Origin of the sequence: Streptomyces sennicomposti (assembly GCF_019890635.1) — a bacterium.
In the GTDB taxonomy this organism is placed as follows: Bacteria; Actinomycetota; Actinomycetes; order Streptomycetales; family Streptomycetaceae; genus Streptomyces; species Streptomyces sennicomposti.
Window position 1 is genome coordinate 1 of sequence record NZ_JAIOAB010000028.1, and the last position, 56,863, is coordinate 56,863.

48 protein-coding genes are annotated in these 56,863 nt (G+C 73.6%); 30 read left to right on the forward strand and 18 right to left on the reverse strand.

Translation table 11 applies throughout. The annotated features are described in order from the left end of the window. The first annotated feature begins 633 nt into the window (after positions 1-633). The 3 genes from K7787_RS17225 (at position 634) to K7787_RS17235 (ending at position 3,797) form a co-directional block, all read left to right on the forward strand. Positions 634-2,205: a DUF2252 domain-containing protein gene (locus tag K7787_RS17225; RefSeq protein ID WP_247720996.1), complete on the forward strand. Its 1,572-nt coding sequence runs from the start codon at positions 634-636 to the stop codon at positions 2,203-2,205. 340 nt (positions 2,206-2,545) lie between these two features. Then, positions 2,546-3,394, forward strand: a complete 849-nt coding sequence (locus K7787_RS17230; RefSeq protein WP_223001999.1) for a hypothetical protein — start codon at positions 2,546-2,548, stop codon at positions 3,392-3,394. Between the two features lie 73 nt (positions 3,395-3,467). After that, the gene (locus tag K7787_RS17235; protein WP_009189622.1) at positions 3,468-3,797 is read left to right on the forward strand and encodes a rhodanese-like domain-containing protein; all 330 of its coding nucleotides are present in this window, start codon (positions 3,468-3,470) and stop codon (positions 3,795-3,797) included. 178 nt (positions 3,798-3,975) lie between these two features. Here K7787_RS17235 and K7787_RS17240 read toward each other — a convergent pair whose 3' ends face one another. From K7787_RS17240 to paaA, 5 genes are read right to left on the reverse strand one after another with little or no spacing between them, the layout of a single operon-like run. Beyond that, positions 3,976-5,040, reverse strand: coding sequence for a 2Fe-2S iron-sulfur cluster-binding protein (locus K7787_RS17240; RefSeq protein ID WP_164387746.1), 1,065 nt, complete (start codon positions 5,038-5,040; stop codon positions 3,976-3,978). After that, positions 5,040-5,570, reverse strand: coding sequence for a 1,2-phenylacetyl-CoA epoxidase subunit PaaD (gene paaD / locus K7787_RS17245; protein WP_223002001.1), 531 nt, complete (start codon positions 5,568-5,570; stop codon positions 5,040-5,042). Before paaD ends, K7787_RS17240 begins: the two co-directional genes overlap by 1 nt. Further along, a complete protein-coding gene (gene paaC, locus K7787_RS17250; protein WP_223002003.1) occupies positions 5,564-6,283 on the reverse strand; it encodes a 1,2-phenylacetyl-CoA epoxidase subunit PaaC in 720 nt (239 codons plus the stop codon). Before paaC ends, paaD begins: the two co-directional genes overlap by 7 nt. Continuing rightward, entirely contained in the window at positions 6,280-6,567 is a 288-nt protein-coding gene (gene paaB / locus K7787_RS17255) for a 1,2-phenylacetyl-CoA epoxidase subunit PaaB (RefSeq protein WP_019981267.1), read from the reverse strand. Before paaB ends, paaC begins: the two co-directional genes overlap by 4 nt. Next, positions 6,564-7,586 (reverse strand): 1,2-phenylacetyl-CoA epoxidase subunit PaaA, encoded by a 1,023-nt coding sequence (gene paaA / locus K7787_RS17260; protein WP_223002005.1) that lies wholly within the window; start codon positions 7,584-7,586, stop codon positions 6,564-6,566. The genes paaB and paaA overlap by 4 nt, the downstream gene beginning before the upstream one ends. Before the next feature lie 660 nt (positions 7,587-8,246). On the opposite strand from paaA, the gene K7787_RS17265 reads away from it, so the two are divergent. From K7787_RS17265 to K7787_RS17275, 3 genes are read left to right on the forward strand one after another with little or no spacing between them, the layout of a single operon-like run. Next, positions 8,247-9,182 carry a DUF5819 family protein gene (locus K7787_RS17265; RefSeq protein WP_223002007.1) on the forward strand — a complete coding sequence of 312 codons (936 nt, stop codon included), beginning with the start codon at positions 8,247-8,249 and terminating at the stop codon, positions 9,180-9,182. Then, a complete protein-coding gene (locus tag K7787_RS17270) occupies positions 9,179-10,387 on the forward strand; it encodes an HTTM domain-containing protein (protein ID WP_223002009.1) in 1,209 nt (402 codons plus the stop codon). Before K7787_RS17265 ends, K7787_RS17270 begins: the two co-directional genes overlap by 4 nt. Continuing rightward, entirely contained in the window at positions 10,384-11,136 is a 753-nt protein-coding gene (locus tag K7787_RS17275) for a TrmH family RNA methyltransferase (protein WP_223002011.1), read from the forward strand. Before K7787_RS17270 ends, K7787_RS17275 begins: the two co-directional genes overlap by 4 nt. 4 nt (positions 11,137-11,140) lie before the next feature. Here the strand turns inward: K7787_RS17275 and paaN are convergent, their stop codons facing one another. Further along, entirely contained in the window at positions 11,141-12,835 is a 1,695-nt protein-coding gene (gene paaN, locus K7787_RS17280) for a phenylacetic acid degradation protein PaaN (protein WP_164388647.1), read from the reverse strand. A 193-nt stretch (positions 12,836-13,028) separates the two neighbouring features. Here paaN and K7787_RS17285 point away from each other — a divergent pair, with 193 nt between their 5' ends. Together K7787_RS17285 and K7787_RS17290 are read left to right on the forward strand one after the other, a co-directional pair. Further along, positions 13,029-14,543 (forward strand): 3-hydroxyacyl-CoA dehydrogenase, encoded by a 1,515-nt coding sequence (locus K7787_RS17285; RefSeq protein WP_223002013.1) that lies wholly within the window; start codon positions 13,029-13,031, stop codon positions 14,541-14,543. Further along, the gene (locus K7787_RS17290) at positions 14,540-15,130 is read left to right on the forward strand and encodes a TetR/AcrR family transcriptional regulator (RefSeq protein ID WP_223002015.1); all 591 of its coding nucleotides are present in this window, start codon (positions 14,540-14,542) and stop codon (positions 15,128-15,130) included. Before K7787_RS17285 ends, K7787_RS17290 begins: the two co-directional genes overlap by 4 nt. Positions 15,131-15,139: 9 nt before the next feature. Here the strand turns inward: K7787_RS17290 and K7787_RS17295 are convergent, their stop codons facing one another. Further along, on the reverse strand, positions 15,140-15,622 hold the full coding sequence (locus K7787_RS17295; protein ID WP_043261066.1) for an Lrp/AsnC family transcriptional regulator: 483 nt from the start codon (positions 15,620-15,622) through the stop codon (positions 15,140-15,142). Between the two features lie 191 nt (positions 15,623-15,813). Between K7787_RS17295 and pdhA (K7787_RS17300) the strand changes: the two genes are divergently transcribed. From pdhA (K7787_RS17300) to K7787_RS17330, 7 genes are read left to right on the forward strand one after another with little or no spacing between them, the layout of a single operon-like run. Then, complete coding sequence (gene pdhA / locus K7787_RS17300; protein WP_223002017.1) at positions 15,814-16,953, forward strand: pyruvate dehydrogenase (acetyl-transferring) E1 component subunit alpha; 1,140 nt, start codon at positions 15,814-15,816, stop codon at positions 16,951-16,953. Next, positions 16,950-17,954 carry an alpha-ketoacid dehydrogenase subunit beta gene (locus tag K7787_RS17305; RefSeq protein ID WP_009189635.1) on the forward strand — a complete coding sequence of 335 codons (1,005 nt, stop codon included), beginning with the start codon at positions 16,950-16,952 and terminating at the stop codon, positions 17,952-17,954. The genes pdhA (K7787_RS17300) and K7787_RS17305 overlap by 4 nt, the downstream gene beginning before the upstream one ends. Next, on the forward strand, positions 17,954-19,438 hold the full coding sequence (locus K7787_RS17310; protein ID WP_223002019.1) for a dihydrolipoamide acetyltransferase family protein: 1,485 nt from the start codon (positions 17,954-17,956) through the stop codon (positions 19,436-19,438). Before K7787_RS17305 ends, K7787_RS17310 begins: the two co-directional genes overlap by 1 nt. A 55-nt stretch (positions 19,439-19,493) precedes the next feature. Then, positions 19,494-20,615: an NTP transferase domain-containing protein gene (locus tag K7787_RS17315; protein ID WP_372456652.1), complete on the forward strand. Its 1,122-nt coding sequence runs from the start codon at positions 19,494-19,496 to the stop codon at positions 20,613-20,615. Continuing rightward, positions 20,612-22,060: a molybdopterin molybdotransferase MoeA gene (locus K7787_RS17320; RefSeq protein WP_223002022.1), complete on the forward strand. Its 1,449-nt coding sequence runs from the start codon at positions 20,612-20,614 to the stop codon at positions 22,058-22,060. The genes K7787_RS17315 and K7787_RS17320 overlap by 4 nt, the downstream gene beginning before the upstream one ends. Continuing rightward, a complete protein-coding gene (locus K7787_RS17325) occupies positions 22,057-23,154 on the forward strand; it encodes a potassium channel family protein (RefSeq protein ID WP_164387434.1) in 1,098 nt (365 codons plus the stop codon). The genes K7787_RS17320 and K7787_RS17325 overlap by 4 nt, the downstream gene beginning before the upstream one ends. 37 nt (positions 23,155-23,191) lie before the next feature. Then, positions 23,192-24,172: an NAD(P)H-quinone oxidoreductase gene (locus K7787_RS17330; RefSeq protein ID WP_009189640.1), complete on the forward strand. Its 981-nt coding sequence runs from the start codon at positions 23,192-23,194 to the stop codon at positions 24,170-24,172. Positions 24,173-24,402: 230 nt separating this feature from the next. Here the strand turns inward: K7787_RS17330 and K7787_RS17335 are convergent, their stop codons facing one another. Then, a complete protein-coding gene (locus K7787_RS17335) occupies positions 24,403-25,140 on the reverse strand; it encodes a hypothetical protein (RefSeq protein WP_223002025.1) in 738 nt (245 codons plus the stop codon). A gap of 169 nt (positions 25,141-25,309) precedes the next feature. Between K7787_RS17335 and K7787_RS17340 the strand changes: the two genes are divergently transcribed. Together K7787_RS17340 and K7787_RS17345 are read left to right on the forward strand one after the other, a co-directional pair. Further along, complete coding sequence (locus tag K7787_RS17340) at positions 25,310-25,921, forward strand: PadR family transcriptional regulator (RefSeq protein ID WP_223002027.1); 612 nt, start codon at positions 25,310-25,312, stop codon at positions 25,919-25,921. Positions 25,922-26,034: 113 nt separating this feature from the next. Continuing rightward, on the forward strand, positions 26,035-26,574 hold the full coding sequence (locus K7787_RS17345) for a bacterial proteasome activator family protein (RefSeq protein ID WP_223002029.1): 540 nt from the start codon (positions 26,035-26,037) through the stop codon (positions 26,572-26,574). A gap of 63 nt (positions 26,575-26,637) precedes the next feature. Here K7787_RS17345 and K7787_RS17350 read toward each other — a convergent pair whose 3' ends face one another. After that, positions 26,638-28,296 carry a Stk1 family PASTA domain-containing Ser/Thr kinase gene (locus K7787_RS17350; protein WP_009189643.1) on the reverse strand — a complete coding sequence of 553 codons (1,659 nt, stop codon included), beginning with the start codon at positions 28,294-28,296 and terminating at the stop codon, positions 26,638-26,640. A 440-nt stretch (positions 28,297-28,736) separates the two neighbouring features. Here K7787_RS17350 and K7787_RS17355 point away from each other — a divergent pair, with 440 nt between their 5' ends. Beyond that, on the forward strand, positions 28,737-30,431 hold the full coding sequence (locus K7787_RS17355) for a protein kinase domain-containing protein (RefSeq protein ID WP_223002031.1): 1,695 nt from the start codon (positions 28,737-28,739) through the stop codon (positions 30,429-30,431). Between the two features lie 77 nt (positions 30,432-30,508). Here K7787_RS17355 and K7787_RS17360 read toward each other — a convergent pair whose 3' ends face one another. Next, positions 30,509-31,525 carry a phosphotransferase gene (locus K7787_RS17360; RefSeq protein WP_197073780.1) on the reverse strand — a complete coding sequence of 339 codons (1,017 nt, stop codon included), beginning with the start codon at positions 31,523-31,525 and terminating at the stop codon, positions 30,509-30,511. Between the two features lie 569 nt (positions 31,526-32,094). Between K7787_RS17360 and pdhA (K7787_RS17365) the strand changes: the two genes are divergently transcribed. Genes pdhA (K7787_RS17365) through K7787_RS17375 form a run of 3 tightly spaced genes read left to right on the forward strand, consistent with a single transcriptional unit; the run spans position 32,095 to position 35,812 of the window. Continuing rightward, positions 32,095-33,318 carry a pyruvate dehydrogenase (acetyl-transferring) E1 component subunit alpha gene (gene pdhA / locus K7787_RS17365; RefSeq protein ID WP_019981248.1) on the forward strand — a complete coding sequence of 408 codons (1,224 nt, stop codon included), beginning with the start codon at positions 32,095-32,097 and terminating at the stop codon, positions 33,316-33,318. A 32-nt stretch (positions 33,319-33,350) separates the two neighbouring features. Beyond that, the gene (locus tag K7787_RS17370) at positions 33,351-34,316 is read left to right on the forward strand and encodes an alpha-ketoacid dehydrogenase subunit beta (protein WP_043261074.1); all 966 of its coding nucleotides are present in this window, start codon (positions 33,351-33,353) and stop codon (positions 34,314-34,316) included. A gap of 11 nt (positions 34,317-34,327) precedes the next feature. Beyond that, positions 34,328-35,812, forward strand: coding sequence for a dihydrolipoamide acetyltransferase family protein (locus tag K7787_RS17375; protein WP_223002033.1), 1,485 nt, complete (start codon positions 34,328-34,330; stop codon positions 35,810-35,812). A 142-nt stretch (positions 35,813-35,954) separates the two neighbouring features. Here the strand turns inward: K7787_RS17375 and K7787_RS17380 are convergent, their stop codons facing one another. Next, positions 35,955-36,932 carry a BRO-N domain-containing protein gene (locus tag K7787_RS17380; protein WP_223002035.1) on the reverse strand — a complete coding sequence of 326 codons (978 nt, stop codon included), beginning with the start codon at positions 36,930-36,932 and terminating at the stop codon, positions 35,955-35,957. A gap of 207 nt (positions 36,933-37,139) precedes the next feature. Then, positions 37,140-38,042 (reverse strand): D-alanyl-D-alanine carboxypeptidase family protein, encoded by a 903-nt coding sequence (locus tag K7787_RS17385; protein WP_019981244.1) that lies wholly within the window; start codon positions 38,040-38,042, stop codon positions 37,140-37,142. A 196-nt stretch (positions 38,043-38,238) separates the two neighbouring features. Between K7787_RS17385 and K7787_RS17390 the strand changes: the two genes are divergently transcribed. Both K7787_RS17390 and K7787_RS17395 read left to right on the forward strand, forming a co-directional pair. Continuing rightward, positions 38,239-38,889, forward strand: coding sequence for a GntR family transcriptional regulator (locus K7787_RS17390; RefSeq protein WP_078624835.1), 651 nt, complete (start codon positions 38,239-38,241; stop codon positions 38,887-38,889). Next, positions 38,886-40,205 (forward strand): MFS transporter, encoded by a 1,320-nt coding sequence (locus K7787_RS17395; protein ID WP_223002037.1) that lies wholly within the window; start codon positions 38,886-38,888, stop codon positions 40,203-40,205. Before K7787_RS17390 ends, K7787_RS17395 begins: the two co-directional genes overlap by 4 nt. Positions 40,206-40,468: 263 nt before the next feature. On the opposite strand, the gene K7787_RS17400 is transcribed toward K7787_RS17395, so the two are convergent. Further along, positions 40,469-41,293: a maleylpyruvate isomerase family mycothiol-dependent enzyme gene (locus K7787_RS17400; protein ID WP_223002039.1), complete on the reverse strand. Its 825-nt coding sequence runs from the start codon at positions 41,291-41,293 to the stop codon at positions 40,469-40,471. 221 nt (positions 41,294-41,514) lie between these two features. Between K7787_RS17400 and K7787_RS17405 the strand changes: the two genes are divergently transcribed. Beyond that, entirely contained in the window at positions 41,515-42,309 is a 795-nt protein-coding gene (locus K7787_RS17405; RefSeq protein WP_223002041.1) for a carbon-nitrogen family hydrolase, read from the forward strand. 84 nt (positions 42,310-42,393) lie between these two features. On the opposite strand, the gene K7787_RS17410 is transcribed toward K7787_RS17405, so the two are convergent. Then, positions 42,394-42,888 (reverse strand): LURP-one-related/scramblase family protein, encoded by a 495-nt coding sequence (locus tag K7787_RS17410; protein WP_164394379.1) that lies wholly within the window; start codon positions 42,886-42,888, stop codon positions 42,394-42,396. A 210-nt stretch (positions 42,889-43,098) separates the two neighbouring features. On the opposite strand from K7787_RS17410, the gene K7787_RS17415 reads away from it, so the two are divergent. Beyond that, positions 43,099-44,928: an NHL domain-containing thioredoxin family protein gene (locus tag K7787_RS17415; protein ID WP_223002043.1), complete on the forward strand. Its 1,830-nt coding sequence runs from the start codon at positions 43,099-43,101 to the stop codon at positions 44,926-44,928. A gap of 126 nt (positions 44,929-45,054) precedes the next feature. Here K7787_RS17415 and K7787_RS17420 read toward each other — a convergent pair whose 3' ends face one another. The 3 genes from K7787_RS17420 to K7787_RS17430 form a co-directional block, all read right to left on the reverse strand. Continuing rightward, positions 45,055-45,306 carry a DUF6458 family protein gene (locus K7787_RS17420; protein ID WP_009189657.1) on the reverse strand — a complete coding sequence of 84 codons (252 nt, stop codon included), beginning with the start codon at positions 45,304-45,306 and terminating at the stop codon, positions 45,055-45,057. A gap of 155 nt (positions 45,307-45,461) precedes the next feature. Beyond that, the gene (locus tag K7787_RS17425; RefSeq protein WP_223002045.1) at positions 45,462-46,760 is read right to left on the reverse strand and encodes a M18 family aminopeptidase; all 1,299 of its coding nucleotides are present in this window, start codon (positions 46,758-46,760) and stop codon (positions 45,462-45,464) included. Between the two features lie 101 nt (positions 46,761-46,861). Next, positions 46,862-48,688, reverse strand: a complete 1,827-nt coding sequence (locus K7787_RS17430) for an acyl-CoA dehydrogenase (RefSeq protein ID WP_009189659.1) — start codon at positions 48,686-48,688, stop codon at positions 46,862-46,864. A gap of 335 nt (positions 48,689-49,023) precedes the next feature. Between K7787_RS17430 and K7787_RS17435 the strand changes: the two genes are divergently transcribed. The 4 genes from K7787_RS17435 to K7787_RS17450 all read left to right on the forward strand — a co-directional run bounded on the left by K7787_RS17435 (position 49,024) and on the right by K7787_RS17450 (position 53,371). Then, positions 49,024-49,452 (forward strand): BP74-related protein, encoded by a 429-nt coding sequence (locus tag K7787_RS17435; protein WP_223002047.1) that lies wholly within the window; start codon positions 49,024-49,026, stop codon positions 49,450-49,452. Positions 49,453-49,515: 63 nt separating this feature from the next. Further along, complete coding sequence (locus tag K7787_RS17440) at positions 49,516-50,013, forward strand: SseB family protein (RefSeq protein WP_027757937.1); 498 nt, start codon at positions 49,516-49,518, stop codon at positions 50,011-50,013. A gap of 694 nt (positions 50,014-50,707) precedes the next feature. Further along, positions 50,708-51,661, forward strand: a complete 954-nt coding sequence (locus K7787_RS17445) for a pirin family protein (RefSeq protein ID WP_009189662.1) — start codon at positions 50,708-50,710, stop codon at positions 51,659-51,661. Between the two features lie 183 nt (positions 51,662-51,844). Then, positions 51,845-53,371, forward strand: coding sequence for a sigma-70 family RNA polymerase sigma factor (locus tag K7787_RS17450; RefSeq protein ID WP_223002049.1), 1,527 nt, complete (start codon positions 51,845-51,847; stop codon positions 53,369-53,371). Here K7787_RS17450 and K7787_RS17455 read toward each other — a convergent pair. Then, entirely contained in the window at positions 53,272-54,438 is a 1,167-nt protein-coding gene (locus K7787_RS17455) for a transposase (protein WP_223002051.1), read from the reverse strand. The two genes, K7787_RS17450 and K7787_RS17455, sit on opposite strands and share 100 nt — an antisense overlap. A 519-nt stretch (positions 54,439-54,957) precedes the next feature. Between K7787_RS17455 and K7787_RS17460 the strand changes: the two genes are divergently transcribed. Then, positions 54,958-56,775, forward strand: coding sequence for a M4 family metallopeptidase (locus tag K7787_RS17460; protein WP_223002053.1), 1,818 nt, complete (start codon positions 54,958-54,960; stop codon positions 56,773-56,775). Positions 56,776-56,863: the final 88 nt, after the last annotated feature.

Here is a 56,863-nt window from a genome sequence, read left to right on the forward strand (position 1 = left end):
GGGTGTGTGGGGCGCGGCGTGCATGACGGGGCGTGTGGGACGGGACGCGGAGGGCGGGGTGTGTGGCGCGGGGCGGGCAGGACGGTGCGGGGCGTGCAGGACGGTGCGGGGCCTGCATGACGGTGCGGGGCGTGCAGGACGGGCGGGTAGGGGTGGGAGGCGCGCGGGAGGCGTGATCGTGGGGGCCGGAGCGGCCCGCCGCGCGGGGCGGGTTGTGTGTCGGCGGGCGCGCTCCGGTGGTGAGCGCGGCCGACTGTAATCGCGCGAACTGCCCCCGGTACAGCTACCGTTCGGCCCCCTGCCCGGCGTTATGCAAGACGGGGTGGATGCGCGGATCGTGCGAGGCGGTCGGGTGGAGCGTCGCGCGGGGCGGTCGGGCGGGTGTCGCGCGGGGCGCGCAGGGGGGACGGAAGCGGCGTGGCGGTCCTGGCCCGGCCGGGGCGGAGCAGCACGGGCCGGGTGGTGGCGGTGCCCGTGGCGGGGCGCGCGGGGGCTGCGGGCGCGGGGCGGTGCCTGCGGCGGAGCCGGGCGGAGTGGGGCGGTTCGGGGCGTGGGGGCGATGTACGCGCCGGGTGGGCCGCTGTACGGTCGGCGCGTTGACGTGACATGCACGGGTCGGGGAGGACGGTCGAGATGGCCGAGGTCAGGGCGGGGCAGGACGTGACGGCGGGGGCGACCGGGGGGACCGGGACGGCCGGGTCGGCGGGAGCCGCTGGGGGCGATGCGGGGGCGGCCCGGTCGGCGGAAGCCGCTGCGGGCTCTGCGGAGTCGGCCGGGTCGGCGGGAGCCGCCGGGGGCGGTGCCGCGGCGGCCGGGCGCGGCGGGCGGGTGCCGCATGTGGCCGGGTTCGCGCGGTGGCCCGGCGGGGGCTCGCCGAAGGCGGAGGGCAAGGCGCTGCGCGAGCGCGTAGCACGGTCCGCGCACGCCGCGTTCGAGGCGGACTCCGGACGCCCGGACGCGGTCGCGGCCGTCGAGGAGTCCAACCACGGCCGGCTGCCCGAGCTGACCCCGATCCGGGTCGGCCGGATGGCGGCGACGCCGTTCGCCTTCCTGCGCGGCTCGGCCGGCCTCATGGCGTACGACCTCGCACGCACTCCCATGACCGGGATCGGCGCCCAGCTGTGCGGCGACGCCCACGCGGCCAACTTCGGCCTCTACGGCGACGCCCGCGGCGGTCTGGTGATCGACCTGAACGACTTCGACGAGACGGTGCACGGCCCCTGGGAGTGGGACCTGAAGCGGCTCGCCGCCTCGCTGGTGCTCGCCGGGCGGGAGGCGGGCTGCGACGAGGACCGCTGCCGCGAGGCCGCCCAGGACGCGGTCGGCGCCTACCGCCGCACCATGCGGCTGCTGGCCAAGCTCCCGGTGCTGGACGCCTGGAACGCCATCGCCGACGAGGAACTCGTCTCCCACACCGACGCCCACGACCTGCTCGGCACCCTGGAACGCGTCTCGGAGAAGGCGCGGGCCAACACCAGCGGACGGTTCGCGGCCAAGTCCACCGAGCGGACCGAGGACGGCGGCCGCCGCTTCGTGCCCGCCCCGCCGGTGCTGCGCCGGATACCGGACGCGGAGGCCGCGGCGGTGGCGGCCTCGCTGGAGCAGTACCTCACCACCCTGTCCGAGGACCGCCTTCCGCTGCTGGCCCGGCACGCGGTGCACGACGTCGCCTTCCGGGTGGTCGGCACGGGCAGCGTCGGCACCCGCTCCTACGTCGTGCTGCTGCTGGACCACCGCGGCGAACCGCTGGTGCTCCAGGTCAAGGAGGCCAGGCCGTCCGCGCTGCTGCCGCATCTGGCGAGCGCCGGCTTCCCGGCGCCCGAGGTGGCGCACGAGGGGCGGCGCGTGGTGCTCGGCCAGAAGAGCATGCAGGTGGTCAGCGACATCCTGCTCGGCTGGACGACGGTGGACGGACGCCCCTACCAGGTACGGCAGTTCCGCAACCGCAAGGGCAGCGTCGATCCCGCCGCCCTGCCCGCCGACCAGGTCGACGACTACGCCCGGATGACCGGCGCGCTCCTGGCCCGCGCCCACGCCCACAGCGCCGACCCGCGCCTGATCTCCGGCTACTGCGGCAAGAACGAGGAACTGGACGAGGCGATCGCCGCGTTCGCCGTCGCCTACGCCGACCGCACCGAGGCGGACCACGCCGACCTGGTCACAGCGGTACGCTCCGGCCGCCTCGCGGCGGAGATGGGGGTGTAGGGCTGCGGCGCGAGCGCGAGCGCGAGCGCGAGTGGGAGCGAGAGCCGGGAGCCGAGAGGGAGAGGCGGCGGAGGCGGGGCGGGGGTGACCCCGTCCGGGCGTCCGCCGTGGGACGAGGCGCTCGCCATGGGGCGCGGGTGCCTGCCGTGGGGGCGGGCAGGTCTGCCGCGGGGAGGAGGCGGGGGCGGGGCGTCCGCCCCAGAGCTGAGGCGGGGCGTCTGCGGCAGCGCTGAGGCGGGGCGTCTGCGGCAGGGCGGGGCGGCTCGTCTGCCGCCGGGCGGAGGCGAGGGGCCGGGGCGGTCCGGGCGGGGGCGGCGCCGTCGTGGCCTACGCTGGTCGGGTGACGACCCCGGATGCAGAGCAGGGTGACGTCGCCGGAACGGCCCGGGCGACGTCCGGCGACACGGCGGCGCGGCCCGAGGAGCGGCTGGAGCGGGCCGTACGGGCCGCCGAGCAGGCCCTCATCGAGTACGAGATCGCGGTGGAGACCTTCCGGGTGGAGGTCGAGAACTTCGCCCGGCTCCACGAGCAGCGGCTCGGCCCCCTCTACGCCCGCATCGAGGAGCTGGACGTCCAGCTCGCCGAGGCCAGGGCGGCGCGCACCGGCGACCCCGAGGACCTGCGCACGGCCCAGGAGGCCCGGGCCAGGCTCCAGCCCATCCCGGGCGTCGAGGAACTGCTGCACGGCTGGATGGACTCCGACGGCCTCTTCCCGGAGGCCGCCGCGATGCTCACCGAGCAGCCGGTACGCCCCCCGCAGCGGGTACGTCCGAGCGAGGAGGCCCGCGGCCTCTACCGCGACCTGGTCCGCAAGGCCCACCCCGACCTGGCGCAGGAGGAGGACGAGCGCGAACGGCGCGAGGAGTTCCTCACCCGCGTCAACGCCGCCTACGCCCGCGGCGACGAGAAGGAGCTGCGGGAACTGGCCGAGGAATGGGCCGCCGGCCCCGTCCCCGCCGCGCAGGCGCCCAGCCGCGCCGAGGAGCTGTACGCCCGCCTGGAGTGGCTGTCCCAGCGCAAGGAGATGCTCACCGTCGTCGCCGGGCATCTGGAGGACAGCGCGATCGCCGCGATGCTCCGGCTGGCCCCCGACGACCCCGACCGTCTCCTCGAGGAGATCGCCGGGCAGCTGCACGGTGACGTGGCCACGCGCGAGGCGGAGCTGGCGGCCCTGCGGGAACAGGGCTGACGGCCGGACCCCACCGCACCACGGACCGCCCGTCCTTTCGGGTAGCGTCGGAGCCATGCATTTCGGAGCTGGTGTGCCCACGGTCGAGGTCACGGACCTCAAGGACGACGACTTCCTGCTGGACGTCCGCGAGGACGACGAGTGGCAGGCCGGCCACGCCGAGGGGGCGCTGCACATCCCCATCAGCGACTTCGTGGCCCGCTACGGCGAACTGACCGAGGCCGCTCCCCAGGACGGCCGCGTCCACGTCATCTGCCGCTCCGGCGGCCGCTCGGCGCAGGTCACGATGTACCTGGTCCAGCAGGGCATCGACGCGGTGAACGTCGACGGCGGCATGCAGGTCTGGGCCGCCGCCGGCCGCCCCGTGATCACCGACGACGGCCGCCCGGGCCACGTCCTCTGACCACTCCGGGCGAACACGCGTCCACCCGGACGCCGCCGGGCAGACGGGGGCGGTGGCGGTGGCGCACCGTCCATGACGGCCCGGCGGGCCGCCTCCGCCGCACCGTCCATGACGGCCCGGCGGGCCGCCTCCGCCGCACCGTCCATGAAGGCCCGGCGGGCCGCCCCCGCCCGGCGGTTCAGCGGTCGAAGTCCAGCTCCACCGCCTCCGTGGCCGGGTGGGACTGGCAGGCCAGCACGTACCCCGCCTGAGTCTCCTCCGGTTCCAGCGCGAAGTTGCGGTCCATCCGCACCTCGCCCGCCACGAGGAACGCCCGGCAGGTGCCGCACACCCCGCCCTTGCAGGCGTACGGCGCGTCGGGGCGGTTGCGCAGGACCGTCTCCAGCAGCGTCTCCCCCTCCTGGACCGGCCAGGTGCCGCCGCGGCCGTCGAGCCGGACCGTCACCGTGCTGTGCGCGGGGGCGGCGGCCACCGGCTCGGTCCCGGCACCCTCGGCGACGTGGAAGATCTCCTGGTGGACGCGCGTCCTGTCCACCCCGAGCCCGCGCAGCGCCCGCTCGGCCCCCTGCACCAGCCCGTAGGGCCCGCACAGGAACCATCCCGTCACCTGGGCCACGGGCAGCAGCGCCGGCAGCAGCTCCGTCAGCCGCTCCCGGCCGAGCCGCCCCGACGGCAGCCCCGCCTGCTGCTCCTCCCGGGAGAGCACCGTCACCAGCTGGAACCGCTGCGGATAGCGGTCCTTCAGGTCGGCGACCTCCTCCAGGAACATCGTCGAGGCGGTCGTGCGGTCGCTGCGTATCAGGCAGAACCGGGCCGACGGCTCCCGGGCGAGCAGGGTGGCGGCGATGGACAGCACCGGCGTGATGCCGCTGCCGCCGACGACCGCGGCGTACAGACCCGGCGCGGGCTGCAGCGTGAAACGGCCCGCCGGAGTCATCACCTCCAGCTCGTCACCGACGTTGATCTCCTTGAACGCGTACGTCGAGAAGGCGCCGCCCTCCACCAGCCGCACCCCGACCCGCAGCGTCCGAGGCCCCTCGCCGTCGGGGTCCGGAGCCGGCGAGCAGATCGAGTACGTCCGCCGGACGTCGACCCCGTCGACCACGCGCCGCAGGGTGAGGTGCTGACCCGGGGCGTGCCGGTACTCCGCGCGCAGCTCGGGCGGCACCGCGAGGGTCAGGGCGACGGAGTCGTCGGTGAGCCGGTCGACCGCCGTCACGCGCAGCGGGTGGAAGCGGGCCATCACACCTCCTTGAAGTGGTCGAAGGGTTCGCGGCAGTCCAGACAGCGCCGCAGCGCCTTGCACGCGGTGGAGGAGAACCGGCTGAGCAGTTCGGTGTCGGCCGAGCCGCAGTGCGGGCAGCGCACGGGACCGGTCTCCGTCCGCCGGGTCCGGGTCGGGCCCAGTTCCAGCGGAACCGGCTCGCCCTCCGTGCGCACCCGTGGGGGAGCTATGCCGAACTCCCGCAGCTTGCGGCGGCCTTCGGCGGTGATGTCGTCCGTGGACCAGGCGGGCGAGAGCACCGTGCGCACGGCGACCTCCCGCATGCCGTGCTCGCGCAGTACCCGCTCTATGTCCAGCGCCATCGCCTCGACCGCCGGGCAGCCGGTGTAGGTGGGGGTCAGCTCGACCTCGACCGCGTCCCCGCCGCGCAGGCGGACCGCGCGGACCACGCCCAGCTCCGCCAGGGTGAGCACGGGCAGTTCGGGGTCGGGCACCGAGCCGGCCAGCCTCAGCAGCTCCGCCTCCAGCGGGGTCGTCGCGGTCACCATGACGCCCCCGGGTGGCTGCGGTGCAGATGCTGCATCTCGGCGAGCATCCGCCCGAACGGCTCGGTGTGCAGGCCCTGCCGGCCGGCGCCCGCCGACCACGCCCCGGTCCGCGGCCCCTCGGGCAGGGCGAGGGTGGCCCGGCGCAGTACGTCCCCCACGGACTCCAGCCAGGCCGCCTCCATACCGGACCAGTCGACGTCCAGGCCCGCCACCGGCTGGAACATCTCGCCGGTGAACCGCCACAGCGCCTCGCAGGCCCGGCGCATGCGCTCGTGGCTGACGTCGGTGCCGTCGCCGAGCCGCAGCGTCCACTGCTCGGCGTGGTCGCGGTGGTAGGCGACCTCCTTGACCGCCTTGCCCGCCAGCGGCGCGAACTCACTGTCCGAGTCGGCCAGTTGCCCGTACAGCAGGTGCTGGTAGGTGGAGAAGTAGAGCTGGCGGGCGATGGTGTGCGCGAAGTCGCCGTTGGGCTGTTCGACCAGCTGGAGGTTGGTGAAGGCGCGCTCCTCGCGCAGATAGGCCAGTTCGTCCTCGTCCCCGGCCATCGACAGCAGGACCCGGGCCTGTCCGAGCAGGTCGAGGGCGATGTTGGCGAGGGCGACCTCCTCCTCCAGCACGGGCGCGTGGCCCGCCCATTCCCCCAGGCGGTGGGAGAGCACCAGGGCGTCGTCGCCGAGGGCGAGGGCGGCGGTCGTGGGCAGGGTCGTCGTCACAGGTGCTTCACCCCTTCCGGGATCTCGTAGAAGGTCGGGTGGCGGTAGGGCTTGTCGGCGGCCGGCTCGAAGAAGGGGTCCTTCTCGTCCGGGGAGGAGGCGGTGATCGCCGCGGAGGGCACCACCCAGATCGAGACGCCCTCGCCGCGCCGCGTGTACAGGTCGCGCGCGTTGCGCAGGGCCAGTTCGGCGTCCGGGGCGTGCAGGCTGCCGGCGTGGGTGTGGGACAGCCCGCGCCGGGAGCGGACGAAGACCTCCCACAGGGGCCAGTCGGTGTCGGTCATGCCTGCTCCACTCCCGTCGGACCATTGTTCTTGCCGTTGTGCCTGGCGGCGTGGGCGGCGGCCGCCTCCCGTACCCACGCGCCTTCGTCGTGCGCCCGGCGGCGCTGGGTCAGCCGCTGTTCGTTGCACGGGCCGTTGCCCTTGAGGACGTCCCAGAACTCGGTCCAGTCGATGGCGCCGAAGTCGTGGTGACCGCGCTCCTCGTTCCACCTGAGGTCCGGGTCGGGCAGGGTGAGGCCGAGGGACTCGGCCTGCGGGACGCAGATGTCGACGAAGCGCTGGCGCAGCTCGTCGTTCGAATGGCGCTTGATCTTCCAGGCCATCGACTGCGCGGAGTGCTGGGAGGCGTCGTCGGGCGGGCCGAACATCATCAGCGACGGCCACCACCAGCGGTCCACCGCGTCCTGCGCCATCGCGTGCTGCTCGGGCGTGCCCCGGCTCAGGGCGAGCAGCAGCTCGTACCCCTGGCGCTGGTGGAAGGACTCCTCCTTGCAGACGCGGACCATCGCCCGCGCGTACGGACCGTAGGAGCAACGGCACAGGGGGACCTGGTTGGTGATCGCGGCGCCGTCCACCAGCCAGCCGATCGCGCCGACGTCGGCCCAGGTCAGCGTGGGGTAGTTGAAGATCGAGGAGTACTTCTGCCGGCCGCTGTGCAGCTTGTCGAGCAGTTCCTCCCGGCTGACGCCGAGGGTCTCGGCCGCGCTGTACAGGTACAGGCCGTGGCCGGCCTCGTCCTGGACCTTGGCCATGAGGATGGCCTTGCGGCGCAGCGAGGGCGCGCGCGTGATCCAGTTCGCCTCCGGCTGCATGCCGATGATCTCGGAGTGGGCGTGCTGGGCGATCTGCCGGACCAGCGTCGCGCGGTAGGCCTCGGGCATCCAGTCCCGCGGCTCGATGCGCTCGTCGGCGGCCACCGCGGCGTCGAACGCGCGCTGCCGGATGTCGCCCTCCGGGCCGGCGTCCGGTGCGCCGTACGCCGGGGCGCCGGCTGTCCGGTGTGCGGCTGCTGTCGCCATGCGATCCCCCTTGACCTCGCCTTGTCCATGTCTCCCGACCGATCGTTCGGTTCGGGCGATTCCATGGTGCGGCCCGCCGCCGTAGGGTGTCAACCGCTGTGGAAAACCGCGGGCGGGTCCTGTGGACAACTCGCGGGGGCGGCTGCCGCCGGGCTCTGGCGGGCTCCGGCGGGCGGCTCGCCGGTCGCCGTTCGCGGGCCGTGGGCCACGGGCCGCAGGCGGCTCGGACTGGCGCGGTGGACGGCCGCGGCCCGGCGGTGGGCGGCTCCTCGGACGGCGCCGTTCCTGTGCGCCGTGCGGGTGAACGGACCCAGAGCGGTACGAATCGCTGTCGCGGCCGGACGGCCTCGTGAAGCGGGACTGTGCCCGGCGGCCGGGCGTGAGTACCGTTCCGTGCGACGCCCGAGAACGGTGCACGCGGGCGGTGCGGGTGGTGCGCCGCCCACACCCCGCGGCCCCCGGGTGGCCGCGGGCGGGAAGACGGACCGGGAACGGGAAGCGGGCGGAATGGACGCGTACGAGAGGGGCTCGACGGGCCCGGGCGGGCGGTACGGGCCCGACCGCGCCGAGGAGCCCCGTGGGACCCAGGGGGACGCGGAGGCTGCCGCGCCGTCGGCCCCGGCCGCTGAGCGGGACGCGGAACCCGCCGGAGGCGCCTCCGTGCCGAGCCCGCGCTCCGAGGCCGCCCCGCGTCCCGAGACGGGCCCACATTCGGAGGCCGCTTCCAACGCCGAGCCCGCCCCGCGCCCGGAGGCCGCTCCCGAGACCGAGGCCGCGCCGCACCCGGAAGCCGCCCCGCACCCCGAGCCTGCCCCGCACCCCGAGCCTGCCCCGCACCCCGAGGCCGCTCCCGACGTCGAGGCCGGCTCCGTACCGGCGCCCCGCTCCGAGGCCTCGCCCGAGCAGGGTGCCTCCGGCCGGGCCGCCCCCGGCCAGGACACCGCCACTCCCAGCGGTCTCGCCGCGCTCTCCCTCCCGTACCAGATCGGCGCCGCGCTGGCGCTCGCCGTCGTCGCGGTGGCCGCCTGTGTGCACCTGGGCATGGTGTTCCTGTACGTCGCGCCCTCGAACACGGTGACGAAGCAGCACGGCAAGGCCGTCGACGAATGGATCTACCCGGAGTTCGAGCAGAACTGGAAGCTGTTCGCGCCGAACCCGCTCCAGCAGAACATCGGCGTCCAGGTGCGCGCCGAGACCCGCACGGCGGACGGCGGCTACCGGACCACCAACTGGTTCGACCTGTCCGCCGAGGACGGCCGGGCCATCGACGGCAACCCGCTGCCCAGCCACACCCAGCAGAACGAGCTGCGCCGCGCCTTCGACTTCTACTCCTCCACGCACGACGGCGAGAACCGCTCCACGGGGCTGCGCGGCGCGCTGGCCGAGCAGTACCTGCGCCGCATCGTCGTCCTGCGTCTCGGCCGCGACGACGCGGCCGGGCGGGGCGGCGTCCTCCAGCGCGTCCAGATCCGCGTCCGCACCACCAACGTGCCCTCTCCCGAGTGGAGCGAGGAGAACGTGTCGACCGCGCCCGAGTACCGCCTGCTGCCCTGGTGGACCGTCCCGGACGGCGAAGCGCGGGGAGGTGTGCGGTGAGCGGCGCCGCCCTCGCCGTCTCGCGGGGCGTCGCCCGGGTCACCGAGACGGCGCTCGCCCCCTACCAGTCGGCCGTCATACGCATCGGCTTCTCGGCGACCTGGCTGCTGTTCCTGCTGCGCGAGCTGCCGCACCGCCGGGAGCTGTACGGACCCGACGGCCCGTGGAGCTGGGACCTCGCCCACCAGCTGGTCGCCGACAACGGCGCCTTCACGGCCCTGCTGTGGTTCCGGGGCGAGTTCTGGTTCGAGACGGTCTACGCGCTGGCCGCGCTGTCGAGCCTGCTGCTGTTGCTGGGCTGGCGCACCCGCACGATGTCGGTGCTCTTCCTGGTCGGCGTGCTCTCGCTGCAGAACCGCAGCGTCTTCGTGGGCGACGGCGGTGACAACGTCCTCCACCTCATGGCGGTCTACCTGGTCTTCACCCGCTGCGGCCGGGTGTGGTCGCTGGACGCCCGCCGGGCCGCGCGGGCCCGGGCGGCGCACGCGCGCGGCGAACAGCTGCCCGACCGGACGGGCCCCGTCCTGTGGAGCGTGCTCGGCCTGGCCCTGGCCGTGATCACGGCGACGGGCCGGCCGGAGGGCGAGTGGTTCGTCCCCGTGCTGCTGTGGGCGGTGTGGCTCGCGCAGGGCCTGTACTGGCTGGTCGGGCGGTACGCGGAGGCGGCGGGGCCACGGATCCTGGCCGACGTCGTCGCCGACGTCCTGCACAACGGCGCCCTGTTCGTGATCGCCGCCGAGGCGTGCCTGATCTACGCGACGGCCGGCTGGTACAAGATCCAAGGTTCGCGCTGGCAGGACGGCACCGCCGTGTACTACCCGCTCCACCTGGACTACTTCTCGCCCTGGCCGGCCCTGGCCGATCTGCTGGCCGGCAGCGCCGTGATGGTGATGCTGGTGACGTACGGGACGGTGATCGTGCAGGTCGCCTTCCCGTTCACCCTGTTCAACCGGCGGGTCAAGAACGTCCTGCTGGTGGCCATGATGACCGAGCACGCGGTGATCGCCGTGGTGCTGGGGCTGCCGTTCTTCTCGCTGGCGATGATCGCGACGGACGCGGTCTTCCTGCCGACCTCCTTCCTGCTGCGGCTGGGCGATCTGGCGGTACGCGCGCGTGCGCGCCTGCCGTGGTGGCCCGCCCGCCCCGTACCGGAGTCCCGCTCCCCGGAGGACGGTGAGCCGGCCCGCGTAGGCTTCCCGGCATGACCGATCCCCTGCGCGACTGGCACCGGCTCGCCGGCACCTCCGTGCTGCTCGACGGCTTCCACGCCCTCAAGCACGCGGTGCGCTTCGGCGCCGAGGTGCCGGTGGCGGTCGCCGTCGACCGGCGGACCGCGCTCGCCCTCGCCGACGAGCTGGCCCCGGACGTACGGGACGCCCTGGACGCGCTGCTGACCGAGGTGGAGCCGGACGTCTACGCCTCGCTGGTGCCGCGCCCGCACCCCACCGCCGTGGCCGCGCTCGCCGTGCGGCCCTCCCGCGAGGCGGGGCTCAGGGCGCTGGCGCACACGCCCCGCAGCGCCCCGGTCGTCGTCCTGGACCAGCCCCGCAACCTCGGCAACGCGGGCGCGGTGATCCGCCTGGCCGCCGGTTTCGGAGTGACCGGGGTGGTCACCACGGGCACCCTCGATCCCTGGCATCCGACGGTGGTGCGCGGAGGGGCGGGACTGCACTTCGCGACCACCGTGGAGCGCCTGTCCGTGGCGGAGCTGCCGGACGGGCCGCTGTTCGCGCTCGACCCGGAGGGCGAGGACATCCGCGGGCTGAAGCTGCCCGACGACGCCGTGCTCGCCTTCGGCTCCGAGCGCAGCGGGCTCTCCGCCGCACTGCGGGAGCGGACCGCCCACCTGGTGGCGCTGCCGATGCGCCCCCAGGTCTCCAGCTACAACCTGGCCACCAGCGTGGCCATGACGCTGTACCACTGGAGTCTCACCGGGGGCGCGCCCGCGTCCTGAGCGGTCAGGCCTCCCGGCGGACCTCCACCACGCGGAACCGGTCGGCCACGAACGCCCCGTCGCACAGGGCCGCGTTGGCCGCCGGGTTGCCGCCCGAGCCGTGGAAGTCGGAGAAGGCGGCCGTCTGGTTGACGTACACCCCGCCGGTGAGGTTCAGCGACAGCTGGGCGGCCTCCTCCAGGCAGACCTCCTCCACGGCCCGCTCGACCTGCTCGTCCGTCGTGTAGGCGGCCACCGTCATCGCGCCCTTCTCGCGGACGGTGCGGCGCAGCAGCTCCACCGCGTCGGCCGCGGAGTCGACCGCGACGGCGAAGGAGACCGGGCCGAAGCACTCGCTCATGTAGGCGGCCTCGGCGTCGGGCTTGGCGCCGTCCAGCTTCACGACGACCGGGGTGCGGACGACCGCGTCGGGGAAGTCCGGGTGGGCGACCTCGCGGGAGGCGAGGGCGACCTCGCCGAGGGCCGCCGCGGCCTCCAGACGGGCCTTGACGTCCGGGTTGACGATCGCGCCGAGCAGGGCGTTCGCGCGCGCGTCGTCGCCGAGCAGGCCGTCGACGGCCTGGGCGAGGTCGGCGGTGACCTCGTCGAAGGACTTGTGGCCCTGGTCGGTGCGGATGCCGTCGCGGGGGATCAGCAGGTTCTGCGGGGTGGTGCACATCTGGCCGCTGTAGAGGGACAGCGAGAACGCCAGGTTGGCGAGCATGCCCTTGTAGTCGCCGGTCGACTCGACGACGACCGTGTTGACGCCGGCCTTCTCGGTGTAGACCCGCGCCTGGCGGGCGTTGGCCTCCAGCCAGTCGCCGAAGGCGGTCGAGCCGGTGTAGTCGACGATCCGGATCTCGGGGCGGGTGGCCAGGGTCTTGGCGATGCCCTCGCCCGGCCGCTCGGCGGCCAGCGCCACCAGGTTCGGGTCGTGACCGGCCTCGGCGAGCACCTCGCGGGCCGCCCGCACGGTGAGCGCGAGCGGCAGCACCGCGCGCGGGTGCGGCTTGACCAGGACGGCGTTGCCGGTGGCCAGGGAGGCGAACAGGCCCGGGTAGCCGTTCCACGTCGGGAAGGTGTTGCAGCCGATGACCAGGGCGATGCCCCGGGGGACGGCGGTGAAGCGCTTGGTGAGGGTGAGCGGGTCGCGCTTGCCCTGCGGCTTGGACCACTCGGCCGTCCCGGGGACGCGGACCTGCTCCGCGTACGCGTACGCCACCGCTTCCAGGCCCCGGTCCTGCGCGTGCGGGCCGCCGGCCTGGAACGCCATCATGAAGGCCTGGCCGGAGGTGTGCATGACGGCGTGCGCGAACTCGTGCGTCCGGTCGCTGATCCGCTTGAGGATCTCCAGGCACACCGCGGCCCGCGCCTCGGGGCCGGCGTCCCGCCAGGCCGGCTGTCCGGCCTTCATGGCGGGCAGCAGCACGTCGAGGTCGGCGTGCGGGTAGGTCACGCCCAGCTCGATGCCGTAGGGCGAGACCTCGCCGCCGACCCAGTCGTCCGTGCCGGGCTGGCCGAGGTCGAGGCGGGTGCCGAGCAGGGCGTCGAAGGCGGCCTTGCCCGCGGCCGCGTCCAGGCTGCCGTGCTCCCCGTAGGCCTTGGGGTGCTCGGGGTGGGGGGACCAGTACGCGCGGGTGCGGATCGCTTCCAGCGCCTGGTCGAGCGTGGGCCGGTGCCGGGCGATGAGCTCGTGCGCGGTCGGTGCGGCGGTGGCCATGCGGGACCAACTCCTTGTCTCGAGAGCTCCTCTTAGAGCTCATGGCCTGGCGGAAACATGGGCGGCGACAGCCGGTCAGAGTTAGAGTAACCGAACGATCGGTCGGGACAAGGGGGTCGGCCGCATCTGTGGAAAAGTCGGGCCAGGGGGTCCGCCGCATCTGTGGAAAACCCCGTGCGGGAGGATCGCGCTCATGACAGCACTCGACCTCAGCAGCCCGGTGGCCGTCGTCGGCACCGGCACCATGGGCCAGGGCATAGCCCAGGTCGCGCTGGTCGCGGGCCACCCCGTACGCCTGTACGACGCCGTGCCCGGGCGGGCCGGCCAGGCGGCCGCCGCGATCGGCGCCCGGCTCGACCGGCTCGTCGAGAAGGACCGCCTCACCGCCGCCGGCCGGGACGCGGCCCGCGCCCGGCTCCGGCCCGCCGACAGCCTCGCCGAACTCGCCGACTGCGCCCTGGTCGTCGAGGCCGTCCTGGAGCGGCTGGACGTCAAGCGGGAACTGTTCACGGAACTGGAGGGCATCGTCGCCGACGACTGCCTGCTCGCCACCAACACCTCCTCCCTGTCGGTGACCGCCATCGGCGGCGCGCTGCGCAACCCCGGCCGCTTCGTCGGCCTGCACTTCTTCAACCCGGCCCCGCTGCTGCCGCTGGTCGAGGTCGTCTCCGGGTTCGCCACCGACGTCACGTCGGCCACGCGCGCGTACGAGACGGCCCGCGCCTGGGGCAAGACGCCGGTCGCCTGCGCCGACACCCCCGGCTTCATCGTCAACCGCATCGCCCGCCCCTTCTACGCCGAGGCGTTCGCCGTCCTGGAGTCGCAGGCCGCCGACCCCGCCACCATCGACGCGGTCCTGCGCGAGTGCGGCGGGTTCCGGATGGGCGCCTTCGAGCTGACCGACCTGATCGGGCAGGACGTCAACGAGTCCGTCACGCACTCCGTGTGGCAGTCCTTCTTCCAGGACGTGCGCTTCACGCCCTCGCTCGCCCAGCGGCGGCTGGTCGAGTCCGGCCGGCTCGGCCGCAAGAGCGGCCACGGCTGGTACGACTACGGCGACGGCGCCGAGCGTCCCGAGCCGCACACCGCCGAGAAGGAGCAGCCGCCCGCCTACGTCGTCGTCGAGGGCGACCTCGGCCCGGCGTCCGAGGTGATCGCGCTGATCCGCGAGGCCGGCATCGCCGTCCGCGAGGAGGACGAGGACCACGGCACGCGCCTGGTGCTGCCGAGCGGCGGCCAGCTGGTCCTCGCCGACGGGCAGACCTCCGTGGAGTTCCGCGACGTCGTCTACTTCGACCTGGCCCTCGACTACCGCCGGGCCACCCGGATCGCCCTGTCCGCCTCCCAGGACACCGCCCCGCAGACGCTGGCGGAGGCCATCGGCCTGTTCCAGGCGCTCGGCAAGGACGTCAGCGTCATCGGTGACGTCCCCGGCATGATCGTCGCCCGCACGGTCGCCCGCATCGTCGACCTGGCGCACGACGCCGTCGCCAAGGGGGTGGCCACCGAGGAGGACATCGACACCGCGATGCGCCTCGGCGTCAACTACCCCCTCGGCCCGTTCGAATGGAGCCGCAGGCTCGGCCGTTCCTGGGCCTACGACCTGCTGGACGACCTGCACCTGCGCGACCCCTCGGGGCGCTACGCCCCGTCCCTCGCGCTGTACCGGCACGCGTACGCGGGCGAGAAGCGGGAGGGCGCCTCATGACCACCGCCAGGCGCGACACGTACACCCCGGAGACGCTGCTCTCCGTGGCCGTGCGGGTCTTCAACGAGCGCGGCTACGACGGCACCTCCATGGAGCACCTGTCCAAGGCGGCCGGCATCTCCAAGTCGTCCATCTACCACCATGTCTCCGGCAAGGAGGAGTTGCTGCGCCGCGCGGTCAGCCGCGCGCTGGACGGGCTCTTCGGCATCCTGGACGAGGAGCACGCGTGCGTGGGTCCCGCCGCCGCGCGCCTGGAGTACGTCGTGCGGCGCATGGTCGAGGTGCTCATCGCCGAACTGCCGTACGTGACGCTGCTGCTGCGGGTGCGCGGCAACACCGCGACGGAGCGGTGGGCGCTGGAGCGGCGCCGCGAGTTCGACCACAAGGTGGCCGAACTGCTGCGGGCGGCCGCCGCCGAGGGCGATGTGCGCGACGACGTGGAGGTGCGGCTCGCGACCCGGCTCGTCTTCGGGATGATCAACTCGATCGTGGAGTGGTACCGGCCCGACGGGCGCGGGTCGAGCGAGCGGGAAGTGCGCGACGCGGTCGTCCGGCTGGTCTTCGGCGGCCTGCGCAAGGAGGCCTGAGCGGCCGGCTCACCCCTGAGGCTCCAGGTCCTCCTCCTCGAAGACCAGCAGCGTGCGCGTGCTGAGCACCTCGGGGATCGCCTGGAGCCGGGTGAGCACCACCTCGCGCAGCGCCCGGTTGTCCGGCGTGTGCACGAGCAGCAGCACGTCGAAGTCGCCGCCCACCAGGGCGATGTGGGAGGCGCCGGGGAGCAGGCGCAGCTGCTCGCGCACCGTGCGCCAGGAGTTCTGCACGATCTTCAGCGTGATGTACGCCGAGGTGCCCTGCCCCGCGCGTTCGTGGTCGACGCGCGCGCCGAAGCCGCGGATGACGCCGTCCTCGATGAGGCGGTTGATCCGGGCGTAGGCGTTGGCGCGCGAGACATGGGTCCGCTCGGCGACCGACCGTATCGAGGCGCGGCCGTCGGCCTGGAGCATGCGCAGGATGTCCTGGTCGATGGCGTCCAGCGGGCGCGGCGGCGGCAGGGCGGCGCCGTCCGGTCCGTCGGCCATTTGTTCAGGTGCCATGTCCCCCCGCCTCTTCGCCATGGACGTACTGCGTCCATCCCATGCTGTGGAGAACCGTTTGTCCACAGCCTGGGGCCGCCTGTAGCCAAAATGCGTCGGCGACCGAACAATCGGTAGGTGAGGCGGGTCACAGTCGACGCGCCTCCCGTAGCCGCTCCCACGAGGAGGTGCCCGTCATGACGGTCATGGAGCAGCGGGGTGCGTACCGGCCATCGCCGCCGCCCGCCTGGCAGCCCCGAACCGACCCCGCGCCGCTGCTGCCCGACGCGGAGCCCTACCGCGTCCTGGGGACGGAGGCGGCCGCGAAGGCCGACCCGGAGCTGCTGCGCCGTCTGTACGGGCAGCTGGTGCTCGGCCGCCGGTACAACACGCAGGCGACCGCCCTCACCAAGCAGGGCCGGCTCGCCGTGTACCCCTCCAGCACCGGCCAGGAGGCCTGCGAGGTCGCCGCCGCGCTCGCCCTGGAGGACCGCGACTGGCTCTTCCCCAGCTACCGCGACACGCTGGCCGCGGTGGCCCGCGGCGTGGACCCCGTCCAGGCCCTCACCCTGCTGCGCGGCGACTGGCACACCGGCTACGACCCCTACGAGCACCGGGTCGCGCCCCTGTCCACCCCGCTCGCCACCCAGTTGCCGCACGCCGTCGGCCTCGCGCATGCCGCCCGCCTCAAGGGCGACGACGTGGTCGCGCTGGCGATGGTCGGCGACGGCGGCACCAGCGAGGGGGACTTCCACGAGGCGCTGAACTTCGCCGCCGTCTGGCAGGCCCCGGTCGTCTTCCTCGTGCAGAACAACGGCTTCGCGATCTCCGTCCCGCTCGCCAAGCAGACCGCCGCGCCCTCCCTGGCCCACAAGGCCGTCGGGTACGGCATGCCGGGCCGCCTGGTCGACGGCAACGACGCCGCCGCCGTCCACGAGGTGCTGACCGACGCCGTACGGCACGCGCGCGCGGGCGGCGGCCCCACCCTGATCGAGGCGGTGACGTACCGCATCGACGCCCACACCAACGCCGACGACGCCACCCGCTACCGCGGCGACGCCGAGGTCGAGACCTGGCGCGCCCACGACCCGGTGCGGCTGCTGGAGCGGGAGCTGACCGGACGCGGACTGCTCGACGAGGACGCCGTGGCGGCCGTCCGCGAGGACGCCGAGGCGATGGCCGCGCGGCTGCGCGAGCGGATGAACCAGGACCCGGCGCTCGACCCCATGGACCTCTTCGCCCACGTCTACGCCGAACCCACCGGCCAGCTGCGCGAACAGCAGGAGCTGCTGCGGGCCGAGCTGGCGGCCGAGGCCGAGGAGGGCGCGGCCCGATGACCACCGTCGCCCTCAAACCGGCCACCATGGCCCAGGCCCTCACGCGCGCCCTGCGCGACGCGCTGGCCGCCGACCCGTCCGTGCACGTCATGGGCGAGGACGTCGGCACCCTCGGCGGCGTCTTCCGCGTCACCGACGGCCTCGCCAAGGAGTTCGGCGAGGACCGCTGCACCGACACGCCACTGGCCGAGGCCGGCATCCTCGGCACCGCCGTCGGCATGGCGATGTACGGGCTGCGCCCGGTGGTCGAGATGCAGTTCGACGCCTTCGCCTACCCGGCGTTCGAACAGCTCGCCAGCCATGTGGCCAAGATGCGCAACCGCACCCGCGGCAAGATGCCCCTGCCGATCACCGTCCGCATCCCCTACGGCGGCGGCATCGGCGGCGTCGAGCACCACAGCGACTCCTCCGAGGCGTACTACATGGCGACTCCGGGGCTCCATGTCGTCACGCCCGCCACCGTCGCCGACGCCTACGGGCTGCTGCGCGCCGCCATCGCCTCCGACGACCCGGTCGTCTTCCTCGAACCCAAGCGGCTGTACTGGTCGAAGGACTCCTGGAACCCCGACGACCCGCCGGCCGTGGAGCCGATCGGCCGCGCGGTGGTGCGACGCACCGGCCGCAGCGCCACGCTGATCACCTACGGCCCGTCCGTGCCCGTCTGCCTCGAAGCCGCCGAGGCGGCCCGGGCCGAGGGCTGGGACCTGGAGGTCGTCGATCTGCGCTCGCTGGTGCCGTTCGACGACGAGACGGTGTGCGCGTCGGTACGGCGCACCGGGCGCGCCGTCGTCGTGCACGAGTCGAACGGGTTCGGCGGGCCGGGCGGCGAGATCGCCGCGCGGATCACCGAGCGCTGCTTCCACCACCTGGAGGCGCCGGTGCTGCGCGTGGCCGGGTTCGACGTCCCCTACCCGCCGCCGATGCTGGAGCGGCACCACCTGCCCGGCGTCGACCGGATCCTGGACGCCGTGGCGCGTCTGCAGTGGGAGGCCGAGAGCTGATGGCGCAGGTGCTGGAGTTCAAGCTGCCCGACCTCGGGGAGGGGCTCACCGAGGCGGAGATCGTCCGCTGGCTGGTCGAGGTGGGCGACGTGGTCGCCGTCGACCAGCCGGTCGTCGAGGTCGAGACGGCCAAGGCGATGGTCGAGGTGCCCTGCCCCTACGGCGGCGTGGTCACGGCCCGCTTCGGCGAGGAGGGGACCGAACTGCCGGTCGGCGCCCCGCTGCTGACGGTCGCGGTCGGCGAACCGTCCGGTTCGCCCGCCGAGGACGGCGCCGACGGCTCCGGCTCCGGGAACGTCCTGGTCGGCTACGGCACGGGCGCGCCCCCGGCCCGGCGGCGCCGGGTACGGCCGCCGACCGCGCCCTCCGCGCCCACCGCCTTCCCCGCTTCTGCCGCCTCTCCCGCTTCTGCCGCGCCCGGTGCGGGGCGGGGTGCGGGGGCCGTGGACGGCACGGGCGGCGTGCGGGGCGCGGACGGTACGGGCCGCGCGGACGGTGTGCGGGCCGGGGGCGGCACGCGGGGCGCGGACGGTGTCGCCGTCGCGTCCGGCGCGCGCGCCACGGCGGTGGCCGGGCGGGCGTCCGAGGAAGGCCCCGTGCCCGTCATCTCCCCGCTCGTGCGCCGGCTCGCCCGGGACAACGGCGTGGACCTGCGACGGCTGCCGGGCTCCGGACCCGAGGGGCTGATCCTGCGCGCGGACGTCGAGAACGCCATCGAGCGCGGCGCGACGCGCACCGAGACGGCGCCTGCTCCCGTCCCGTCGTCCCCGTCGCCGTCGTCCGCTCACGTGACCGACGGCACCCGCGTGCCCCTCAAGGGCGTGCGGGGGGCGGTCGCGGACAAGCTGTCCCGCAGCCGCCGCGAGATCCCCGACGCCACCTGCTGGGTGGACGCCGACGCGACGGAACTGATGCGCGCCCGGGCGGCGATGAACGCGGCCGGCGGTCCGAAGGTCTCCCTGCTCGCGCTGCTGGCCCGGATCTGCACGGCCGCGCTCGCCCGCCACCCGGAGCTGAACTCCCGGGTGGACCTGGAGGCCAGGGAGATCGTCCGGCTCGACCACGTCCACCTGGGCTTCGCCGCGCAGACCGAGCGCGGGCTCGTCGTCCCGGTCGTCCGGGACGCGCACGCGCGGGACGCCGAGTCGCTGACGGCCGAGTTCGCGCGGCTGACCGAGGCGGCCCGGGCCGGAACGCTCACGCCGGGGGAACTCACCGGCGGCACCTTCACGTTGAACAACTACGGGGTGTTCGGCGTCGACGGCTCCACCCCGATCATCAACCACCCCGAGGCCGCGATGCTCGGCGTCGGCCGCATCGTCCCCAAGCCGTGGGTGCACGAGGGCGAGCTGGCGGTGCGGCAGGTCGTCCAGCTGTCGCTGACCTTCGACCACCGGGTGTGCGACGGCGGCACGGCGGGCGGCTTCCTGCGGTACGTCGCCGACTGCGTCGAGCAGCCGGCGGTGCTGTTGCGCACCTTGTGAGCGCGCGGTCCCGCCCGCGTGCCCGGCGCGCGCGGGCGGGTCGCATACTCGTGGGGTGACCGCCCACGCGTCCCCCGGTACCTCCGGCACCTCAGGCACCTCAGGTACCTCAGGTACCTCGGGCCGCCGACCGCCGGTCTACGACGCCGTCGTGCTCGCCGGGGGCGCGGCCCGGCGACTGGGCGGGGCGGACAAGCCCGGCGTACGGGTCGGCGGCCGGGCCCTGCTCGACCGCGTGCTCGGCGCGTGCGCCGACGCCCGCACCACCGTCGTCGTGGCCGACCCGAGGCCCACCGCCCGGCCCGTGCGGTGGGCGCGCGAGGAGCCGCCCGGCGGCGGTCCGCTCGCCGCGCTGGAGGCGGGGCTGCGCCACACCACCGCCGAGCACGTCGTCGTCCTCTCCGCCGACCTGCCGTTCCTCGAACCGGCCACCGTCGGCGATCTGCTGGCCGCCCTGCGCGCGGGCGACGCCGACGGCGCCCTGCTCATCGACGCCGAGGGCCGCGACCAGCCGCTGGTGGCGGCCTACCGCACGGCCGCGCTGCACCGCGTCCTGACCTCGCTCACCACCACGCCCACCCACGACGTCGCGACCGCACCCGGTGACTCAGCCGCCGCGCACGGCACCCCGGCCTCCTCCGGAGCACCCGGCACGCGCACTCCACCGGGCACACACATCCCACCAGGCGCGGCGGCCCCCGCAGGCGAGGCCCCCGCCGCCCCCGCCAGGCACCGCAGCACCCTCGCCGGCCTCCCGCTGCGGCGGCTGACCGCCGCGCTCGATCTCGTCCGCGTCCCCGGCCACATCGCGTCGTTCGACTGCGACACCTGGGACGACATCGCCTCCGCCAGGGCACGCATCAGGGAGCATGGGCACGTGCTGGATGAATGGATTTCCGCAGTCAAGGACGAGCTGGGCATCGACCTGGACGTCGACACCGGCGTCCTGCTCGACCTGGCCCGTGACGCCGCCCACGGCGTGGCCCGGCCGGCGGCCCCGCTGACCACGTTCCTCGTCGGCTACGCGGCGGCCCGGGCCGGGGGCGGCCCCGAAGCAGTCGCCGAGGCCGCCCGCAAGGCCGCCGCGCTCGCCCTGCGCTGGGCGGACGAGGAGACCGCGGCCGAGCCCGACGTGGCCCCCGACGCCACGCCCGACACCCGGCCGGACGCGGAATGACCGCCCGCGGCGTCGGCGCCGGAGGGGACACCGAGGACCTCGACGTCGAAGAGGCCCTGGCCCTGGTGAAGGAGGACAACGGGCACCGCCCCGGCGGCGGCCGCGCACCCGACGACGACCACGGCTACGGCACGGGCCACGCCCCCGGCGACGGCCCCTACGAGGGTCACCACGGCGGCCACGGGCCGTCCGGCGCCGACTCCCCGCACAGCGAGGACGCCCACCACCGGGCCACCCCCTGGCCCCAGGCCCGCGAGATCGCCGCCCGCACCGCGCGCGGCGTCCGCGCCCCCGGGGCCGGCGCCCGCCGGGCGCCCGTCTCGCTCCCCCTGGACGCCGCCCTCGGCCTGGTCCTGGCCGAACCCCTCGCCGCCCTCACCGACCTGCCCTCCTTCGACGCCTCGGCGATGGACGGCTGGGCGGTCTCCGGCCCCGGCCCCTGGGACGTGCGCGACGAGGGCGCGCTGGCCGGGCACGCGCGGCCCGAGCCGCTCACCGACGGCGAGGCGGTGCGGATCGCCACCGGCGCGCGCATCCCGCAGGACACCACGGCCGTACTGCGCAGCGAGCACGGCCGGATCGACGCGCAGGGCCGGCTGCACCCCACCCGGGAGGTCGGGCACGGCCAGGACATCCGCCCACGCGGCCAGGAGTGCCGGGGCGGCGAGCAGTTGCTGCCGGCCGGCACCCTGGTCACCCCGGCGGTGCTGGGTCTCGCCGCCGCCGCCGGATACGACACGCTCACCACGGTCCCGCGCCCCCGGGTGGACGTCCTGGTGCTCGGCGACGAACTGCTCACCGAGGGGCTTCCGCAGGACGGCCGGATCCGGGACGCGCTCGGCCCGATGCTGCCCCCGTGGCTGCGGGCGCTCGGCGCCGAGGTCACCACGGTGCGCCGGATCGGCGACGACGCCAACGCCCTGCACCGGGCCGTCGTCCGCTCCGAGGCCGATCTGATCGTGACCACCGGCGGCACGGCGGCCGGGCCCGTCGACCATGTGCAGCCCGTCCTGCGCCGGATCGGCGCCGAACTGCTGGTCGAGGGCGTCAAGGTGCGCCCCGGCCACCCCATGCTGCTGGCCCGCCTCCGGCCGGACCAGCATCTCGTCGGTCTGCCCGGCAACCCCCTCGCGGCCGTCTCGGGCCTGCTCACACTGGCCGAGCCGCTGCTGCGTACCCTGGCCGCGCGTCCGGCCCCGGAGCCGTACGCGCTGCCGTTGCAGGGGGCTGTGCACGGGCATCCGTACGACACCCGGCTCGTGCCCGTGGTGCTGCGCGGCGATCACGCGGTCCCGCTGCGCTACAACGGCCCCGCCATGCTGCGCGGTGTCGCGGCGGCCGACGCCCTCGCCGTCGTACCGCCGGGCGGCGCCCGTGCCGGGCAGGAGGCCGAACTGCTCGATCTGCCCTGGGCCGCCGCCGGAATCGGAGTGTGTTTCACGTGAAACTTCCGGGCCAGGACGCGATCGCCCGCCAGGCGGACGAACACCTCGTGACCCATCGGGTGAAACTCCCGAGAAAACTGGTGGAGCGCCCGATACGCCAGGTCGGCAAGCGGCTGGCCATGGCGCTGCTGGTGCTGGTCGCGACGGTGCTGATCGTCTACGCCGACCACGAGGGCTACCACGACAACGCCGACAGCACCGTCGACTTCCTCGACGCGGCCTACTACTCGACGGTGACCCTGTCCACCACCGGATACGGCGACATCACCCCCGTCAGCGACAGCGCGCGGCTCACCAACATCCTCGTCATCACGCCGCTGAGGGTGCTGTTCCTGATCATCCTCGTCGGCACCACCCTGGAAGTCCTCACCGAACGCACCCGTGAGGAATGGCGTCTGAGCCGCTGGAGGTCCACCTTGCGCGATCACACCGTCGTCGTCGGTTTCGGCACGAAGGGGAGGTCGGCGATCCAGACCGTCATCGCGACGGGACTGAAGAAGCAGCAGGTCGTGGTGGTCGACCCCAGCGGCAAGGCGATCGACGCGGCCACGGCGGAGGGCTATGCCGGGGTGGTCGGCGACGCGACCCGCAGCGAGGTGCTGACACGGGCCGAGGTGCAGCGCGCCCGGCAGATCATCATCGCGACCCAGCGGGACGACACGGCCGTCCTGGTGACGCTGACGGCCCGGCAGCTGAACCGCGGGGCGAAGATCGTCGCGGCGGTGCGGGAGGAGGAGAACGCCCCTCTGCTGAAGCAGTCCGGCGCCGACGCGGTGATCACCAGCGCCAGCGCGGCCGGGCGGCTGCTGGGGCTGTCCGTGCTCAGCCCGGCGGCCGGCATGGTCATGGAGGACCTGATCCAGCAGGGCAGCGGACTGGACCTGATAGAGCGTCCGGTCATAAAGGCCGAGGTGGGCAAGAGCCCGCGCGAGACCGACGACCTGGTGGTGAGCGTGGTGCGCGGACACCGGGTCCTCGGCTACGACGACCCGGCCGCCGCCACCCTGGAGCTGACGGACCGCCTCATCACCATCGTCCGCGCCACGCCGGACACCAAGGTCACTCCTCACCTCCGCCCGTTGCCCCAGGACTGACGCCGGATCAGCGGCGCGCAGGAGTAGCGTCGGCCTCATGCATGCGATCACGATTCCCGAACCCGGCGGTCCCGAGGCGTTGGTGTGGGACGAGGTGCCCGATCCCGTGCCCGGCGAGGGAGAGGTGCTGGTCGAGGTGGTGGCCAGCGCCGTCAACCGGGCCGACATCCTCCAGCGGCAGGGCAACTACCAGCCGCCGCCCGGCGCCTCCCCGTACCCCGGCCTGGAGTGCTCGGGGCGGATCGCCGCGCTCGGCCCCGGCGTGTCCGGCTGGGCGGTCGGCGACGAGGTGTGCGCGCTGCTCGCGGGCGGCGGCTACGCCGAGAAGGTGGCCGTACCGTCCGGCCAACTGCTGCCCGTGCCCGAGGGCGTGGACCTGAGGCAGGCGGCGGCGCTGCCCGAGGTGGTGTGCACCGTGTGGTCCAACGTCTTCATGGTCGCCCACCTCCGCCCCGCCGAGACCCTGCTGGTGCACGGCGGCTCCAGCGGCATCGGCACCATGGCGATCCAGCTCGCCAAGGCGGCCGGTGCGCGGGTCGCCGTCACCGCCGGCACCAAGGAGAAGCTGGACCAGTGCGCCGAGCTGGGCGCCGACATCCTGATCAACTACCGCGAGCAGGACTTCGTGGAGGAGATCCGCCGGGCCACGGACGGGGCCGGTGCCGACGTCATCCTGGACAACATGGGCGCCAAGTACCTGGACCGCAACGTCCGGGCCCTCGCCGTCAACGGACGGCTGGCGATCATCGGGCTGCAGGGCGGCGCCAAGGGCGAGCTGAACATCGGCGCCCTGCTCGGCAAGCGGGCCGCGATCAGCGCGACCTCGCTGCGGGGCCGCCCGCTCGGCGAGAAGGCGGCCATCGTGGCGGCCGTGCGCGAGCATGTGTGGCCGCTGATCGCCGACGGGCACGTCCGGCCGGTGGTCGACCGGGAGGTGCCGCTGAGCGAGGCGGCCGCCGCCCAGCGGGTCGTGGAGGAGAGCGGCCACATCGGAAAGGTGCTGCTGGTGACGTCCTGACCGGACGCCGTCGGGGGATCGGCCCCCGCCCGGGTGGCCTCCGCCCGGCCGGGGGCCGCGACGGTCCCCGCCCGGGGAGACGGCGTGCGCCCCCTCCAGCGGCGGCCCCGAGTCCCGCCCCGCCGCGACCCCGAGTCCCGTCCCCGGCGGCCCCGAGTCCCGTCCCCCGGCGGTCCAAGCCCGTCCCACGGCGGCCCGATCCCTGACGCGGCGGGCCGGCGGCCGCGGCCTCAGCTTCTGCGCAGGCGCAGGGCGATGAAGGCCAGTCCCAGGCCGAGGCCGATGAGGACCAGGCCGCTGCCGATGGGCAGGAGTTGCAGCGGGTGCCCGTTCGCGGTCTCGGGCCGCGCGTCCGGATCGGGCAGGCGCGCGTCGGGGGACGGGGACATCGACGGGGTGGCCGCCGCGGGCGACTGCGGGACGGTGGCCGTCGGCGAGCGGCCCGGACCCCCGGCGACCTCGTCGCGGCCGTGGCCCGGCCCCCGCGGCGCCCCGTCGCCCTCCCCGCCCCGGCCGTGCGCCCGTCCCGGCCGGTGCCGTACCTCCTCCGCCCGGTCGTCGTCCCGTGCCGCCTCGGCGACGGGCCGGGACGGGCGCTGGGGTGCGGAGGCCCTGGGGGAAGACGGTGCGGAGGCCGTGGCGGCCGAGGGGGCGGCCGGACGAGGCGGCCGGACGGAGGACTTGCCGGCCGGGTGGGAGGCGGCGGCCGGGGACGCGGGGGGAGTACCGGGCGCCGAGACCGACGCGGAGGCGGAGGGCGACGGAGAGGCGTCCACGGGCGCGGAGGTGGACTCGGGCGGCTTCGCCGCGGTCCCGTACGCGGACACCGGCGGCCTCGCGGCCCCGCGCATCGGGCCCACGGCGCCCACGGCCCCGTACGCGGACGTGCCGCCGCACGGCAGAGCGGCGGCCCCGATCGCTATCAGCAGTCCTGTCGCGCGCAGTGCGGCGCGTGGCCGTGCGGTCACTTCGGGGACCCCCTCACGGTGGTTCGGCGGGGCGGCGATGCCGTACGGCGGCGGTGCGGCGCGGCGCGGTGCCGTACGGCGGCGGTGCCGTGGCACCACCCTCACATCACCGGAGCAGTCCGGCATTCCGGGTTCGTCCGCCGGGCCGAATCCGCTGCACAATCCGGGTATGTCGACACGTCACGGGCTGCTCGCGCTCCTGGAGCCCGGCCCCCGTCCGGGCTCCTCGCTCCCCGCCGAGTTCGAGGCGCGCCTGGGCGCGGCCTGGCCGCTGGACCCCGGCCGGGTGCGCACCGCGCTCGGCGCGCTGGAGCGGGACGGCCTGGTCGCCCGCCAGGGCGTGGACGCGGCCGGACGGGTGGTCTACGCGCTGACCGATGCGGGCCGCGCTGAGCTGCGGGACTGGTACGTACGGCCCGCCCGGCGCACCGGGCCGCCCTGCGACGAGCGCCCCGTGAAGCTGGCGCTGGCGATCACGGCGTCCGGCGTCGACGTGCGCGAGGTCGTCGACGTACAGCGCCGGCACGTGTCCGAGGCGCTGCAGGACTACGTACGGCAGCGGGCCGAGGTGCTGGCGCGGGGCCCCGAGTGCCCGGAGGAGATGGCCCGGCTGCTGGTCCTGGAGCAGCGGATCTGCCATGCGGAGGCCGACGCGCGCTGGCTGGACCACTGCGCGGCCCGCCTGCTGCGCCTGCACCTCACGGACGGCGAGGAGAGCGCGGGCGGCGGGGGTGCGGCGCACGGCGCGGGCGACGCGGGCGATGCTCGGCCCGACGAGTGAAATCCGGGGCCCGCGTGCCCCGCGTACAGGGTGGATCACGCTCCGCGACGGGCATCACGGAGAGGGAGGGGGCACCAGGGAGGTGTGATGCGCGGGTGCGAGACAATGGCCGCATGGAGATGCCGAGGAACGAACGGTCGCCGGAGAATCCGCAGGTCCTGGTCGTCGGACAGGACGGCTTGGCGCTCGGCGGTGGTGGCGACGACGAGTCCCGTGAGATCCCGGTGACGGAGCAGGTGGAGCAGCCCGCGAAGGTCATGCGGATCGGCAGCATGATCAAGCAGCTCCTGGAGGAGGTGCGCGCCGCGCCACTGGACGAGGCCAGCCGGGTCCGGCTGAAGGAGATCCACGCCAGCTCCGTGAAGGAGCTGGAGGACGGCCTCGCGCCGGAGCTGGTGGAGGAGCTGGAGCGGCTCTCGCTGCCCTTCACCGACGAGGGCACCCCGTCCGACGCCGAACTGCGGATCGCGCAGGCCCAGCTGGTGGGCTGGCTGGAGGGGCTGTTCCACGGGATCCAGACGACCCTGTTCGCCCAGCAGATGGCCGCCCGCGCCCAGTTGGAGCAGATGCGCCGCGCCCTCCCGCCGGGCGTCGGGCACGACGGCTCCGACGACCCCCGCACGGGCGGCCGTTCGGGCGGACCGTACCTGTAGGGGCACTTGAGGCACAGCGACGGGGGCCGCCACATCCGTGGCGGCCCCCGGTCGTCGTGCCGGTCACTGCGGGGGATTGCCCGTCGAGACGTTCAGCTGGATGGTCGGCATGTTGTCCGGGTCGAGATCCGTGTCCGCGGCCGGGAACTGGTTCAGGACGGTGCCCTCGCCCCAGGTGTTGTCGTCCACGTCCGTGATCTTCAGCTTCCAGCCCGCGGCCTGGAAGCACTCCTTCACGGACTGGATGTACTTGTACTGGAAGTCCGGCAGCCGGATCTTGTCCGGGTCGTTGTACGACTCCTGCGGCTCTTTGCACTTGTCCGCGTCGATCGTCTTCGACGTGTCCGGCCCGCGGTGCCCCGGCACGCTGCTGGACGCCGTCGTGGTGGGGGAGGTGCTCCCGCCGCCGCCCCGGGTGTCGTCGTCGCTGCCGTTGTTGACCAGCAGCGCGGCGATCAGGCCGCCGACCGCCACGACCGCGACGACGATCGAGCCGACGACGACCGGCTTGTTGCCCCCGCCCCGCGCCGGGCCCGGGGCGCCGGGGTTCTGCGGGGAGATGGTGTAGGGCGGCGGCGTGGCGCTCTGCTGCGGCGCGTACCCGGCCGGGCCCGGAGCGGCGTAGCCGCCCTGCTGCGGGTAGCCGTACGCGGGCTGGGGCATCGCCGGCGGCGGGGTGCCGTAGGGGTTCGGGTTCGGGGTGGGCGCCGGGTTCGGCTGGTACGGCGTCTGGACGTTGCCCACGGGCGCGGGCGGGGTGTCGACCGGCGGGAAGACGGCGGAACCGACGCCGGCGCCGCTGGAGGTCTGCACGCCCGGGACGATGCTCGGCGGGGCGGCCTGGAAGGAGGCGGCCACGCGCAGGCACTCGTCGCGCATCGACTCGGCGTTCGGGAAGCGCTCGTTGGGGTTCTTCTTCAGCGCGCGGGCGATCATCGCGTCCACCGCGGGCGGCAGCGAGCGGTTGATCGTGGAGGGCGCGACGGGCTCCTCCTGCACGTGCGCGTACGCGATCGCCAGCGGCGAGTCGGCGTCGAACGGGAGCCGTCCGGTGACCAGTTGGAAGAGCATGATGCCGACCGAGTACAGGTCGGAGCGGGCGTCCACGCCGCGGCCGAGCGCCTGTTCGGGCGACAGGTACTGCGGGGTGCCGACGACCATGCCGGTCTGCGTCATGGAGGTGACGCCGGACTGCATGGCGCGGGCGATGCCGAAGTCCATCACCTTGACGACGCCGCGCTTGGTCATCATCACGTTGCCCGGCTTGATGTCGCGGTGGACCAGCCCCATCTCGTGGCTGATCTCCAGCGCGGCGAGCACGTCCGCGGTGACCTTCAGGGCCTTGTCGACGGGCATCGCGCCGTACTGCCGCACGTCCTGGTCGAGCACCGAGCCCAGCGGCCGGCCCTCGATGTACTCCATGACGATGTACGGCGTGGCCATGCCGTCCAGTTCGTCCTCGCCGGTGTCGAACACCGAGACGATGTTGGTGTGCGTGAGCTTCGCCACCGCCTGCGCCTCGCGGCGGAACCGCTCGCGGAACGCCGGCTCGCGGCCCAGCTCGGTGTGGAGCGTCTTGATCGCGACCTGACGGTCGAGCACGGCGTCGTAGGCGAGGTGCACCGAGGCCATGCCGCCCTCGCCGAGCAAGTCGCGCAGCTGGTAGCGGCCGCCGGCCAGCGCCCGCCCCGTGAACCGGCCCTGTGCGCCGTCCTGGCTCATCTTCTGCGTCCCCCATTGGCGCGCTAGGCCCGGCGTGCCGCGCCCGCGTGATCGGCTGTCCGTCGGCCGGTCCCGGGACCCGCCGCCCGGCGGTCGCGCGGCCGGACCTGCCGACCGGACCGTGTGACCGGAGAGCGTGACCGGATCCCGATGATCGAATGTGTTATTCCCGGCCAAGTCTGCCCCAGGGCACTGACACGTCAAGCTCGGTGCCCGTTCCGTGACCGTACGCGAAAGAAGCGTCGCGGAAGCGTTACAGCGGGCGTACGGCCGGTACACGGGATTTGCACGACCATGGCCGCACGGGGTTTGATGACCGGTCCGGCCCGGACCGGTCCGCGCGGCGAACCCGGACCGGCGGCTTGCGCCGAGCCTGTAGCGTGGCCGACGGAGACCGTGACAACACCGCGCACCGCGGGCAGAAACGACGGCGAGGACTGATGGCACAGACGCAGCGCGCCCAGGGCCCGTCCGACCCCGAGGGTGGCGGCGGCATGTCGGACGCGCCGGAACTGTGGGGCAACGGCGGACTGGTCGGCGACGGCCGGTACCGGCTGACGCACCGGCTCGGCCGGGGCGGCATGGCCGAGGTGTTCGCGGCCGAGGACGTGCGCCTCGGACGCACCGTCGCCGTGAAGCTGCTGCGCGCCGACCTCGCCGAGGACCCCGTCTCCAAGGCCCGCTTCACGCGCGAGGCCCAGTCGGTGGCCGGGCTCAACCACCACGCGATCGTCGCCGTGTACGACTCCGGCGAGGACGTCGTCGGCGGCCAGTCCGTGCCGTACATCGTGATGGAGCTGGTCGAGGGCCGCACCATCCGCGACCTGCTGCTCAACGCCGAGGCGCCCGGCCCCGAGCAGGCGCTGATCATCGTCTCCGGGGTCCTGGAGGCGCTCGCCTACTCGCACCAGCACGGCATCGTGCACCGCGACATCAAGCCGGCCAACGTCATCATCACCGACAACGGCGCGGTCAAGGTGATGGACTTCGGCATCGCCCGCGCCCTGCACGGCGCGTCCACGACGATGACGCAGACCGGCATGGTCATGGGCACCCCGCAGTACCTCTCCCCGGAGCAGGCGCTCGGCAAGGCCGTCGACCACCGCTCCGACCTGTACGCCACGGGCTGCCTGCTGTACGAACTGCTCGCGCTGCGGCCCCCGTTCACCGGCGAGACCCCGCTGTCGGTGGTCTACCAGCACGTCCAGGACATTCCGGTGCCGCCGTCGGTCACCTCGGAGGGCGGCTGCCCGCCCGAGCTGGACGGCCTGGTGATGCGGTCGCTGGCCAAGGAGCCCGACGACCGGTTCCAGACGGCCGAGGAGATGCGCGGACTGGTCCAGTACGCGCTGCAGATGCTCTACGACCAGGGTGGCCACACCGGCACCTGGAACACCGGCCCGGTGGCGGTCCACGAGGGCCGGCACACGCCCGCGGCGGGCTTCGCCGGGACGACGGCGATGCCGCACCCGGGCGTCCCCGGCTCCGGTACCACGCAGATCCCGCAGCCGATCCTGCCCGCCGGGTACGGCAACGGCGACGACGGCGGCTTCGAGGGCGGCGGCAACCGGGGCGGCGGCCGCGGCAAGCTGTGGATCCTCGCCGTGCTGGCGGTGATCGCCGTCGCGGCGGGCGTCGCGCTGGCGCTGAACCACGACGACGGCAGCGGCGGCGGCAAGGACCCCGGCACCAGCAAGTCGCCGTCCGTCTCGCAGTCCGCCGACGACCAGCAGCCGAGTCCGTCGGCGAGCGACGACTCGTCGCGCCGTCCGTCGGACACGTCGACGGACCAGGACACCGGGTCGAACGGCGGTTCGGGCTGGGGCGATTACACGCCGTCGAACAAGCCGTCGACGACGCCGTCGGACGAGCCGTCGGACGAGCCGAGTTCCCGCCAGCCGACGGGCTCGTCGAGTCAGACGCCTCCGCAGACCACGAACGGCGGCGGCGACAACGGGGGCAACACGGGCACCAGCACCGGCAACGACGGCGGCAGCACGGGCACCAGCGCCGGCAACGACGGCGGCAGCACGGGCACCAGCGCCGGCAACGACGGCGGCGCGGACACGGCCGGCACCGGCGATGCCGCCGGCACCGCGGCCGGAGCGGCGAACGCCGGCGTCCCCGGCACCTGACCCCCCTCACGCGCGCGTGGACCCCTGAAGGGCCTCCACGCGCGCGTTCCTGTGCCCGGCACCCCCCGCCGGGCGGCTCACTCCGCGAACGCCCCGCACACCGCGTCGTACTCCCGCGTCCACCACACGACGAGCGCCGAGGCGGCCGGGAACTGCGGGTCCGCGCGGGTGTCGCCGCGCTCGTAGTGCCAGCGCAGCATCCAGAAGTCGTTCAGGCGCTCCCACCACACCCGGTGCACGGCCGCCGCGAGCTCCTCGGCCGTGGCCCCGGCCGAGCGCCGGTACGCGCGCGCGTACGCCCTGATCTTGGGCAGGTCCAGGGTGCCGGCCGGGCGGACGAAGAAGATCGCGGCGGCGCGTACCGCCTCCTCCGCACGCGGTTGCACGCCGAGCCGGTCCCAGTCGACGATCGCGGCCGGGGCGTCGCCCTTGTAGAGCAGGTTGAACGGGTGGAAGTCGCCGTGCACCCAGCCGGTCGGGCCGCCGCGCGGAGGACGCCGGTCGGCGTGCTGTTCGAGCAGCGCGCGGCGCTCCAGGAGGCGGTGGCGGGCCAGCTCGTCGAAGGCGTCCGGGGGGCGGTGGCGGCGGACGTGGCCGAGCAGGTCGTCGATCAGGGTGAGGGTGTCGGCGGGATCGGCGCTCTCCACGGGGTGCGGGCCGGCGGCGGGGCGGGTGTGCCGCTTGGGCGGCATCACGCGCTCCAGGCAGGCGTGCACGGCCCCCAGGAGCGCGCCGAGCCGGGTGCACTGGCCGGTGGTGAGCTGGCCGCCGTGCCGGTGCCGGCCGTCGATCCAGGGGTGCAGGGCGTAGGCGTGGCCGCCGACGACGGCGACGGTGCGCCCGTCGCGGCCGGCCAGCGGGGGCGCCACCGGGACGCCGAGGTCGGCCAGGCGCTGGGTGGCGCGGTGCTGGCGGGCGATCGCGGCGGGGTCGGCGGTGTCCGGGTCGAAGTGGTGCTTGAGGAAGTACCGGCCGCGCGTCGTGCACAGCCGGTAGCCGCGGTTCAGCAGGCCCTGGTCGACCGGTTCGCAGGTGAGGGCGGAGCCGGCCCCGTACTGGCGCAGTAAGGCGTTCAGAGGGGGCGCGTGGGGCACAGGGGGTGGTACACATGAGCGCGGCACGCGCCAGATGTTAGGGCACCGGCCGAGGCCGTGAGCTGGGCGTTGTCACAGGCTGTCGTCCGCAGTCGCAATCGGTCACTTGGTGTCACCGCGGTGATCCGTTCCCGTCCGCGCCCCGGTCCGCGCCCCCCGTTCGGATACCGGCCGCCGCTCTCCGCCGACCGGGGCCGTTCCGACCGTCCGCCAACCCTTCCCGACCCGGGGGTGACCGGGATAACGTGCCGGTGTTCCGGCCCCCTGCAAGGCTGTGACCAGCGGTTGCCCCGAAAGCCCGGCGAGATACTCGGACGTCCAAGCGAAAATACTTGGAAATCCAAGGAAACACGCAGGTCAGGTGGGGTTTCACAGAAATGTGGAGCACTGGGTAACGTGGCTGTTGCAGGGCGCTCGCCGGGGCACCTGTCACGCCTGTTCCCGGCCGAGTGGCACCCACCCCGTGCCCCGTGGTCCAGAACAGGTGAGCCTCCCCCAAGCTCTCACGAGCAGGGGGGACCCCCAGGCCCACCGGCGACCCCGGGGGCCGGACCGACGGAGGAGCACACGTGACCGTGGAGAGCACTGCCGCGCGCACATCGCGACGCAGCGCCGGGAGCAAGGCCGGTACGTCCGGCACGAAGGCAGCCGGCACCACCGGTAGCAAGCGCACCACCCGCACGACCGCCAAGAAGGCCGCCGCCGACGGCGCCGACCCTCAGCTCGTGCAGCTGCTGACCCCCGAGGGGAAGCGCGTCAAGAACGCCGAGTACGACAAGTACGTCGCCGGCATCACCCCGGAAGACCTGCGCGGCCTGTACCGCGACATGGTGCTCACCCGCCGCTTCGACGCCGAGGCCACCGCCCTGCAGCGCCAGGGCGAGCTGGGACTGTGGGCCTCCCTGCTCGGCCAGGAGGCCGCGCAGATCGGCTCCGGCCGGGCCACCCGCGAGGACGACTACGTCTTCCCGACCTACCGCGAGCACGGCGTCGCCTGGTGCCGCGGGGTCGACCCGACCAACCTGCTGGGCATGTTCCGCGGCGTGAACAACGGCGGCTGGGACCCCAACGGCAACAACTTCCACCTCTACACGATCGTCATCGGCTCCCAGACGCTGCACGCCACCGGCTACGCCATGGGCATCGCCAAGGACGGCGCCGACTCCGCGGTCATCGCCTACTTCGGCGACGGCGCCTCCAGCCAGGGCGACGTGGCGGAGTCCTTCACCTTCTCCGCGGTCTACAACGCGCCCGTGGTGTTCTTCTGCCAGAACAACCAGTGGGCGATCTCCGAGCCGACCGAGAAGCAGACCCGGGTGCCGCTGTACCAGCGCGCGCAGGGCTTCGGCTTCCCCGGCGTCCGCGTCGACGGCAACGACGTGCTGGCCTGCCTCGCGGTCACCCGGTGGGCGCTGGAGCGCGCCCGCGCCGGCGAGGGCCCCACCCTGGTCGAGGCGTATACCTACCGCATGGGCGCGCACACCACCTCCGACGACCCCACCCGCTACCGGGGCGACGAGGAGCGGCTCGCCTGGGAGGCGAAGGACCCGATCCTGCGCCTTCGCCGGCACCTGGAGGCCGCAAACCACGCGGACGAGGGATTCTTCGCGGAACTCGAGACCGAGAGCGAGGCGTTGGGCAGACGAGTGCGCGAAGCGGTCCGCGCCATGCCCGACCCGGACCACTTCGCCATCTTCGAGAACGCGTACGCGGACGGGCACGCGCTCGTCGACGAGGAGCGCGCCCAGTTCGCCGCCTACCAGGCGTCGTTCACGGACGCGGAGGGGGTCTGAGGATGGCTGCGGAGGCTGTGACGGTGAAAAACATGGCCCTGGCCAAGGCGATCAACGAGTCGCTGCGCCGTGCCCTGGAGAACGACCCGAAGGTCCTCGTCATGGGCGAGGACGTCGGCAAGCTCGGCGGCGTGTTCCGGGTGACGGACGGGCTCCAGAAGGACTTCGGCGAGAGCCGGGTCATCGACACCCCGCTCGCCGAGTCCGGCATCGTGGGCACGGCGATCGGTCTCGCGCTGCGCGGCTACCGCCCGGTGGTCGAGATCCAGTTCGACGGCTTCGTCTTCCCGGCGTACGACCAGATCGTCACCCAGCTGGCGAAGATGCACGCCCGCTCGCTGGGCAAGGTCAAGATGCCCGTCGTGATCCGCATCCCCTACGGCGGCGGCATCGGCGCGGTCGAGCACCACTCCGAGTCCCCGGAGGCGCTCTTCGCGCACGTGGCGGGCCTGAAGGTGGTGAGCCCGTCCAACGCCTCGGACGCCTACTGGATGATGCAGCAGGCCATCCAGAGCGACGACCCGGTGATCTACTTCGAGCCCAAGCGGCGCTACTGGGACAAGGGCGAGGTCGACACCGAGGCCATCCCCGCCCCGCTGCACAAGGCGCAGGTCGTCCGCGAGGGCGCCGACCTGACCCTGGCGGCCTACGGCCCGATGGTGAAGCTGTGCCAGGAGGCCGCCGCGGCCGCCGCCGAGGAGGGCAAGTCCCTGGAGGTCCTGGACCTGCGCTCGGTCTCCCCGCTGGACTTCGACGCGATCCAGGCGTCGGTGCAGAAGACCCGCCGCCTGGTGGTGGTGCACGAGGCGCCGGTGTTCTTCGGCTCCGGCGCGGAGATCGCCGCCCGGATCACCGAGCGTTGCTTCTACCACCTGGAGGCCCCGGTCCTCAGGGTCGGCGGCTACCACGCGCCGTATCCGCCGGCGCGCCTGGAGGAGACCTACCTGCCGGACCTGGACCGCGTGCTCGACGCCGTCGACCGCTCGCTGGCGTACTGAGGGAGAGGGTCGTGACGACGATGACCGACGCGTCCGTGCGCGAGTTCAAGATGCCGGATGTCGGCGAGGGCCTGACCGAGGCCGAGATCCTCAAGTGGTACGTCCAGCCGGGTGACACGGTCACCGACGGCCAGGTCGTCTGCGAGGTCGAGACGGCCAAGGCGGCCGTCGAACTGCCCATCCCCTACGACGGCGTGGTGCGCGAACTGCGCTTCCCCGAGGGCACCACGGTGGACGTGGGCACCGCGATCATCACGGTGGCGGTGGCCGGCGGAGCCCCGGCGGCCGAACCGCAGCAGACCGAGGTACCGGCTCAGGCGGGCGCCGCGGCCGAGCCGCAGCAGGCCGAGGAGCCGAAGCCGGAGGGCCGCCAGCCGGTCCTCGTCGGCTACGGCGTCTCCACCTCCGCCACCAAGCGCCGCCCCCGCAAGGGCGCCGAGGCCGCGCCCCGCGCGGACCAGGCCCCGGCGGCGCCCCAGCCGGAGCTGAACGGCCGCGCCGCCGCCCCCCAGGCCACCGCCCCGGCGCCCGCCGCGCCGGTACCGGCCCCGGCCGGCAAGGACCGGCCGCTGGCCAAGCCGCCGGTGCGCAAGCTCGCCAAGGACCTGGGCGTGGACCTGACCACGGTGGTCCCGTCCGGCCCGGACGGCGTCATCACCCGCGAGGACGTCCACGCCGCGGTGCGGGCGGCGGTGCCGGCACCCGAGGCCCCGGCCGCCGAGCCGGCCTTGGCGCAGGCCCCCGCGGGGGAGCGGGGCCGGCCGGCCCCGGCGCCCGTGGCGGCGTACGACGCGGCCCGGGAGACGCGCATCCCCGTCAAGGGCGTCCGCAAGGCGACGGCCGCGGCGATGGTCGGCTCGGCGTTCACGGCGCCGCACGTCACGGAGTTCGTGACGGTGGACGTGACGCGGACGATGAAGCTCGTCGAGGAGCTGAAGCAGGACAAGGAGTTCACCGGTCTGCGCGTGAACCCCCTGCTGCTGATCGCCAAGGCGCTGCTGGTCGCGATCAAGCGCAACCCGGACATCAACGCGTCCTGGGACGAGGCCAGCCAGGAGATCGTGCTCAAGCACTACGTCAACCTGGGCATCGCCGCGGCCACCCCGCGGGGCCTGATCGTGCCGAACATCAAGGACGCCCACGCCAAGACGCTGCCGCAACTCGCCGAATCCCTCGGCGAACTGGTCGCGACGGCCCGCGAGGGCAAGACGTCCCCGGCGGCGATGCAGGGCGGCACGGTGACCATCACCAACGTCGGCGTCTTCGGCGTCGACACCGGCACGCCGATCCTCAACCCGGGCGAGTCCGCGATCCTCGCGATCGGCGCGATCAAGCTCCAGCCGTGGGTCCACAAGGGCAAGGTCAAGCCCCGTCAGGTCACCACCCTGGCCCTCTCCTTCGACCACCGCCTGGTCGACGGCGAACTCGGCTCGAAGGTCCTGGCGGACGTCGCGGCGATCCTGGAGCAGCCGAAAAGGCTGATCACCTGGGCGTGACGCCGCGACATGCGTAACCTGTAGTACCTGGAGGGGACGGCCGCAACTTCGGATTGCGACCGCCCCCTCCTTTTCCGTTCTCGCACCGGCGCGGACGGGCCGGAATCAGCGCCGGTGGGCCAGGTCCACGGCCGGGCCGGTCTCAGGCCCGGTGGAGGACGTACACCGGCGCCCCGTTCTCCGCCGCGCCGCGGGGGTGGATGCAGGCGTGCCGGCGCAGCATGCGGAGGCAGTCGTTGACGCGGCGCACGGACAGTCCGGTGCGGGTCGCGATCGACTCGATGGGCACCCGCAGCTCGCCCTGCTCCACCAGCACCGGCGCGATCACCACGGCCACCGTCCACACGTCCTCCGTCACCGACAGCCGCTGCCGCCAGTCGGCCAGCACGGAGGCGGTGGTGGGCCGGACGCTGAGCGCCTCGGCGGGGCCGGGACGGTCGAGGCCGAGGACGTCGAGGCGGTCGGCGATGCGCTCCATGGCCCGCGCCATGGCCTGCTGGGCGGTGAGAGCGGCCTGCTGCGTGGCGAGCGTCGCCTGCTGCGCCGCCAGCATCTCCTTCTGCAGGCTGAGCGATTCACGCTGTGCGACTGCAAGTTCCTCGTCCACCTGGAGGTTGTGCGCCTCCAGCCGGACGATGGCCTCGGCGACCTGCTCCGGCATGGCGTAGGCGATCGGCGCTCCGGGGTCGGCCGGCTGCACCTCGGCCTCCTCCAGGCAGTAGGACCCCTCCCGCTGCACGGTCTCGATCACTTCCGCGACCCACTGCTTGAAGGGGGCGCAGGCGGGTTTGGTGCAGGCGTTGACGAGCAGGACGAGACCTTGCAGAGAGATGACATTCAGGTCTCGACGCCACTCTCTACCTGCGGGAATGCTGAGACCGTAAGCTCCAGTTACGGTCTCGAGGATCTCTCGGTGAGCCTCTGGGACATGATCGGCGAGAGCCTGCCGTGAGTTGGTGTGCCCCAGTTCCTTGCAGACGTCCACCGCCGGGAACCAGTGCGCGCCGTCCGGCATCGTCAGCCGCCGCACCCGCGCTCCGGTCGCCGCGTAGACGAAGTCGCTGATGTCGATCGCCTCGTGCCGCTCGGCCGGCCCGGGTCGTTTGCTCGGTTCGTTCACGTGAACCACCTCCGCTGCGGAAGGTAGAGCGAAGAAAAGTGAATATGCCAGTTCACCCAGGGATGTTCACGATTGAGGGGGAAGATCGACCGAAGCGCCGCGGCGGGGCGCCGAGGCGTGTATGGCGAGGCGGACGGCGGGCTCGTACGACGCGCGAGGGGCCTGCCGCCGACCGGCGACAGACCCCTCGTGGTGTGTCCTCGGGGCTCAGCCCAGGCGGGCGAAGCCGTAGTTGAGGAGCTTCGTGGCGTCGGTGGCGCGCTGGTTGATGGAGGAGGAGGCCAGGACCGTGCCGATGACGGTCTTGGAGCCGCGGGTGGCGGCGAAGACCAGGCAGTACTTGGCCTCGGGACCGGAGCCGGTCTTCACGCCGATGGCGCCCTTGTAGCTGCTCAGCAGCGTGTTCGTGTTGGTCCAGGTGGCCATCGTGCGGGTGCTGCCCGTCTTGGTGACGGTCTTGGCCGTGTACGACTTGGTCTTCACGATGGCGCGGAAGTTGGCGTTCTTCATCGCGCTGCTGGCGATTTTCGTCAGGTCGCGCGGCGTCGAGTAGTTCTTGCCGTTGCCGATGCCGTCGAACGAGTCGAAGTGCGTGTTCTTCAGCTTCAGGTCCTTCGCGGCGGTGTTCATCTTGCCGATGAAGGACTTCACGCGCGCGGACATCGTCGAGCCGGTGCCGTACTTGTCGGCCAGCGCGTACGCGGCGTCGCAGCCCGAGGGCAGCATCAGCCCGTACAGCAGCTGGCGCACGGTCACCTTGTCGCCCACGATGAGGTGGGCCTGGGAGGCGTTGTTCTTGACGACGTAGTCGCTGTAGGCCTTCTGGATGGTGACCTTGGCGTCCAGGTTGAGGTTCTTCTGCGACAGCACGACCTTCGCGGTCATGATCTTCGTCGTCGAGCCGGTGGACAGCTTGGTGTCCGCGGCCTTGGTGTAGAGCGACGAGCCGTTCGCGTTGTTCATCACGTAGCCGCCCTTGGCCACGATGGACGGCGCGGAGACGGCCTGCGCGGGCATGGCGGTGAGCGCCCCGGTGGCGAGGACCGCGCCGGTGGTCATGGCGACGGCGGCGGCTCTGCGGAGGCGGATGGCCTTGATGCCGGTTTTCAAGTGAGGTACCCCGAATACGTTGAATGCCCCTAGGGTGCGGCGGAGTTGACTACCCAGCGAAGTGGGGCCGCACGTGTCTGACTCGTAACTAGCACAGAAGGTTGTGCGGTTGCCCGGGGCGGGTGCCCCTCGGTCGGCCCGGTCCGCATGCTGGACGGGGCGAGTCTTGTGTACGTGTTGTATCTATGCTGTGGACATGACCTTGTCCGTGAAGCAGCCCCCCGCCGCCGACCGTGTGTACACCCACGTCAAGCAAGCCGTCCTGGACCGCCGCTACGAGGGCGGCACCCTGCTGACCGAGGGCGAGCTGGCCGAGGCCGTCGGGGTGTCGCGCACCCCGGTGCGCGAGGCGCTGCTCCGGCTGGAGGTCGAGGGGCTGCTCAAGCTGTACCCGAAGAAGGGAGCGCTCGTCCTGCCGGTCTCCGCGCAGGAGATCGCCGACGTCGTCGAGACCCGGCAGCTGGTCGAGGGCCACGCGGTGCGCAAGGCCGTGCCCGCCCCGGCCGGACTCCTGGCGCGGCTGGAGGAACTGCTCGAACAGCAGAAGCGGCAGGCCGCCGCCGGCGATCTGGCCGGCGCCGCCGTCACCGACCGCTGCTTCCACGCCGAGATCGTCCGCAGCGGCGGCAACGAGATCCTCTCGCGCCTCTACGACCAGCTGCGCGACCGGCAGCTGCGGATGGGCGTCGCCGTCATGCACTCCCATCCCGACCGGATCGCCAAGACCCTCGCCGAGCACGAGGCGATCCTCCGGGCGCTGCGCGACGGCGACGCCGAGGCCGCCGCCGGCATCGTGCACGGACACGTCAGCTGGTTCTCGAACCTGGCCCGGGGTGAGGTCCGATGAGTTCCTCCACCAGCCGTCCCACCGCCGCCCCGGCGCTGCCCGGCGACCCGCCGGGCGGGCGGCGCGCGGTCGCCGTGTGGGGCATCGGCGTCGCCGTCTACTTCGTCGCCGTCATCTTCCGCACCTCGCTGGGCGTCGCCGGCCTCGACGCCGCCGACCGTTTCCACGTCAACGCCTCCGCGCTCTCCACCTTCTCGATCCTGCAGCTGCTCGTGTACGCGGGCATGCAGATACCCGTCGGCCTGCTGGTCGACCGGCTCGGCACCAAGAAGGTGCTGGGCATCGGCGTCGTCCTGTTCACGGCCGGTCAGCTCGGCTTCGCCTTCTCGCCGTCGTACGGCACGGCGCTCGCCTCGCGCGCGCTGCTGGGGTGCGGCGACGCCATGACGTTCATCAGCGTGCTGCGGCTGGGCACCCGGTGGTTCCCCGCACGGCGCGGGCCGCTGGTCGCGCAGCTCGCCGGGCTCGTCGGCATGGCGGGCAACCTGGTCTCCACGCTCGTGCTGGCCCGGCTGCTGCACGGCGTCGGCTGGACCTGGGCGTTCGGCGGCAGCGCGGTGGCCGGGGCGGTGGTGTTCGTGCTGCTGGTGCTGTTCCTGAAGGACCACCCCGAGGGCTTCGCGCCGGAGCCGCAGACGCACCAGGGCTCCGCGTACGTGCGGCGGCAGATTGCCGAGGCGTGGCGGGAGCCGGGGACGCGGCTGGGGATGTGGGTGCACTTCACCACGCAGTTCCCGGCGATGGTGTTCCTGCTGCTGTGGGGGCTGCCGTTCCTGGTGGAGGCGCAGGGGCTGTCGCGGGCGACCGCGGGCGATCTGCTGACCCTGGTCGTGCTGTCGAACATGGCCGTCGGACTCGTCTACGGGCAGGTCGTCGCCCGGCATCACGCGGCGCGGTTGCCGCTGGCGCTGGGGACGGTGGCGGCGACGGCCCTGATGTGGGCGGCGACGCTGGCGTACCCCGGGGGGCGGGCGCCGATGTGGCTGCTGGTGGTGCTGTGCGTGGTGCTGGGTGCCTGCGGGCCGGCGTCGATGATCGGGTTCGACTTCGCCCGGCCGGCGAATCCGGCGGAGCGTCAGGGGACCGCGTCCGGGATCACCAACATGGGCGGTTTCATCGCCTCGATGACGACGCTGTTCGTGATCGGGGTGCTGCTGGACGCCACGGAGGACGACTACCGGGTCGCGTTCTCCTCGGTGTTCGTGCTGCAGGCGGTGGGGGTCTCGCAGATTCTGCGGTTGCGGAAGCGGGCGGCCCGGCGGGAGCGGGAGCGGTTGGTGGCCAGTCGGGTGGAGACGGTGCACGTCCCTGCGTGACGCTGCGCTGTGCATGGCGGTGAGTTGACGTGCCGTCGCTTGAGGGTGCGGGGAGTTGCGGCTGGGGGTGGGTGCGCCGGCCCCGCGTGAGGGGGTGCCCCTGCGCCCACCCGTGCCGCCCCTGCGGCACGACTGCCCGCAGCTACGGGGGAGAGACGGGGACGGCCCGCGGCTACGGCACCGGTGACGGCGCGACTGGCCGCGGCTACGGCGGCTTGGGGCGGCCGCCCGACCCGCGGGGAGGCGGCCGCCCGGCGGTGGTCTTACTGCGTCACCGTGAAGTTGCGGAGGATGGCCGAGGCCAGGTCCTGGTCGCCCTCCGTCTTGACCCGGTCCGCGACCGCTTCCGGAGTGGTGCGGCCGCAGGCGAGGCGGACGTAGGTCTCCCAGTCGAGGGTGAGGGACGCGGCCGGGCCGAGGGCCGGCGCCGTCTCCAGGGTGCCGCGGCCCTGGATGTCGACGCGGATCGTGCGCAGGAACTCCACCGGGCCGTGCACGTCGAAGACGATCGCCGAGCTGCGCGGCGCGTCCGCCTTCTCCGCGACCACGCGCGGCAGGGCGTCCAGCAGATAGTCCCGGGCGACGTGCGCGCCGGGCGAGTCCAGGTCGCCGGGGCGGCCGAGGGCGGCGCGCAGGTCCTGTTCGTGCACCCAGATGTCGAACGCGCGGTAGCGCATGGACTCCTCGAGGGTGATCTCCGCGCCGAGCGGGCCGCGCACCTTGGTCCCGGGCTCCCGGGACTCGTTGCGCAGCTGGCGGTTGCGGCGGATGATCGTGTGCTCCAGCTCGGACGTCATCTCCGGCGCCGTGTGGTGGCGGCGGACGTCGACCTGCATCTCCATGTACCGCTGGTGCTCGTTGGTGACGTGGAACAGGTCGCGCGGCAGCGAGTGGATGGGCCGCGGGTCGCCCAGCGCCTCGCAGTCCATGCCGATCACATGCGAGACGACATCCCGCACCGACCAGCCGGGGCACGGCGTCCGCCGGTTCCATTCGCCCTCCACGAGCGGCTGCACCAGCTCGGATATCGCCTCGACGGAGTGGGTCCAGGCATCGGCGTAGGGCTGGAGGGTGGGATGCAGACTCACGGAACGGGACCCCTCGGCGGTCGGTACACGGGCAGGTGGTGGCGGCATTGCCAGTGGGCGGTGGGCTGCTGTCGGCGGGTGTCTGGTGATTCTCCCGCGCTCTCGCTCCGCTTCGAGCGGGGAGGACCCCCAAGTTACGCTGCTGTGAAGCACCCCGGCAGTGCTTTCGTGTGACGATCGTAGGCCGGTGTGGACAACTCGATTGCCAGGACGGTGGTAGTGTGCGCGCCTCGCTGATCCAGATCGCCGTGGACGAGGGCGAATCGGTCGCATCGCGACGGCAGCGGGCCGCCGCGCTCGTCCGTGAGCAGGCCGGCGCCGATCTCGTCGTGCTGCCGGAGCTGTGGACCACCGGGGCCTTCGCCTTCGAGGAGTTCGAGGCCGCGGCCGAGGTGTTGGACGGCCCGACGCACGAGGTGATGGCGAAGGCGGCGAGCGACGCGGGCGTATGGCTGCACGCGGGCTCGATCCCCGAGCGCGCGCCCGAAGGTGCCGTCTACAACACCTCCCTCGTCTTCTCCCCCTCCGGCGACCTGGTCGCCTCCTACCGCAAGATCCACCGCTTCGGCTTCGACAAGGGCGAGGCCGTGCTGATGGGCGCGGGACGCGAACCGGTGACGGTCCCGCTGCCGGACACCACGCTGGGTCTGGCGACCTGTTACGACCTCCGTTTCCCCGAACTGTTCCGCTCCCTGGTCGACGGCGGCGCCGAGATCCTGGTGATCCCGGCGGGCTGGCCCGAGCGGCGGCGCGCGCACTGGACGCTGCTGGCCCGGGCGCGGGCGGTGGAGGACCAGGCGTTCGTGCTCGCCTGTGGAACGGCCGGCGCCCACGCCGGGGTTCCCCAGGCGGGTCACTCGATCGTGGTCGATCCGTGGGGCGAGGTGCTGGCGGAGGCCGGGCACGACGAGGAGGTCCTCACCGTCGAGTTCGACCCGGGCCGGGTCGCCACGACGCGCGAGCAGTTCCCGGCCCTCAAGGACCGCGTGCTCGGCCTGGAGGCGCCGCGCCACTGACCGCCGGTCGCGCCGACGACCGTCGGTGGCCGTGAGCGGAACCGCCGCCCCGCGCGCGGGCGCTGCCGTCGCCCCGCGCGGGCGCTACCGCTCGTCCCGTTCCTTCTCCGCCAGGTGGATCACGCAGACGGCCACCGCGATCAGCAGCGCCGGGTCGGCGTCGTCCCGTACGACGTCGATGCCGTAGGTGTCCACGACGCTCAGCCAACGCCGGGAGATCACCGCGAGCAGTTCGCCGTCGTACTCGACGGCGAACTCCCGGTCCAGGATCTTGCCGCTGACGTCCAGCTCGGTGCCGTCCACCAGGGTCACCCGGTAGTGGTTGCGCAGCAGCGACAGCCGTTTGCGCCGGATCTTCGCCAGGGCCTCGCCGCCCCGCTCGATCACCATCGTGTCCCGCAGGGAGAGCATCTTCTGGTGGATGTCGATCAGCACCCGGCCCTGGGCGTCCTTCAGCTCGAAGGTGTCCCGCAGGCGCATCGCCTTGCCGTCGACGAGGAACAGCTTGGCGCCGTGCTCGTCCTCGATCCAGTAGTCGTCACCGATGCCGAGGATCCGGTCGCGTACGAGGAGTCTCATGCCCTCACCGCTTCCCCGGCGGGCGCCCGCCGACGCGGGCTGTGGGCCGACGGACTGAGCGGACCGGTCCCGGGAACCCCGCGCGGAAGACGCACGCGGACGGTACGGAACCGCTCACCACCGCCCCTGGAACCGCTCACGACCGCCCCCGGAACCCCTCACCGGGCGGCCCCCGCGCCGGTTGTCGGCGGCGGGTGGCACCCTTGGTCCATGAGCGAATCGTCCCCGGCCCCGACCACCCGCCGTGCCCGTGTCCGCGCCCCCGAGCTGACCGGCAAGGGCGGCTGGCTGAACACGGGCGGAAACCAGTACACCCTCGCCGACCTGCGCGGGCGCATCGTCATCCTGGATTTCTGGACGTTCTGCTGCATCAATTGTCTGCACGTCCTGGACGAGCTGAGGGAGCTGGAGGCCAAGCACCGCGACACCGTGGTGATCATCGGCGTGCACTCGCCGAAGTTCGTCCACGAGGCGGAGCACCAGGCGGTCGTGGACGCCGTGGAGCGGTACGGCGTGGAGCACCCGGTGCTGGACGACCCCGAGCTGGCCACCTGGAAGCAGTACGCGGTGCGGGCCTGGCCCACGCTCGTCGTGATCGACCCCGAGGGGTACGTCGTCGCGCAGCACGCGGGCGAGGGCCACGCGCACGCCCTCGCCAAGCTGGTGGAGGAGCTGGAGGCGGAGCACGCCGCCAAGGGCACCCTGCGCCGCGGCGACGGGCCGTACGTGGCGCCGGAGCCGGAGCCCACCACGCTGCGCTTCCCGGGCAAGGCGCTCCTGCTGCCGTCCGGGAACTTCCTGGTCAGCGACACCACCCGGCACCAGCTGGTGGAGCTGGCGGCGGACGGCGAGAGCGTCGTGCGCCGGATCGGCTCCGGCGCGCGCGGCTTCGCCGACGGCGCCGCCGAGGACGCCGCCTTCAACGAGCCGCAGGGCCTCGCCCTGCTCGACGACGGCGCCGTCGTGGTCGCCGACACGGTCAACCACGCGCTGCGCCGCTTCGACCCGGCGACGGGGCGGATCACGACCCTGGCCGGCACCGGCCGCCAGTGGATGCAGGGCGAGGCCACCGAGGGTCCCGCGCGCGAGGTGAACCTCTCCTCGCCCTGGGACGTCGCCTGGTGGCAGGGCAGGGTGTGGATCGCCATGGCGGGCGTGCACCAGCTGTGGGCGTACGACCCGGCCGACGGAACCGTGTCCGTCACCGCCGGCACGACGAACGAGGGCCTGGTCGACGGCCCCGGCGCCGAGGCCTGGTTCGCCCAGCCCTCCGGCCTTGCGGCCACGCCCGAGCGGCTGTGGCTCGCCGACTCGGAGACCTCCGCCCTGCGCTGGGTGGACCCGGACGGGCAGGTCCACACGGCCGTCGGTACCGGCCTGTTCGACTTCGGCCACCGGGACGGCGCCGCCGGACAGGCGCTGCTCCAGCACCCCTTGGGCGTCACCGCCCTGCCGGACGGCTCGGTCGCCGTCAGCGACACCTACAACCACGCCCTGCGCCGCTACGACCCGGCGACCGGCGAGGTCACCACGCTCGCCACCGATCTGCGCGAACCGAGCGACGCGGTGCTGGCGGGCGAGGACATCGTGGTCGTGGAGTCGGCCCGGCACCGGCTGACCCGCCTGCGGCTGCCCGAGGAGGCGGTGCGCGTCGAGGCCGTCGCGCACCGCACCCAGCGTGCCGCCACCGAGGTGGCCCCCGGCGCGCTGCGGCTGGACGTGATCTTCCAGGCCCCGGCCGGCCAGAAGCTGGACACGCGCTACGGCCCCTCGACCCGCCTCCTGGTCTCCGCCACCCCGCCCGAGCTGCTGCTGGACGGCGCGGGCGCGGGCACCGGTCTCGCCCGTGACCTGGAGCTGAACCCGGCCGTGTCCGAGGGCGTGCTGCACGTCTCCGCGATGGCCGCCTCGTGCGACGACGACCCGGCGAACGAGTACCCGGCCTGCCATGTCCACCAGCAGGACTGGGGCGTCCCGGTCCGGCTGGCCGACACCGGCACGGACCGGCTCCCGCTGGTCCTGGCCGGGCTCGACGCCTGACCGGGGGCCGTCTGACCGGAGTCGCGGGGCCGCCGCCCGAGGGCGCGGTCGTACCGTCGTACGGCCGCCCTCTCCCGGCGGCCGTACGACGGGCCGTACGGACGGTGCTGTGATCCGGGGCGTCGGTCAGACGCCGTAGCCGTCGCTGTAGCCGTCGCGCGCGTGGTGGTGGCGCTCCTCCTCGACGACCGTCGTCGTGGGCGGCACCATCACGCGGCGGCGCCGGGCGATGCTGCTGAACGTGGTCACGCCGATCACGCCGACGATCATGAGGATCACGCCGACCATGTGCACGTTGACGCTCTGCACGTGCCAGTCGGTCGCGAACGTGAGGATGGCTCCCACGGCGATGAGGATGATGCACCCGCCGAGGCCCATGAGTGTCGCCTCCTAGTCCGGTGTCAGGTCCGGTGGTTCCGGCCTGTCCGGTCCCTTCCGGTCAACTCCGGGTACCCGCAAGCCCGGTGGACATGCGGCGGCGACCCCTCAGGGGCCTCTCACGGGCTTCCCGGGCCTCGCGGGCCCGTGCGGCGTCAGCCCTCCAGGAACGCCGCCAGCGCGTTCGCCAGCAGGAACGGGTCGTCGGCGGCGCACAGTTCGCGCGCGCTGTGCATGGACAGGATGGCCACGCCGATGTCCACGGTCTTGATGCCGTGCCGGGCCGCGGTGATCGGGCCGATCGTCGTACCGCACGGCATGGAGTTGTTGGAGACGAACGTCTGGAAGGGCACGCCCGCCTTCTCGCAGGCCGCGGCGAACACCGCACGTCCCGAACCGTCGGTCGCGTAGCGGTTGTTGACGTTGACCTTGAGGATGGGGCCGCCGCCCGCGCGCGGGTGGTGCGTCGGGTCGTGCCGCTCGGCGTAGTTCGGGTGCACCGCGTGGCCGGTGTCCGAGGACAGGCAGACCGTGCCGGCGAAGGCGCGCGCCCGGTCCTCGTACGAACCGCCGCGCGTGAACACCGAACGCTCCAGCACGCCGCCGAGCAGCGGCCCGTCGGCGCCGGTGTCGGACTGGGAGCCGTTCTCCTCGTGGTCGAAGGCGGCCAGCACCGGGATGTACGGCAGTTCGGCGCCGCCGGTCGCCACCGCCGCCAGGGCGGCCGTTCCCGCGTGCACCGACAGCAGGTTGTCCATGCGCGGGCCGGCCAGCAGTTCGCGGTCGCGGCCGAGGTAGGCGGGCGGCTCGACGGAGTGCGTCATCAGGTCCCAGCCGGCCACCTCGCCCGCGGCCAGGCCCGCCTCCTGTTCCAGGAAGGCGATCAGGTCGCCGTCGCGCACGTCGTCGCCCAGGCCCCACACCGGCTGCAGATGCCGCTGCTTGTCGAGCTTGAGGCCGTCGGTGGAGACCGTCCGGTCCAGGTGGATGGCGAGCTGGGGGACGCGCAGGAGCGGGCGGTCGACGTTCACCAGGCGCGTGGAGCCGTCGCGCAGGGTGAGCCGGCCGGCCAGGCCCAGGTCGCGGTCGAGCCAGGAGTTCATCAGCGGGCCGCCGTAGATCTCCACGGCGACCTGGCGCCAGCCGTGCGCCCCGGTGTCGGGCCGCGGCTTGACGCGCAGGTTCGGCGAGTCGGTGTGCGCGCCGACGATGCGGAACGGGGTGTGCGGCGCGGCGCCGTCGGGGACGTACCAGGCGATGATCGCGCCGCCGCGCAGCACGTACTTCCCGCCCGTGGCGGCGTCCCAGGCGTCCGTCTCGGCGACCTGCCGGAAGCCCGCCTTCTCCAGCCGCGCGGCGGCGCTCGCCACGGCGTGGTACGGCGACGGGCTGGCCGCCAGGAAGGACATCAGGTCGTCGGTGTGGCCGCGGTCGAAGGGCCGGCTTGTGCTCATGGGTTCACCTTAACGACGGACGAGGGTCCGCCCCCGGTGCGGGAACGGACCCTCGTGCGGACCTCGTGCGAGCGCGGCGGTGCGCGGTCGCGGGGGCGGGACTAGAACGCGGCCTCGTCCAGCTCCATCAGGTCCAGGTCGACCTTCTCGGCGATCTTGCGGGCCAGCGTGACGCCCGGCAGGACGTTGGCCGCGAAGAACTTCGCCGCCGCGATCTTGCCCGTGTAGAACGCCTTGTCCTTGGCGGAGGCGGTCTCCAGCTTCTCGGCGGCGATCGCCGCGCCCTTCAGCAGCAGGTAGCCGACGACCACGTCGCCGGAGGCCAGCAGCAGGCGGGTGGTGTTCAGGCCCACCTTGTAGATGTTCTTGACGTCCTGCTCGGTGGCGGCGAGGTCGGTCAGCATGACGCCGACGACGGCCTCCAGCTCCACGGCGGCCTTGGCCAGGTACTCGCGGGACTCGGCCAGCTCCGCGCCGCCGGTGCCCAGGGCGAGGAACTTCTTGATGTCCTCGGCGAGCGAGTTCAGCGCGGCGCCCTGGTTGCGGACGATCTTCCGGAAGAAGTAGTCCTGGCCCTGGATCGCGGTGGTGCCCTCGTACAGGGTGTCGATCTTGGAGTCCCGGATGTACTGCTCGATCGGGTACTCCTGCAGGAAGCCGGAGCCGCCGAAGGTCTGCAGCGACTGGGCGAGCTGCTCGTAGGCCTTCTCGGAGCCGTAGCCCTTGACGATGGGCAGGAGCAGGTCGTTGAGGGCGTGCTCGGCGGAGGCGTCCTCGCCGTTGGCCTCCTTGACCTGGATCTCGTCCTGGACCGAGGCGGTGTACATCACCAGGGCGCGCATGCCCTCGGCGTACGCCTTCTGCGTCATCAGCGAGCGGCGCACGTCGGGGTGGTGGGTGATGGTGACCTTGGGCGCGGTCTTGTCCATGAAGTTGGCCAGGTCCGGGCCCTGGACGCGCTCCTTGGCGTACTCCAGCGCGTTCAGGTAGCCGGTGGACAGCGTGGAGATCGCCTTCGTGCCGACCATCATGCGGGCGAACTCGATGATGCGGAACATCTGGCGGATGCCGTCGTGCTTGTCGCCGATCAGCCAGCCCTTGGCGGGGTGCTTGTCGCCGAAGGTCATCTCGCACGTGTTGGAGGCCTTCAGGCCCATCTTGTGCTCGACGTTGGTGGCGTAGACGCCGTTGCGCTCGCCCAGCTCGCCGGTCTCGAAGTCGAACTCGTACTTCGGGACGAGGAAGAGGGACAGGCCCTTGGTGCCGGGGCCGGCGCCCTCGGGGCGCGCGAGCACGTAGTGGAGGATGTTCTCCGACATGTCGTGCTCACCGGAGGTGATGAAGCGCTTCACGCCCTCGATGTGCCAGGAGCCGTCCTCCTGCTGGACGGCCTTGGTGCGGCCGGCGCCCACGTCGGAGCCCGCGTCGGGCTCGGTGAGCACCATGGTGGAGCCCCACTGCCGCTCCACGGCGATCTTGGCGATGTGCTTCTGGACCTCGTTGCCCTCCTCGAAGAGGATGCCGGCGAACGCCGGGCCGGAGGAGTACATCCACACGGCCGGGTTGGCGCCCAGGATCAGCTCGGCGTAGGCCCAGATCAGGGAGCGCGGCGAGGTGGTGCCGCCGATCTCCTCGGGCAGGCCGAGGCGCCAGTACTCGGAGTCCATGAAGGCCTGGTAGCTCTTCTTGAAGGACGCCGGGACCGGGGCGGTGTTGGTCTCGGGGTCGAACACCGGCGGGTTGCGGTCGGCGTCGGCGAAGGACTCCGCCAGCTCGTTCTCGGAGAGGCGGGTCAGCTCCTCCAGGATGCTCTTGGCGGTCTCGGTGTCCATCTCGGCGAACGGACCCGTGCCGTACAGCTTGTCGCGTCCGAGGACCTCGAAGAGGTTGAACTCGATGTCGCGGAGGTTGGACTTGTAGTGCCCCATGGCCACGGCTCCCGTCGAGGACTCGGCGAGGCACTGACTCCTCGCATCTGGTTCGCGTACCAACTAGTAGCTCCGATGATGCTACCCGTCGGTAATAAGACGCAACCCCTGATGGTCCGTCTGTGACACGTCTCTTAATCGGCGGGTGTGACGGGTGTGGCCGGAGGGGCTTGCGAGGTGCCGTGGGGCGGGTGCGAGGTCAACCGCCGGGTGCCTCTGACCCGATCCGGTGAAGCGGGACTCGGGCCCGGGCGTGTCGTGACCAGTGTCGATTACTGTCCGTATTGCTCGGTGGCGCGGGGTCATCGGGTGATCGGAGAGAACAGGGGAAGCCCATGCGACGACTGCTCGCGAAGCTCGGCGGAGTTGCGGCGGCCGTGATGCTGACGGTCGGGATGTCCCATCCCGCACAGGCGGCGACGCCCGCCTACTTCGAGTTCCAGGACATCACCGGCAGCAAGGCGGTCTTCGAGCTCACCGACGAGACCAGAATCCAGGAGGCCCGGGACATCCTGAGCGGCAAGGAGAAGGACCGGGTGCACGTGTTCGGCCGGATCGTCCACCGGCCGGCCGCCTGGAACCCGGGCTGGAGCTACCACTACGACCCCTCGACCGTGAACTTCTTCGAGGTCGCCATCGAGGTCTGCGACGCCACGCTCCCCTACGTGGAGGACCACCTGGACGAGGCCGGCGGCGCGTTCCTGCCGGGCAACATCTTCTGCCCGTGGACCTCGAAGCTGACCCGGGAGGTGCCCGCGCCGTAGGAGGGGCGCCGGGGAGTGTCCGTCCCCGCCCTGCGGCCCCGGGCGCGTCGGTACGCTTGGCGCATGTACGGATACGGCCAGCCGATGGACGGGGGCGCGGCGCAGCAGCAGTACGCGCCGCCGCAGGAGCAGATGCCGGGCGGTATGGCGGGGGGCATGGCGGGCGGCTACGGGCAGCAGCAGCCGCTGTACCCCGAGCCGTCGCCGCCCTCGCTCGCGGACGCGGTCCGTGCGTTCACCACCGGGCAGATGGCCGCGGAGGACTTCCAGCAGATCTTCGCCACCTCGAAGGTGTACTGCCCGCGCGGTGACACGCCCGGCTTCCTCGCCCTGCACAACACCCAGCAGCCGGTGATCCCGATGTTCACCTCGCTGAAGGAACTGCGGCGCTACGCGGGCAAGGAGTCCAAGTACTTCGTGATCACCGGCGCGGAGGTGATCGACCTGCTGCCCACGGGGTACGGCTTCGTGCTCGACATGGAGGGCGAGCACCGGATCGTGTTCGACGCCAAGGCGGTCGAGCAGATGGTCGACTTCGCGATGCGCCGGATGTACGGCTGAGACGCCGGCGGCACGGCCGGTGCGTCGGCCTCACGGCCGGTGCCCGGGGGTGCGGTGAGCGCCGCGCGGTTGGGGGTTACGGCGAGCGTCGCGGCTGCGGTGTGGTGAGCGCCGCGCGGCCGGGGTGCGGTGAGCGCCGCCCCGCCGGGGTGCGGTGAGCGGTGCGCGGTCTGGACGCCGGTCTGGATGTCGGCCCGGGCGCCGGCCCGGTCGCGTGGGTGGCGTCGGCCCCGGGTGCCCGGGTGCCCGGGTGGCGTCGGTGGTCCGTGCGGGGCGGGGCGGGGCGGGGCGTGTCGTGGTCTGGCCTGGCCCGGCGTGCGGCCGGTGCTGTCGCGGTCCCGGGCTGTCGCGGTCCCGGGCTGTCCCTCTCCCGGGCTGTCCCCATCCCGGGTGGTCGCCGTCAGGTGTTGGCGCGGCGGGCGGGTCGCGCCTGCGTGCGTGGCGGCCGGTGGCAGTCGGTGCTGTGCGCGTACAGCCCCTATTGGGGTGCGGTCCCTTGCGTGGCGTGCGGCCCCTATCGGGGTGCGGTCCCTTGCGTGGCGTGCGGTCCCTGTTTGCGTGCGGCCCCGCGTTCGTGTGTGTCCTGTCGCTGTGGAGCCCGGAGGGAATGGTCTTCGAGGTTCTTGTGTTAGTGCTGGCAAGAAGTTGAATGCTCAACTAGAGTGGTCGACACGCCCCCCAAGGAGGTACCGACATGCCCGCAGTGACCGTCGAGAACCCGCTCGTGCTGCCCCGCGTCACCGCTTCCGCGGACGCCCGGCAGCGCCGTGTCCTGCGCGTGGCCACGGCGCCGTCCGGATTCGAGGGGGAGGGCTTCCCAGTGCGGCGCGCGTTCGCGGGCATCGACTACCGGCACCTGGACCCGTTCATCATGATGGACCAGATGGGTGAGGTGGACTACGAGGCCGGCGAGCCGAAAGGAACGCCCTGGCATCCGCACCGCGGCTTCGAGACCGTCACGTACATCATCGACGGGACCTTCATCCACCGGGACTCGCACGGGGGCGGCGGCACCATCACCAACGGCGACACCCAGTGGATGACCGCGGGCTCGGGTCTTCTGCACATCGAGACGCCGCCCGAGGAACTGGTCATGTCCGGCGGCCTCTTCCACGGGCTGCAGCTGTGGGTGAACCTGCCCGCCAAGGACAAGATGTCGGACCCCCGGTACCAGGACATCCGCGGCGGCACGGTCAAGCTGCTGACCTCGGCCGACGGCAGCTCGCTCCTGCGGGTCATCGCGGGCGACCTGGACGGCCACAGCGGCCCCGGCATCACGCACACGCCGATCACGATGGTCCACGCCTCGATCAGCCCCGGCGCCGAGGTCACGCTGCCGTGGCGGTCGGACTTCAACGCCCTCGCCTACGGCCTCGCGGGCCAGGGCTTCGCCGGCGGCGAGAAGCGGCCCTTCGGGATGGGGCAGGCGGTCGTCTTCGGCGACGGCGACTCGCTGACCGTGCGGGCGGCCGAGAGCCAGGACTCGCGGAGTTCCACCTTCGAGGTGGTCCTGCTCGGCGGACTGCCGATCCGTGAGCCGATGGCGCACTACGGGCCGTTCGTGATGAACAGCCACGCCGAACTCGTCCAGGCCTTCGAGGACTTCAAGGCGGGGCGGCTCGGCGAGGTGCCCGCCGGGGGGTTCTAGGGCGGGGAGCCCCGGAGCGGGGCGTACGGCACTGCCGTCGGGGCCGGTCGCGGCGAGCGGCCGGCCCCGACGCGTACCCGTGATGGACGTCACATCGGACGCGTCGGCGTTTCATGTTGTGCTGTGGGTCGCGCGGGGTCTCCACATCGTGGCACCACTGGTGCGGAGACCGGAGGGAAGCTGATGCGCGAGCAGAGCACGGACGAGACGGCGCTGGTCGCCGCGGCCCGGCGCGGGGACCCGGCGGCGCGCGACCGGCTGGTGTCCGCGTATCTCCCTCTGGTCTACAACGTCGTCGGCCGCGCCCTGAACGGCCACGCAGACGTCGACGACGTCGTGCAGGACACCCTGCTGCGGGCGCTGAGCGGTCTGGACGGTCTGCGGGACCCGGCCAGGTTCCGGGCCTGGCTGGTGGCGATCGCCATGAACCAGGTCCGCAGGAGATGGTCCGTCGCCCAGCGCCGCCCCCTGCCCCTCGACACCGCGGCCGACGGCCCGGCCCAAGGGGACTTCGCCGAACTGGCCATCCTGCGCCTGGGACTGTCCGGACAGCGGCGGGAGGTCGCCGAGGCGACCCGGTGGCTGGACCCGGCCGACCGCCAGGTGCTGTCCCTGTGGTGGCTGGAGGCGGCCGGCGAACTCACCCGCGGGGACGTCGCCACGGCGCTGGGACTCTCCCGCGCCCACACCGGCGTGCGGGTGCAGCGGGTCAAGGGGCAGCTGGACGTGTGCCGGCAGGTCGTACGGGCGCTGGGAGCCCGCGACGAGTGCGCGGCCCTGGGGGCGCTGACCGAGGAGTGGGACGGGGCACCCGGCCCGCTGTGGCGCAAGCGCATAGCCCGCCATGTGCGCGGATGCGGCCGGTGCGGACGGTCGGCCGCCGATCTGCTGCCGGTCGACGGGCTGCTCGCCGGGACGGGGCTGGTGGCGGTGCCGCTGTCCCTGCACTCCGCCCCGTTCGCGGGGCACGGGACGGCGGCCCTGGCCGCCCACGGGGGCGCGGCGCACGGGGCGGCCGCCGTCCACCGGGTGCTGGACGCCGGGCGGCGCGTCTTCCGGCCCGGCACGGCGGCCAAGGCCACCGCGGCCGGAGCGGCGGTGGCCGCCGCCGCCCTGCTGATCGCGGTGTACCGGGCGCCGGAGAAGGCGCCGGACGCCGCCCCGCCCGCACGCCCCACGGTCTCGGCCCCGCTCGTCTCGCAGCCGCCGGCCTTCCCGACCGCGACAGCGACCGCGAGCGCCGAGGTGACGCCGACCACGGCCGCGCCCTCGCCGACCCCGACGCGCACGCGTACCCGCGCGCCGTCCGCCGCCGTGCCGGCGACCGAGACCGCGAGCCGGCGCGATCTGCTCGACCGGACCAACGCGCTGCGCGCGCAGAGCGGTTGCGCACCGTTGCGGACCGATCCCCGGCTGACCCGCGTGGCCCAGAACGACGCACGTGCCGTCGCGGCTGGTGGCGCCGTCGATCCGCCGGGCGGCCGGACGGGCGACGTGGGGGAGCGGGTGACGGCGGCGGGGTACTCCTGGACGTCCGTCGGGGAGGCCGCCGCGTACGGGGACAAGGACGCGGCGGCGGTGGCGCGGGAGTGGGCGGAGGACCACATGCGTCAGCTCCTCGTGGACTGCCGGTACACCGACGTGGGCGTGGGACTGGTGGTCTCGGGCGACCGGCGCGCGTGGACGGAGGTACTGGCCGGCTCGGGCTGAGCGGCGGGGGCGGAGGGCTCGCGGTGACCGGTACTCCAGGCGCGCTCGCGGTGGCCGGTACCCGAGGCGCGCTCGCGGTGGGCGGGGCCGGGGGTGTCTGCGGGGTCGCGCTGATCGGCTGCGGGGTTGCTGCGGTCGCGCTGATCGGCGTCGGTGGCGCGCTCGCGGTGGCCGGCACTTGGGGCCGGCTCGCGGTGGCGGGCACCTGGGGCCGGCTCGTGGTGGCCGGCACTTGAGGCGGGCTCGTGGCGGCCGGGGCCGGGAGTGCCCGTGGGCTCGTCGCGGCCGGGGCGGGGCGTGCCGTCGGGCGGTTCGGGAGCGGATGGTTCGGGCGTGGGCGGGTCGGGGGTGGGTGGTTCGGGTGTGGTCGCCACGGCCAGTGCCTCGCCCAGGCGCAGGACGACGCGGGTGTCGGCCCGGCCGGCCAGGCGTTTCAGCAGCGGTGCGAGCACCGTGTCGTCCGCCGCGGCCACCGCCCGCGTGATGGCCGCGACCAGCGCGTCGTCGTCCTCGCCGCCGTCGGGGTGCGGTCGCGGCGGGGCGTACCGCTCCGGCGACGCGGCCGACGCGGCCGGTCCGGAGTACGCGGCGGAGTCGTGCGCCATCGTCCGCGCCGACCCGAAGGCGCGTACCGCGCGGCGGCGTGCGGGGCCGTCGAGTTCGGCGAGGACGGCCTCGCGGATCGCGGGCCAGGTCTCCGCCCGCGCCCAGCGGCGCAGACGGCGCCAGGCGGTGACGCCGGAACAGCCCAGTTCCCCGGTGCGGGCGGTGTGCCAGGGGATGCCCTCCCGCAGCACATGCAGTACGACTGACAGGACCACGCGGTCGGGCACGGGCCGTCGGCCCGGATGCGTCAGCCGCCGCTGCGCGGGCGGGGGCAGCAGGGGCGCGACACGCGCCCACACCCGTTCCAGGACCAGCCGCTCCGCCGCCTCCCGGGCCTCCGCCACCTCCCGGGCCTCCGCCGCCTCCAGCGTCTCTGCAGCCTCCCGGACCGTCGCCGCCTTGCGAGCCTCCGTAGCCTCCCGGGCCTGCCCCACGTCCCGCGCCGCCCCCACGTCCCGCACCGCCCCCACATCCCGAGATGCCCGCGCCTCCCGCGCCTCTCGCGCATCCCTCGCGTGCGGCTTCCCGCGCCCGGGGCCGGGCGGCTCGCTCTCGACCAGGTGCCGTGGGCACGCCCGTGCCCGCAGCGGCACCGGCGGCCCGGGCGGCGCCGCGTGCACCGTCGGGCGGTCGTGAATGTGGGTCATGCTGCGGGGACCCCGGGGCGCTTCGGCCGTAACAGAAACTTCTCAGCCGCCGTAACAGGAACTTCTCAGCCACAGCGCCGTCCGGGCGCCGCCCGTGCGCGCCCCGGCCGGCGCCCCGCTCGACGCGCCCGCCGACACCCCGCCAACGCCCCCGAAACCGCCGCCATTTCACAATGAGCTGCGGAAATAAAGGGTTCGGCAATCTGCTGCGCCGCAACCTTCACGTGGGCATGCCAAGCGTGCCAGGGTCCTCGAACGCGGGCTCCTCAGCCGCCCCCAGGGCGAGGAGCGCGCGTAACCCCCCTCCCCCCTCTCGACTTCCGAGGACCCCACATGCGTTCCGCGCGAATATCCCGGACGGCGCTCGCCCTCCTCGCCGCCACCACCCTCGCCGCGACCGCCGGCACGGCCGTCGCCGCACCGTCCGGACCCGCCCCCACGACGGCCGCCGCCACGGCCGCCACCCCCACGACGGGCGCCTCGGCCGCCGGCCGGACGACGGCCGCCGCCGCCGCCACCGTCGAGGCCGCCCGGACCGCCGCGTTCGCGCACGCCGCCGCCACCGGCGTCGGGTCCCAGACCCGGCTCACGGCCGTGGACGTGATGGCCGATCAGGACGGCAAGCGGCACGTGCGGTTCACGCAGACGTACCGGGGTGTGCCGGTCGTCGGCGGCGACCTCGTGGTCCACCTGAGCGCCGGCTCCACGTACCTCGGCGTGACCCGCGCCGCGGCCAAGGCGGTCTCCCTGCCCTCCACCGCCGCGGAACTCACCCGGCGCCAGGCCGAACAGCACGCCGTCGCCCAGGTGCCCGGCGGGCAGGCCGGTACGGCGCGGCTGGTGGTGGACCACGCGGCGGGCCGCAGCACCCTGGCGTACGAGATCGGCGTCACGGCCGCGGACGGCTCGCCCGACGCCGCCCGCACCGTCCTGGTCGACGCGAACACCGGCGCCGTGCTGCGCAGCACGCCCACCGTGGACGGGTTCCTGTCGCAGCGGGTCGTGGCGCGGCTTCAGCAGCGCGGCGAGACCGCGCGCCCGAAGGCCGCCGGCGGCAGCGTGCTCGTCCGCAGGTCCGGCAAGGCCGCGACCTACCCCGCCCCGGCCGTCGGCAAGGGCCTGTCCCTCTTCTCCGGCACCGTCACCCTGAACACCACGCAGACGGCCGCCCGCTCGTACCAGCTGAAGGACACGACTCGCGGCAACGCCGAGATCCGCGACGCCAAGCACGCCACCCGCGAGGACGCGAAGATCTTCACGTCGGCGTCCGCGCTGACCGACGCCGACGACACCTGGGGCGACGGCACGACCAAGGACACCGCCACCGCAGCGGTGGACGCCTCGCACGGGCTCACCGCCACCTTCGACTTCTACAAGAAGACGTTCGACCGCGACGGCATCCAGAACGACGGCGCCGGCCCCAAGGGCGTGGTGCACTGGGGCACCGACTACGGGAACGCCGCCTGGTACGACACCTGCCACTGCATGATCTACGGCGACGGGGACGGCGACACCTTCACCAAGCCGCTGGTGCAGCTGGACGTCACCGGCCACGAGCTGACCCACGGCGTCGTCGCCGCCACCGCCGGTCTGGAGCCGACGAGGATCGACTCGCGGGGCAACCAGTACGGCGAGCCGGGCGCCCTCAACGAGTCGCTCGCCGACATCTTCGGCAGCGCCACCGAGTTCGCCACCAACCCGACGACCGGCAACTACCTGATGGGCGAGCAGCTCGGCCTGGACCAGGGCTTCCTGCGCCGGATGGACAAGCCCTCCCTGGACAAGCTCGAAGGCACCGTCGACTACTGGAGCACGTCCACCGTGGACGCCGAGGTGCACGCCGGCTCCGGCGTCTCCTCCCACGCCTTCTACCTGCTCGCCGAGGGCAGCGGCCGCAAGACCGTCAACGGCGTCGCCTACGACTCGCCCACCTACGACGGCTCCGCCGTCCAGGGCATCGGCCGGGACAAGGCGCTGCGGATCTTCTACCAGGCCCTGACCCGCTACATGGTCTCCACCACCGACTTCCACGCCGCCCGTGAGGCGACGCTGAAGGCGGCGGGCGACCTGTACGGCACCACCAGCACCGAGTACGCCGCGGTCGACAAGGCCTGGGCGGCGGTCAACGTGACCGCGGCCGACCAGCCCTGATCCGCCGCGGAGGGACGTCCGGCCCGCCCGCCCGCCACGAGCCGGCGGGCGGGCCGGACCACCACCCGCCCGGCGCGCCCGCGGTCGC

Excerpts from the sequence above, each read along its gene's own strand:
- K7787_RS17355 (WP_223002031.1), top strand. The coding sequence starts at position 28,737 with ATGGCACAGACGCAGCGCGCCCAGGGCCCGTCCGACCCCGAGGGTGGC.
- K7787_RS17445 (WP_009189662.1), top strand. The coding sequence starts at position 50,708 with ATGCCCGCAGTGACCGTCGAGAACCCGCTCGTGCTGCCCCGCGTCACC.
- pdhA (WP_223002017.1), top strand. The coding sequence starts at position 15,814 with ATGACGGTCATGGAGCAGCGGGGTGCGTACCGGCCATCGCCGCCGCCC.
- K7787_RS17275 (WP_223002011.1), top strand. The coding sequence starts at position 10,384 with ATGACCGATCCCCTGCGCGACTGGCACCGGCTCGCCGGCACCTCCGTG.
- K7787_RS17395 (WP_223002037.1), top strand. The coding sequence starts at position 38,886 with ATGAGTTCCTCCACCAGCCGTCCCACCGCCGCCCCGGCGCTGCCCGGC.
- K7787_RS17440 (WP_027757937.1), top strand. The coding sequence starts at position 49,516 with ATGTACGGATACGGCCAGCCGATGGACGGGGGCGCGGCGCAGCAGCAG.
- K7787_RS17410 (WP_164394379.1), bottom strand. The coding sequence starts at position 42,888 with ATGAGACTCCTCGTACGCGACCGGATCCTCGGCATCGGTGACGACTAC.
- K7787_RS17435 (WP_223002047.1), top strand. The coding sequence starts at position 49,024 with ATGCGACGACTGCTCGCGAAGCTCGGCGGAGTTGCGGCGGCCGTGATG.
- paaD (WP_223002001.1), bottom strand. The coding sequence starts at position 5,570 with ATGGTGACCGCGACGACCCCGCTGGAGGCGGAGCTGCTGAGGCTGGCC.
- paaN (WP_164388647.1), bottom strand. The coding sequence starts at position 12,835 with ATGGCCACCGCCGCACCGACCGCGCACGAGCTCATCGCCCGGCACCGG.
- K7787_RS17415 (WP_223002043.1), top strand. The coding sequence starts at position 43,099 with ATGAGCGAATCGTCCCCGGCCCCGACCACCCGCCGTGCCCGTGTCCGC.
- K7787_RS17320 (WP_223002022.1), top strand. The coding sequence starts at position 20,612 with ATGACCGCCCGCGGCGTCGGCGCCGGAGGGGACACCGAGGACCTCGAC.
- K7787_RS17290 (WP_223002015.1), top strand. The coding sequence starts at position 14,540 with ATGACCACCGCCAGGCGCGACACGTACACCCCGGAGACGCTGCTCTCC.
- K7787_RS17340 (WP_223002027.1), top strand. The coding sequence starts at position 25,310 with ATGTCGACACGTCACGGGCTGCTCGCGCTCCTGGAGCCCGGCCCCCGT.
- paaA (WP_223002005.1), bottom strand. The coding sequence starts at position 7,586 with ATGGCGACAGCAGCCGCACACCGGACAGCCGGCGCCCCGGCGTACGGC.
- K7787_RS17345 (WP_223002029.1), top strand. The coding sequence starts at position 26,035 with ATGGAGATGCCGAGGAACGAACGGTCGCCGGAGAATCCGCAGGTCCTG.
- K7787_RS17430 (WP_009189659.1), bottom strand. The coding sequence starts at position 48,688 with ATGGGGCACTACAAGTCCAACCTCCGCGACATCGAGTTCAACCTCTTC.
- K7787_RS17420 (WP_009189657.1), bottom strand. The coding sequence starts at position 45,306 with ATGGGCCTCGGCGGGTGCATCATCCTCATCGCCGTGGGAGCCATCCTC.
- paaB (WP_019981267.1), bottom strand. The coding sequence starts at position 6,567 with ATGACCGACACCGACTGGCCCCTGTGGGAGGTCTTCGTCCGCTCCCGG.
- K7787_RS17370 (WP_043261074.1), top strand. The coding sequence starts at position 33,351 with ATGGCCCTGGCCAAGGCGATCAACGAGTCGCTGCGCCGTGCCCTGGAG.
- K7787_RS17295 (WP_043261066.1), bottom strand. The coding sequence starts at position 15,622 with ATGGCCGACGGACCGGACGGCGCCGCCCTGCCGCCGCCGCGCCCGCTG.
- K7787_RS17240 (WP_164387746.1), bottom strand. The coding sequence starts at position 5,040 with ATGGCCCGCTTCCACCCGCTGCGCGTGACGGCGGTCGACCGGCTCACC.
- K7787_RS17390 (WP_078624835.1), top strand. The coding sequence starts at position 38,239 with ATGACCTTGTCCGTGAAGCAGCCCCCCGCCGCCGACCGTGTGTACACC.
- K7787_RS17460 (WP_223002053.1), top strand. The coding sequence starts at position 54,958 with ATGCGTTCCGCGCGAATATCCCGGACGGCGCTCGCCCTCCTCGCCGCC.
- K7787_RS17350 (WP_009189643.1), bottom strand. The coding sequence starts at position 28,296 with ATGAGCCAGGACGGCGCACAGGGCCGGTTCACGGGGCGGGCGCTGGCC.
- K7787_RS17330 (WP_009189640.1), top strand. The coding sequence starts at position 23,192 with ATGCATGCGATCACGATTCCCGAACCCGGCGGTCCCGAGGCGTTGGTG.
- K7787_RS17310 (WP_223002019.1), top strand. The coding sequence starts at position 17,954 with ATGGCGCAGGTGCTGGAGTTCAAGCTGCCCGACCTCGGGGAGGGGCTC.
- K7787_RS17425 (WP_223002045.1), bottom strand. The coding sequence starts at position 46,760 with ATGAGCACAAGCCGGCCCTTCGACCGCGGCCACACCGACGACCTGATG.
- K7787_RS17285 (WP_223002013.1), top strand. The coding sequence starts at position 13,029 with ATGACAGCACTCGACCTCAGCAGCCCGGTGGCCGTCGTCGGCACCGGC.
- K7787_RS17305 (WP_009189635.1), top strand. The coding sequence starts at position 16,950 with ATGACCACCGTCGCCCTCAAACCGGCCACCATGGCCCAGGCCCTCACG.
- K7787_RS17225 (WP_247720996.1), top strand. The coding sequence starts at position 634 with ATGGCCGAGGTCAGGGCGGGGCAGGACGTGACGGCGGGGGCGACCGGG.
- K7787_RS17450 (WP_223002049.1), top strand. The coding sequence starts at position 51,845 with ATGCGCGAGCAGAGCACGGACGAGACGGCGCTGGTCGCCGCGGCCCGG.